We start from the raw sequence: 57,671 nt of genomic DNA, 5'->3' as shown, positions 1-57,671 counted from the left end.
CTAGAAGGATGGAATAGCTTGCAGTGGCCTGTAGCAGCAGATGGTACAGACACACCGCTTCTATACACAGAGCGTTTCTCATTTGAAGACGGAAAGGCACGACTCGTTATTCCAACATGGTCAGAGCCGTATGAAGCAGGAGAAGAGTATGATCTTCATCTTAATAACGGGCGTCTTCTTGAACATTTCCATGAAGGAAACATGACGTATAAATCAAAAGGTCTTACGCACAAAGTGCCGTATCCTTGGCTTGAGGTATCAAAAGAACTTGCTGCTGAGCGAGGAATTACAGACGGTGCGCTCGTTCGACTATCATCTCCGTACGGTCATGTGAAAGTACAGGCGATGGTAACAGATACGGTTCGCGGAAAAGAACTGTATCTTACAATGAACTCAGCTGAGGATGAAATGGCCGTGAACCGCTTAACAAGCAGCTATCATGACAAAGAGACTCACACGCCTGCTTACAAAGAGATGGGTGTTAAAATGGAGATCATTTCAGAGACAGGGACACCACCACTGCCAAAAGTGAATCATCGCTTCGGAAATCGCGTACCACAGATCAGTGTCCGAGTAGAGGAGAAGTGGAAGCGAGAAGACTTCACCCCAATTGAAAAAATGATCAAAGAGGGAGGTCAATAACATGGCAAAAGCAATTCGTTCCATAAAAAAGCAAGTACCGGATAAGCATCAGGAACAGGCAGACGCATTAGCAGATATCGTGACGGCACTTGCCGATAACCGGGATGCCATTATGACGACGATGGATATTTTAAAAAATCTCCATGAAATGGGGGCGCTCCATGCGATCTCGGCGGCACTTCAGAAACGAAACGATATTGGTTATATTGCCGTTCAACAAATTGATCAGCCAGGTATGCACAACATCATTAAAAACGCGATGAACACGATGAAATTTTTAGGATCTGTCAATGCGGATGAGCTTCAAAAGCTGTTAAATGGGGTTTCCAATGGCTTCACTAATATGAACGAAAGCATTGAGAAGAACGAAGAGCGTAGCCTATGGCAGCTCAGTAAAACGATGCGCACACCGGAGGCGAAAGCTGCTATTGGTAGCATGACAGCCTTTATGCAAGGGTTGGGAGAAGGATTTCTCGATAAAAAGCACAGCGATCATTAAGGAGAGGAGATAAAAGGGATGGTTGAAAATACGTGGATACTACCAGATTTAAAGACCAAAGAGGACGAAGCGAAAATTCTTCAAGCACTCCATCGAATTTGGGGTGTGCGTGATGTGACCGTTCAGGTCGACACAGGAGAAGTATTCGTCAGCTTTGAGGAAGCGGAATCAAGCTCTCAAGATTTTGAACAGGCTCTTATTGAGCTAGGGTATGATGCAAAGGGGAGAACAGAATAAATAAAAAGGCTTCGTACCACGAGTACGAAGCCTTTTGTTATTTTACGAGCAGTACATCTTGAACTAATTCCGTAAACACTTCACCAGCGACGGAATCTTCATCATAAACAGATTCGACAATCGCATCTTCTGGCTGTGCAAATGGGACACGTGCCACGACTTCTGTACTAAGTTGCTCGGCAAGCATATCGCCGCCGCCACGACCGAACATGAATTTACGTTCGCCGTCTTTGTCTTCGTAGTACGCCATATTTTCTACGACACCCAAGATTTCGTGTTTTGTATGACGTGCCATTGCACCTGCACGAGATGCAACATACGATGCCACATTATGCGGAGTTGTAACGATTAGCTCTTTTGCTTGCGGAATCATACTCGCAACGTCAATCGCCACATCGCCTGTTCCAGGAGGCAAGTCTAATAGAAGATAGTCTAACTCGCCCCAATGGGTATTCGCTAAAAAGTTACGAATCCATTTGTTTAACATTGGTCCGCGCCACATAACAGGGTCATTGTTGGGTGCGAAAAAGCCCATCGACATTACCTTTACGCCGTGACTTTCAACCGGAATAGCCGTTTCGTTGATCATCGTTGGTTTTTGTGTGATTTTCATCATCGCTGGGATACTAAATCCATAAATATCCGCATCTATAATGCCAACGCGTTTTCCTGCACGAGCAAGAGCCGTCGCAAGGTTAATCGTTACAGTCGATTTCCCAACGCCACCTTTTCCGCTCGTCACGGTAATAAACGTTACGCCAGAGGCAGGATCTAAAATTTTTGGCATGCCAGAAGTAGTAGATGCTTCTTTCTTTAGAGAAGCAGTCAGTGCTGCACGCTCCTCCTGAGTCATCGTTCCAAAGCGTAGAGCAACAGACAGTGCTCCTGCTTCTTTTAATGCATCTGCGATATCTTGTTCAATTTTTGCTTTAAGGGGACAGCCTTGGATGGTTAAGACAACCTCAAGCTTAACGTGTCCGTCTGTTACCTCGATATTTCGAATCATATTTAATTCCACAAGACTTTTACGAATCTCGGGATCTTCAACGTGTTTAAGCGCTTCAAGCACTTTTTGTGGTGTTAGCATGTTGTCACGTTCCTTTCCGTACATGATGTGTAAAAGCCAATAAGGAAGGGGGCCTTATTGGCTTTTACATTTATTCGTTTAATCCTTTACCTAATCCTTTTAAGAACTGAATGCCAAAGCCGATTGCTCGGTTTACATCAGGGTCTTTTAATACTTTTAAAAGGTCAAGCATACCGATCGTTTTATCAGATTGAAGGTGTTCATTTCCTTGCTGAATACCAGTAGATAAGCTACCGATGAGCTTCGTCATTACTTCAGGGTCCATGTTAGCTAAAAGGCCTGTTGCGCTCATTAAATTGTTAATGATGTTTTTAGCTGGTTCTCTTGATACTTGACCGACTGCAATTTTTGCGATTTTTTCTTTTGCTTTTAGGGCTGAGTGAGCTGCTTCTAAAAGTCCACTTGCATGCAGTTCTTTGATGATATCAATGGTCTGGTTCAGCGCCGCATCATTGTTAGCTAGAAGAGAGGTTAACTCTTCTAGCTTCTGGTTTTTTGCTTCTTCCGGTGTTGGAATATGCTTTTCAATTGTCGTAATAGGTTTTGCCATTGTCTACTTTCCTCCTCAGTCCGTTAAATGAACATACCCAGGGCGATCCCATTTGCGCTCAACTTCAACGCCTGGACGTGGGTTGCGTTTTTTCGTACGTGGATTCGTAGATGGCAATGGAATATCTCCGTCTACATCTAATACTTGCATGCGAACCATCGTTTGTTTGTATGCAGGTGTATGAGTACGATGATCCATCGCAGGACCTGTTAACAAGTTAATCGCACTTTCGTTAGATGTAGAATGCATTGGAATATATAATTCGTTCTTTTTCACGCGATCCGTCACAAGGACACGAACACGAATAGCACCAAATGGTGATTGTAGACGTACAAGTGAACCGTCTTTTACTGCGCGCTCAGCCGCAAGCTCTGGTGATACCTCAACAAACACACCTGGGAGCTTCGCTTGAATTCCTGTTGATTTATTCGTCATATTTCCTTCATGGAAGTGCTCAAGCATACGTCCGTTATTGATGTGAAGGTCATATTCCTCAGGGAATGCCGCTGGCTCCACCCAGTCAGATAGGGCGAAACGAGCTTTTCCATCGTCAAAGTTGAAGCGCTCTGTGTATAGAAGCGGTGTATCAGCACCATCAAAGCTTCCCCAACATAGCGTGTTCCAACCTTCTAAGTTTTCATAAACTGCTTGTCCGTATAAAGGAGACAGGCTTGCGATTTCATCCATGATTTCTTTTGGACTTTCATAGTTCCAGTCAGCGCCCATATGCTGAGCGATTTGCTGGATGATCCACCAGTCTGGCTTCGATTCGCCAAGAGTAGGAAGGACTTGATAGAGGCGTTGAATACGACGCTCTGTATTTGTGAACGTTCCTTCTTTTTCAAGACTTGGTGAAGCAGGGAGAACAACATCTGCATATTGAGCCGTTTTCGTTAAGAAAATATCTTGTACGACGAAGAAATCTAATTTTGATAAAATGTCGTGTACATGGTTTGCATTTGAATCTACAAGCGCCATGTCTTCACCCATTAAGTACATCGCTTTTAGCTCGCCTTTATCGATCGCTTCAAGCATTTGAATGTTATCTTTCCCAGGCGTTGAGCTAATGGAAACACCGTACGCTTTTTCAAACTTCGCACGTGCTGCATCGTCTGTAATGTGTTGATAGCCAGGTAACCATGGCGGCAATGTACCCATATCACACGCACCTTGTACGTTGTTATGTCCGCGAAGAGGGTAAGCACCTGCACCAGGACGACCGTAGTTTCCTGTTGCTAACAGAAGGTTTGAAATGGCAGCAGATGTGTCACTTCCTCCTGTATTTTGCGTAACGCCCATTCCCCAAAGTACACATGTACCGTCTGCTTCGTGAATCATTTTCGCTACGTCAATAAGCGTTGCTTGTGAAATACCCGTTACTTTTTCAGCATATTCAAGCGTGTATTTTCCAAGCACTTCATTAAATTCATCAAAGAAATGAACACGTTCTTGAATAAAGGAATCATCGTGCCAGCCTTGATCAATCATGTATTTTGTGACAGCCATTAGCCATACTTGGTCTGTCCCTTGTTTTGGACTAATAAAGATATCCGAGCGTTCTGCCATTTCGTGCTTACGAAGATCAGCAACGATTAGCTTTTGCCCATGTAATTTATGTGCACGTTTCACGCGTGTTGCAAGTACAGGATGTCCTTCAGTTGGGTTTGCACCTACGATAATAACAAGACCAGCTGCTGCGATATCTTTAATTGTACCAGCGTCACCACCCATACCAACTGTGCGGAATAATCCGTCCGTTGCAGGAGATTGACAGTAGCGTGAGCAGTTGTCAACATTGTTTGTTTCGAATACTTGGCGCGCTAATTTTTGCATCACATAGTTATCTTCGTTTGTAATCTTAGAAGATGAGATGAATCCAAGAGCGTCTCCGCCAAATTCATTTTTAATCGCACCCATTTTGCTTGCGACAAGTGAAAGTGCTTCTTCCCAGCTTGATTCAACAAATGAATCGCCTTTACGAATTAATGGTTTCGTAATCCGTTCTTCGCTGTTTACGAAGTCCCAACCGAATTTTCCTTTTACACAAGTAGAAATTGCATTTACTGGTGCATCAGAAGATGGCTGTACTTTTAAAATTTTGCGGCCTTTTGTCCATACTTCGAACGAACAGCCAACACCACAGAATGTACAAACGGTTTTCGTTTTTTTCGTACGCTCTTCGCGCATTGCTGCTTCTACTTCTGAAATTGCGAAAATTTCTTTGTAGCCAGGCTCTACGTCTTTAATAAGATCAACCATTGGCTCAAGCATATCTTCTTTCATACCTGTCATGAAGCCAGCTTCACCAAGCATTGATTTTTCCATTAACGCGTTACATGGGCATACAGTTACACATTGTCCACATGATACGCAAGAAGAGTTGTTGATTGACACGCCTTCATCCCAAACAACGCGAGGGCGTTCAGCTTCCCAATCCATTGAAAGAGTTTCGTTAACTTGTAGATTTTGACACACCTCTACACATTGTCCACATGCTAGACATTGGTTCGGATCATAGCGATAGAATGGGTGAGACATGTCGACTTCTGATGGATCAACTTTTGGTGTATATGGATATTTTTGATGCTCGATTTCCATCATTTCAGCTGTATTATGTAACGTACAGTTTCCGTTGTTGTTATCACAAACTGTGCAGTACAAGAGATGATTTTCAAGTAAGCGATCCATAGCCTCTGTTTGTGCTTCTTTTGCACGGCTAGAGCTGCGATCGATATTCATGCCGCTCATGGCAACGGTTGAGCAAGAGCGCATTAGTTTTCCGTCTACTTCAACCATACATGTATCACACGTTTGCAGTGGATCCACCTCTGGTACGTAGCATACTTGTGGGTGTTCAAGCCCATTTTCATTGATTACTTCTAAAATTGTAGAACCTGGTTTCACGTCATATTTTTGTCCATCAATCATGACGCTGAGATATTGTTTCTCCATAAAACGGTTCTCCTCCTTAACACGATTTCTCTTTTTAATCACAAAAAAAAACCACCACAAAAGCATAAGACTCATCGTAAAAAGATGGACCTGCTTCTATGGTGGAATAGTTCATTAGCAAACCTTACTAATATACCAATCCATTCGTATAACGTGATCTTTCAATATAAGGCGGAAACTTTACGAAAGCTTCTGGTACTTATGTAGTGAATGAACACCGACCGAATAGGGGTTCACATGATAAAATCATAACAATACACGTGCTATAATTCCATCAAACAAATTATATTATAGCTCTTTCTAAAAAAAGTGACAACAGTTCTTTTTTTAATAGCGTGTTTTAGTAGCTGCAAACGTTGGTAAAATAACAAGGAGGGAACCTTTTATCTCGGTGAAAAAGTCCATTAATAGCTAGTAAAAATAAGTAGAAACTGCTTATTTTGTAAAAAAAGGAGGGGCTGTCACCGATAAGTAAATAGGTGAGAAGGTCCATTCTGTCAATGGAATAGCACGTAAATCCTTTAAGAAGGTGGATTGTGGGACGAGTTTCTTGTTTTAGTGACTAAAATATTTTATGTTTAAAAGTGCGAGTAAAACGGTTATAATTTGACGTTGTTTGCTGAGTGCAATGGATGGGGGATTTGAAGAATGTCGAAAAAAGTGCATGAGTTTAATGATATTTTACGTAAGGTTCGTAAAGAGCTCTTTGGAAAAGGACCTGAAAAGATACATACGGTGTTTGTAGAAAATATGGCGGTATCGACGCTATATGGGAATTTAACACCAACGGAAAAGTTTATCGCAAAATCTCCTGGGGGAGCAGAAGTCGTTCATTCAGCCCGAACGAAAATGATTCAAGAAGTATACGCAACCAATATGCCAGAAGGACTAGAGGAATTAGTAGGTGCAAAGCTTGTTCATCTGTTTTCTGACATTAAAGTAGAAGAGAATATGGCCGTGTCTGTATTTATTTTTGATAAGCCAATCGTATAGGAGATGAGTAAGATGGGGAAATCAGTGCGAGCAGAGCGTGAAATTACACGCTACGAAAAAGGGGAACATAAAAAGGTTCTTGATCATGTAGTAACGGAGCATCCGGTAACCGTTAAAGTGAACGGAGAAGAATTTGTAACGATGGTTTGTTCACCAGAATACATCGAAGACATGGTCATTGGCTTTCTAGCTTCTGAAGGAGTCATTCGAAAGTACGAAGATATTGATGAAGTATGGTATCAGGAAAAAGAAGGATATGTTCATGTGAAAACAAATAAAGTGAACCCTTTTTACCGTAACTTCCAAAGCAAGCGTTACATTACTTCATGCTGCGGTATGAGCAGACAAGGTTTTGTATTCGTGAATGATGCACTAACAGCTAAACAAATGACGGATATTCATGTGCAAATCACACCGGATGACTGCTTCCGACTAATGAAAGATATGCAAGAGTCCGCAACGATTTTCCAAGAAACAGGTGGGGTGCATAATGCATCGCTTTGTGATGTAAACGGAACGGTGCTGAGCCGGATGGATATTGGTCGTCATAATGCGCTTGATAAAATTTACGGATATTGTCTGCAACATAATATTTCCATCGAAGATAAGATCATTGTATTTAGCGGCCGCATATCATCTGAGATTTTATTAAAAGTCGCGAAGATTGGCTGTGAGATCGTCCTATCCAAATCAGCTCCGACTGAATTAGCGCTAGAGCTTGCGGAAGATCTTGGTATTACAACTGTTGGATTTATTCGCAATCAGTCGTTTAACGTGTACACGCATCCTGAGCGTATTGTTGATTTGTGAACATTTTGTGAAAAAATGCATTGTCAACAGAACGAGAAGAAGGTATAATACAAAATGTTCATTGCGCGCGAATAGCGCTGATTGGTGAGCCTGCACGCTCTGTAGGTTTTCCATTCCATATAATTAATGATAATTGATGCGCTGTACTGATAATGCAGCGTCATTAGGCAGCATTCTTATTTCTCTATCGAACGGTAGGGGTATTTGAGTGTTGCCTTTTTTATTCAAAAAGGAGTGAAGGGTATGGCATATAACAAGCCAAACAAAATTATGGATCTTGCTGTTGAAGCAGGAACAAACAAAGCAAACATGTCTTTGCTATCGCTAATCGTACTTGGGTTTCTAGGAGGAGCGTTCATTTCGTTAGGATTTCTTCTAGACATTCGTGTCATCGGAAACTTACCGGCAGAATGGGGCAGTATGGCAAGTTTAATCGGTGGAGCCGTCTTTCCAGTGGGACTTATTTTAATTATTTTAGCTGGCGGTGAGCTGATTACAGGAAACATGATGACACTTTCAATTGCTGCATTCGCAAAGCGTATTTCAGCAGGAAGTCTTGTTCGTAACTGGTTTTGGATCACAGTAAGTAACTTCGTTGGTGCACTGTTTATCGCTTATTTCTTCGGACACGTTGTTGGATTAACAGAAACAGGTCCATTTTTAGAAAAAACAGTGGCAGTTGCTCAAGCAAAAATTGCCGATCCGTTTGGAAAAGCATTTGTTTCCGCTATCGGCTGTAACTGGTTAGTATGTTTAGCAGTATGGATTACGTTTGGTGCAGAAGATGTTGCGGGTAAAATTCTCGGCATTTGGTTCCCAATTATGGCATTCGTTGCAATTGGTTTCCAGCATACGGTAGCCAACATGTTCGTTATTCCAGCAGCGATCTTCGCTGGTGAAGCAACATGGGTAGATTTCTTCCAAAACTTCGTGCCTGTTTTCCTCGGAAACATCGTAGGGGGAGCAATTTTTGTTGGCTTAATCTATTTCCTTGCATATCACAAAAAACAAACAGCAAGTCAATCAATAAAAAAAGCTTCATAAGTGGAAAAGGGCGCAAATTGCGCTCTTTTTTTTGTGCTAATTTATAAGTAGAGCTGTAATGGTAATCGTGACTATAAAAAGCGTGCTAATGTGTGGATCGATTCGCTTTTCTAAGAAGAGAATCTTTCCATCCAGTTTCTTCGAAATGAAATGAAGAAGGAGAGAAAAAGTAAGTACAAGTAGAAATGTGATGACGATATGAACGGAAAAGAGCGGTTGCACCACTAAAAAATAGAAGCTATATAAAAGCAGATAAGAAACGAATTGAACAAGGCTAAAAATACGGATACGACCACCACCTTTCTTTTATAATACCATAAAATGCAAAAAAGGAATTTCGATTTTTAGATCGAAATTCCTTTTTTGTTAGTGCTGATGTGACTGTGCAGACTGCGATACTGTATGACGCGTAATAGAAAAGATTGAGCATAAAAGCGCAATTAGCACAAAAATAGCTCCAAACCATGCGTTATATAAAATGGATGTATGCTCGATTACCATTCCACCAACAAATGATCCAAGCGCAATGCCCAAATGACTTGCTGACGTATTTAAACTTAATAAAATGTCAGAGTTATGAGGAGCCATTTGGATAATGAAGTTATTTTGTGCTGGAGAAATCGCCCAGCTTAGTGCACTCCAAATGATAATAACGGCTGTAAACACATAAATCGGCCAGTCTACGCTAAACGGAATAATCAGCATCATGACTAAGAACGCCGTAATAATCGTTAAAATCGATTTTTTCGAACCGAATTTGTCGGAGCTTAAACCACCAAGACCACCGCCGGCAACAGCTGCAATTCCGAATACAATATACATGATTGTTACCATCGTTGTATTCATGTGAAGCGTCGTGCGTAAAAACGGTGTTAAATACGCATACAACGTTAAGTGCCCGGCTAACATAAAGCCTGATGAGAGCTCTGTTGTGATAATCTTCGGCTCACGTAGGGAACGCAGCTGCTCACGAAGCGGTACAACAGGTGGTGGAGATACTTTTTCTAATAAGAAAAAGACGCCGACCATAATAAGCGCAGTCAAAATCCCAATTAAAATGAACACCGAACGCCACCCGTACGCATTTCCAACTAAAATCCCAATTGGAATACCTAATACAAGAGAAGCACTAATCCCCATAAAGATCGTTCCGATCGCGCGACCTTTGTATTCATCGGCCACCATTCTAGAAGCCATCGTCGTAGAAAGAACGACAAGGAACGAACCACTAATAGCCGCAATAATACGCCCTACAAACAACATTTCGTAGTTTGTGCTTGCTGCTGATAGTACGTTACTAAGTAAAAAGGCAAATAATGTCCATAAGTATGTTTTTTTACGTTCAAATTTCGCCGTCATATTCAGCAAAATAGGGGCTGACAGGGCGAAAAAAACAGAATAAATCGTAATCAAATTTCCAGCTTTACTCACTGAAACTCCTAAGTCATTAGAGATAATATCTAAAATACCGCCAATGATAAGCTCTACCGTTCCAATGACGAAACAGGAGACAGCTAATATATAAATTTTTGGATTCACGTCCAAACCTCCTCTTTAAAAAAAGTTACTACGAGAATAGTAACCTTTTTTAGAGAAGAGTACAAGAGGAAATAGTAAAAAGAAGCAAAACGTCCTGTTGGAACATTTTGCTTCTTTTTAGGTAGGCTTAATAGCGAAGGCGCGTGAGCAGTTTCTTTGTCACTTCATCATCAACAAGCTGATCGTGAAATCGCTCCGTAATGCGTGCTAGCGCCACATCATGATAAAAGAAATCGGTGAAGAATTTTACGAACGGTTGTGACATCGTTTTAATTGCTTTCCACTGATCGTTTTCAATTCCTGCAAACACCGCATCTTCTTCATCAATGACAATTAAATGAGACTTTTCGAGGCGATCATGCTCATCGATTGGGACAAGGATATGAACGTGTTTCAAAGACGTTTCAATCGCTCCAATGGAGAGAATTTCAACTTCAATACCGCTCGCCTCCTTTTCCTCAAGAAGGGGAAGATAAGGAATAAGATTTTCACTCCAAGATGACATAAAGATGGTCGTTTTTGCGTGATGAATCATTTCTTCCGTTTGCGCAAAAATGGTGGAATGTGCTTTTAAACTCCATACACGATCATCTGAAAACGAACGCTCAATTTTTTTCTTTTTTAATTCTTCTACGTTTTGTTCAAATTCATATGTAAGTTTTTTGATCACAGACTCAAGGGGAATGGCATGATAAAGCTTTTTCTTTTCCGATACGGTATTCATGATAAGACCTTTATCAATCATGCGGTTTAATACTTCGTATACTTTCGCCTTTGGAACTTGTGAATGACTGACGATCGACGTTGCGTCCATCGGTTCTGTTCCTGCAAGTAGCGTTTCATATACTTGACTTTCATACTGAGAATAGCCAAATTCCTGTAACATAGTGCCTCCTCAAAAAGGAACGTTAAACGAGTTGTTCCGTGTTATAGTAAGTATTATAGTATCAAATTTAACAGCGGAGTAACAGCGATTCAGTGAAAATCAGCATATACAAGGGGATGAGGAAAATGGGAACGATCCAAAAAGAGCTCGGCATAACCTATCCGATCTTTCAAGCCGGCATGGCAGGAGGAATTACCACACCTGAACTCGTGGCAGCCGTATCCAATTTTGGTGCGTTCGGGCAAATCGGAGCAGGTTATCTGACGGCTGAGGAGCTACGCGATGCCATTCGTGAGGTGAAAAAGCGAACCAATAAACCGTTTGGCGTAAATCTTTTTGTGCCAGAACCCACACAAGACGTTAATAAAAGCGACATTGAGATGATGAACGAACAGCTTTTGCAAATTTCACCGACGATTCAACCCGTTACGGACCCTAGTGGTGACAAACACAATGAAGAATACGTCAAACAAATTGAGGTCGTCGTTGAAGAAGGGGTAACGGCTTGTTCGTTTACGTTCGGATCGCCTCAATTGGATGTGATTCACTGCTTAAAAATAGAGGGAATTAAAGTCATTGGTACGGCGACGACTGTAGAGGAAGGAATGATGCTTGAAGAAAGCGGTGTTCATTATATAGTCGCACAAGGGAGCGAGGCAGGAGGACATCGAGGTACTTTTATAGCAACTAAGGGTGATGCGTTAATTGGAACGATTGCGCTCGTTCCGCAAATGGCTGATCATCTCCACATCCCGGTTATCGCGGCAGGGGGAATAGCGGACAAAAGAGGAATTGAAGCGGCATATATATTAGGAGCGGAGGGTGTCCAATTAGGTTCTGTCTTTTTACCATGCAATGAAAGTGGAGCAAATCCTACCTATAAAAAGACGCTGATCGCGAAAAACGAGAGTGATACGGCTCTCACCAAAGCCTTTTCTGGAAAATGGGCGAGAGGGATTCAAAATGAGTTTATGGAAAAAATGAAAGAAGTAAGCGTACTACCATACCCTCTCCAAAATACATTAACAAAAGCACTGCGCGCCAAAGCGGCCAAAGATCAAAATCCTGAAAAAATGTCCCTTTGGGCAGGGCAAGCACTGCGCCTTGTTACGGATGAATGCTCGGTGGCGGAGGTTCTTACTAAGCTAACCACATAAAAAAGCGTGCAGAAGCTGCACGCTTTTTACTACATCACCCCATCCATCCGTACATGGTTAAGTGTCCCGCAACGATCGCGAATGATTGGATAGGGTGACATGTGTAGTATATGCAGGAACAGGTAAACCTATTCACTGCATGAATTTATCGTAGCATACTCTCATTGCTTCTTCAAACGTCAAGGTTATTCACCAGAAACTTTTTTAGCAAAGCCCTCGTTCATTAAGTCAACAAAAAGCGTTGCGTAATGAGGGTCCCACTGTGTGCCTTTTCCGCTTTCAATGATTTGAAGCGCTTTTCCTGCTGGCATTCCTTTTCGGTAAGGGCGATCGGACGTCATTGCATCGTACGCGTCAGCAACAGCAATTAAACGACCAAAGACGGGAATCGTGTCACCGCTTAAGCCTTCCGGGTATCCTTTGCCATCGTAACGCTCATGATGATATTTAACGCCGGGGAGAAGCTGTTTGATTTCTTCCGTCATAATAACCTGACTTAAAATATGCGCACCAATTACGGGGTGAGCTTTAATTTGGTTGAATTCTTCATCTGTTAGTCGCCCCTCTTTTAATAACACTTCATCCCGAACGCCAATTTTTCCAATATCATGGAGAAGGGCTGATTTTTTCAATAAATCTAGTTCTCCACTGCTAAAGCCAGCTCGTTCACCAATTTGAACAGAGTATGCCGCTACTCTTTCAGAATGTCCAGCTGTATAAGGATCTCGTGCATCAAGGGTGGCAGCAATCGCCGTAAAGAAGCTTTCCATTAGCTGCTGATTTAATTCGTCGCGTACACGTATCGCTTTGATCATGTGATTATAGCCGGTTACTAAGTCTGAAAATTCATCGGAATAGACGTTCTCCATTCGATTTAGCGAGCCTTGACCGACTTCGTATACGCCTTTTTGTAGCTGTTCGATCGGCTGCTTAAAATGCTTAAATAAAAGAAAAGAGCCGCTTAACGCAATAATAACAACCATAGCGAGGATGATTAGGGCCCAGCTCCAATAATCACCTAGCCCATTTTCTTGAATGCTTTGCATCCGGATTTGCGTGGCAAGGCTAAACAGAACGACAGGAAAGATTGCAAAGAACAACGAGCTGATCACCATTTTCTTTTTAATGCTAAAGAAAAACGATTTTTCATGTGCTAAATCCTCGTTGTTTTGTTCAAACCATTTCTCTTGAATGTCGTGAAGAAGCGGTTTGATCGTTTCAAACGTTAAAAAGAATTCAATGAGTCCGTGCATAACAGCAATCAAAAAAGCGCCAATCCAGGCAAGACCAACAAAATAATACGGGATGGCTAGTACGCCATAATGAATACAAAGAATGGCTAGTCCAGATGAAGGGATGCCAATGCCCAAAAAATGCGGTCCGAGAATTCGTTTTAAGGTTAGAAGTGGAAAGGCGTGTAGACGAGCGTGAGCGTCATACAACGACTCCTTCGAAAGAATATCGGATCGGTACACCAAACGAATCGGAGAAACCTGTCGCTTATACGTCCAAAATTCCGCTATGAGCATTGTACAAACGGATATCATTATAATGGCCAGCAAGAAGTAAATTTCACGTTGGCTCAAAGAAAGTGTATGGAAAATGAGCGTGCTCCCAACGCCAAATACCGCAAATGCGGAACTAAACACATAGTTTCGTAACATTCGCTTTTGAAAAGATGAAAAAAGGTTCAAGCAAATGTCCTCCCCTTTTTAGTACCAAAGAAATAGGTACAAATAATTATTTAATGGAAATAATTATATCAAATATAAAAAAATAGAAAACACTTTCTCCTTATTTTTATTATTTAATTAGAAGCATCGTGTCGTTAAAAGGAAGCCGGAACGAAATTTATCACAAGTTGGTTTAGACTTGTCCAAACCGTGTAAATAGTAGATAATTGTTAATTATGGAAACTTAGGAGGCTAAATGCGTTGGAAAAGCTATCACTTACGAAAAACAAGTGGAAGACAGGAGCTCTTATCGGACTTGGAGGAATCGCAGTCAGCGCCATCTATTTTCTCCAACCTTCAGCACGAAAAAAGATTACATCTATTATAAAAAAACGAGCGAATGCTAATGAGCAGGACACTCTACCATTACAAGAAAGAAGAGCACCTAGACCGCCTTATGTTAGAAGGCAGGGATCCGTGAAATTATGAAAAAAGCGTGGACTCGTGTCCACGCTCTTTTTTATTGCTGTTGCAAGGCTTTGTACGTGTTGGCTCCTACAATTCCATCGACAGAAAGATGGTGCGCTTTTTGAAACAGCCGCACAGCGCGGTCTGTTCCGCTTCCGAATATACCATCAATACCGTTGGTTGAGTAACCTTGTGATGTGAGTAACTGCTGAAGCTTTTTCACCTCTGCGCCGCGGCTTCCCTTTTTGAGCGTTGACCCACTCGTGATAACGGCGACAGGTGCCGTTTCTTCACCAGAAACCTTAATACCATTGGAAGCGGCAATGCCACCAAAGCTCTTGTTAGAAGTGGTAATAATAACAGGCGTATTCACCTTAACTTTGCTATATAACCACTGTACTTCCTGATTGTACATGCGAATGCAGCCGCTGCTTACGTATTTTCCAATTGAACTTGTATTATTGTTTCCGTGAATGGCATAGGTCGTTCCCCAAGTTCCACGCGCATTGATCCCCAACCAACGATTGCCGAGGGGATTACGAGAGTCTCCGCCGCGAATATTTCCCTTATAGTAAGGTCTGTTCACAATTTTATTTACAACCTTAAAACGTCCCTCCGGTGTATAAGATGCCTTTTTTCCCGTTGCGACGCTAAACATTTTTACGAGCTTATTATTTTCATAAAACGCCAGCTGGTTTTTAGCTTTGTTAATAATAATAAGCTGATTTCCTGAGGCCGCATTTGATACGGAGCTAATTCCACACATAAAAACAAAGGTGACAATAAAACAAATAAACCATTTTTTAAACAAAAAAAGTTCCCCCCCTAATATCGTAAAACATAATCCGTCTAGTCTATGAGAGAAGGGCTTGTACAGTTTACAAAAACATTACAAAAATGACAAAAAGATGATAAAACTCCTAGATGAAAAGCAGGAGATCTTAAAAAAATTTAATTTATTAAAACGTTAAAAAATAAAGGATTTTTGATTAAAAATTCGAAATATTCAAAAGAGGTTCAAAAATAACTATTCCGAAAAGAACCTATTTCTGCTAGAATATTGTAAAAACACTAAATTTATAGTGTTATAGTAATATTTTCTAGATACATTTAAGGGGGAAATTTTAGGTGAATAAAAAGAAAACAGCTATTACTGCACTTTCCGTTGCGTCTGTTGTCGCAATGTCTACGGCGGCTCATGCGGCACCGGCGGCTGATCATCAAGCAAAGGCACATTCTCTAAAATTAGATGCGAATGGGAAAACGATTGTAAAAGGAAAGGCTTACGGCCAAAACGATAAAGTGCGCGTAATTGTGGAGCTGTCATCAGCACCAGCCATTACATATGCAAAAGCAGAAGGGAAAAAGTACTCTGATTTAAGCAAAACGACGCAAAAAAGCCTTCAACAAAAAGTGTCCGCACAGCAAAAAAGCATTAAAGCGAATATTAAAAAGAATGGCGTAAACGTTCAATACCTTGGTAGCTTTGACACGATTTTTAATGGCTTCAGTGGAAATGTGAAATTCGGCGACATTAAAAAGATTGAGGGACTTGCAGGCGTTGCAAAAGTTCACGTTGTAAATGAGTACAAGCGTCCAACAGAAAAACCGGACATGATTACAAGTAAAGAGCTTGTGCAAGCACAGCAAACGTGGGGCGATTATGGATATAAAGGTGAGGGAATGGTTGTCGGTGTTATTGATACGGGAATTGATCCGTCTCACCACGACATGACCTTGACGACGACAAAAGGGGAAAAACTGACGAAAAGCGTAATTGATGCAGATATCAAAAAAGATCAGCTTAAAGGGAAGTTCTATACCGACAAAGTTCCTTACGGCTATAACTATGCTGATAACAACGATAACATTCTTGACGAAGGTCCTGATGCTAGCATGCACGGAATGCACGTATCTGGAACAGTTGGTGCAAACGGCGATGAGAAAGCTGGAGGCATTAAAGGTGTGGCACCTGAAGCACAGCTTTTAGCGCTTAAGGTGTTCAGTAATGATCCAGGAAACCCGTCAACATACGGAGATATTTACGTAAAAGCAATTGACGATGCGATTAAGCTTGGCGCAGACGTATTAAACATGAGCTTAGGTTCAACGGCTTCATTCGTAGCGGAAGATGATCCAGAGCAACAAGCGATTACAAATGCCGTGAATAACGGTGTATTCATGTCTATTTCTGCTGGAAACTCTGCTTACTTCGGTCACGGTTATCAAACTCCTTACGCGGCGAATCCAGACACTGGAGTTGTAGGAGCACCAGGTTTAACGCCTTCATCTCTACAAGTAGCGTCTCTAGAAAACTCGCATATTCAGCTTGATAGTTTAACAGTGAATGCAGAGGGAGAAGAGCCGTTTAAAATTGGCTGGCAGAAGCAATCCGCACCAAATCCGCTTGATGTGTTCCATCAAGAAGAAAAAGAAGTCGTGTATGTAGGTGACGGGCAGCCTGACAAATACGAAGGAAAAGACGTAAAAGGGAAAATCGTGTTTGTTACTCGTGATGGCAGCTACTTCTACTCAAATATTCAAAAACAGGCGGAAGCAGCTGGTGCAGCGGGAGTTATCGTGCGTGGTACGGTGGCACACGGCGACTATGTAAATATGGCGCTTGATAATCCTAAGTTACCAATGGCAAGCGTTAGTATTAAGGACGGAAATGCATTAAAAGCATTATTTGAAAAAGGGAAAACAGTAAAAGTATCGTTTAACGGTTCTATGATTACAATTCCTAATAATACGGCAAGCCAAATGTCTGATTTTACGTCTTGGGGCGTTACGCCAAACCTTGACTTTAAACCAGAAATTACGGCACCGGGTGGAAAAATCTATTCCACATTTAATGATAACAAATACGGCGTCATGAGCGGTACATCAATGGCAGCACCACACGTTGCGGGGGGAGCAGCGCTAGTACTTGAGCGCGTAGACAAGGAATTTAAGCCAAAGCATAATGCAGATCGCGTATTGCTTGCGAAAAACTTATTAATGAATACGTCTGCACCTGTTGTGGATAAAAGCGCAACAAACGCTGCTCAAAAATGGACAAACTTCTATTCACCACGTCGTGAAGGAGCAGGATTAATGCAACTTCATGCAGCTGTTTCTACTCCAGTTGTTGTAACAGAGAAAACAAGTGGAGTGGGCAAAGTTGCGTTAAAAGAAATTACGAAGGATAAAGTATCATTCACGCTTGTAGCGAAAAACCTTAGCAAACGTGACGTTGAATATGATGTTGCTTCTAGTCTACAAACAGACCTCGTGCTAAAAGGAAAAGATGGCATTAATCATAATGAAATGGAAGCACAGCCACTTCAAGGTGCTACCGTAAAAGTGAATAATGCTGCAACATCAAAAGTGAAGTTAAAAGCGGGTCAGTCGCAAACCGTTAACGTCACAGTTGACTTAACAGGTGCGAAAGTTGCCGATCCAGCAGATTTAACAAAATCATTGCCGGCTGATCAAGTATTCCCGAACGGCTATTTCGTAGATGGATTTGTCCGTTTTGTTAGCACAGCAGGTACAGACGGTGACCCAACACTTACGGTTCCATTTGTAGGCTTCAAAGGCGACTGGAATAAGGCTCCGATCTTAGATGCTAGTATTTATGATGATAACTATTTCTACGGCATGGAGGCACTTATCGATAAGGATGAGAACGTTCTTGGTGCAAGCTTAGCAAAAGAGGACGAGTATCTGAAAGATAAAATTGCCTTCTCACCAAACGGCGACGAATCACAGGATGAGGTGATTCCTCAGTTAACACTTTTACGTAATGCGAAGAAGCTTGAATTCTCTATTACAGATAAGAGCGGGAAAGTACTTCGTATGTTACGTTCAGAAACAGATATTCGGAAAAACTACTACGACGGTGGTTCAGGAGACCCAGCATATGTCTTTAAGCAAGCGATGTGGGATGGGAAATTAAACAACGTAGTTGCAAAAGACGGCGAATATGTTTACCAAGTAAAAGCTTACTTAGATTACGAGAATAAAGCACCGCAAGTATTCAAGTTCCCAGTGAAGATCGACACCAAGATGCCGACAGTAAGTGCGTCATATAATGATGGTGAGCTATCATTTAAAGCGGCAGATGCAGGTGTTGGTGTAAACGCTATTGATATTTTAGTAGACGGAAAATCTGTGTTGAAAACTCCGCTTTCTGGTAATGCAACATCTTATAAATTTGAAACAAAACCGGAAGTTGGACAAACAGTGGAAGTTCTTGCTCTTGATTATGCAGGAAATGCAGCTTCAAGAGAGGTAAGTCTTGTTAAGGATACAGGAAAGCCATCTGTCTTTATCACAGCACCAGGTGCGCTTGATGTAGTAGACAAGTCTCAAGCTATTTTCAGCGGTTATATTCAAGATGAGTCAAAAATCCAATCATTTACGCTAAATGGCCAGCAAGTAGAGCTAAAATGGAATGCTGAGAAAAAGCAATTTGATTTTAGCCACGCGATGACCTTTAAAGACGGTGTACAAGTTGTAAAAGTAGCCGCAGAGGATTTATCTGGAAACGTATCAAAATTTGAACGTTCCATTGTTGTGGATGCTACTGCGCCTAAATTAGAGCTTCAAGGGAAAGTTCCAACATCTGTTGGGAAAAACGTAAAAAGTGCGAAGCTATCTGTGAAACTATCAGATAACTATGATGAAATTCGTTTCCGTGTGAACGGAAGTGAAACATACGCTCACGAGTTCAAAGAGCCGTATGCAATGCGTCCGTTCGCACATACAGAAACAATCAACGTTCCGTTGACTCCAGGGAAAAATACGTTCTTATTAGAAGTAGAAGATCTTGCAGGCCACGTAACGAAGAAAACTGTTTCCATTACAAGAGCATCTAAATAATGATAGAAAGGGCCTTCAACTTAAGTGTTGAAGGTCTTTTTTGAGCTTAAATTTAACGATTATGAAAAGGGTGTGTTAGGGTAAAGATATAAAGATGCTTTATTCAGGCATTTTATGTAGTTCAATTAACGTCTAAAGTGGATGACAGCTCGTACAGGTTTTGAGAGTATGGAGAAAAAGGAGTGCAAAACGATGGAAACGACAAAAAAAGAGATTAAACTGATCGCATTGGATATGGATGGAACGCTTTTAAATAACGAAGGTGAGATTTCAGAAGGAAACCGAAAAGCGATTGCTAAAGCACAGGAAAAAGGCATTTATGTGGTTCTTAGTACCGGAAGATCCATTACAACGTGTCGCCATTTCGCGAAATCATTGAAACTTACTTCTTACATAATTACAGTAAACGGCAGTGAGATTTGGGACAGCAACGATCAACTCATTGAACGAAATACGCTGTCTAGCAATCACATTGAAACGATGCATAACTTAACAAACACGCACAATACGCATTTTTGGGCCGTGACAACGGACAAAGTATGGCGTGGAGAATTTCCAGAAAACATTACCGATCATGAATGGTTAAAATACGGTTTCGACATACAGGATGATGAAATCCGTAAGGTGATTTTAGATGAACTTACACAAAACCCAGAGCTAGAAGTGAGTAATTCTAGTCCTACAAATATTGAAGTCAACGCAGTCGGAATTAACAAAGCGAAGGCGCTTGAAACAATTAGCGAAAAGCTTGGCATTACGCTTGATGATGTAATGGCGATGGGCGACAGCTTAAATGATCTTGCCATGATCAAAGCTGCCGGCGTGGGGGTTGCGATGGGAAATGCCCAAGATCTTGTCAAAGAAGAAGCAAATTGGGTAACCGCAACAAACGTAGAAGACGGAGTAGCAAAAGCAATCGAACACTGGGCGCTGTAAACGTATCACGGAGAAGGAGAAACCCTTCTCTTTTTTATTGTTATAAAATGGGATATGCGATATATTGGTTTTATGAAAACTAATCATATGAAACCAATTCAACGGCGATCACTTCGAGATGAAGTGTACGAAACATTAAAAAAAGCCATAATTACCCTTGAACTCGCTCCAGAACAAAGACTTTACGATCAAGAACTAGCAGAGCAGTTTGCGGTGAGTCGAACTCCTGTGAGAGAAGCGTTAAAGCGCTTAGAAGACGAGGGGCTTGTCGAATCCTTTCCAGGGTCTTATACCCGTGTTACACCATTAAATACAAAGGAGGCAGAGCACGCTTTTACCGTTGTGGCAGCACTACATGCACTCGCAGCCAAGCTCTCATGCCCGAAATTACAGGCGAGTGATGTGGAAAAACTTCAAAGAAAAAATGAGGAGCTCAAACAAGCGATTCAAGAGAAAGATGCCATGCGTGCAATTGAAGTAGATGAGCAATTTCACGGTGTGTTTTTAGAAGCGGCAGGAAATCCAGAAATTAGTCGTGCACTTCAAGCAATCATTCCAAAGGTGCAGCGACTAGAAGTATCACAGTTTTCAGCAGAAGGTGGGAAACAGTCCGTATATCAACATGAGATGATCATAAGCGCGTGCCAAAATGAGGAGTATGAAAAAGTGGTTCAGCTAGTCGAAAACAACTGGCTTAGCTTGGGTAAGTTTATGACAGAAGGGAGATGAAAACGGCAATGAAACCAATCTTTATTGGAGTTGGCGCAGCGTTCTTTTTTGCTTTTACCTTTGTATTAAATCGATCAATGGAACTAGCAGGGGGCAGTTGGATCTGGAGTGCGTCCCTACGCTACATCTTCATGATTCCTTTTCTGCTTGTCATTGTGCTCGTTAGACGGAATTTTGGAGCCCTGTTGGTTGAGATGAAAAGAAATCTTCTTTCTTGGATCATATGGAGCTTTGTCGGATTTGGATTGTTTTATGCACCGCTTTGTTTTGCCGCTGCTTATTCGCCCGGTTGGCTTATTGCTGGTACATGGCAAGTAACCATCATTTCAGGAGCACTGCTTGCGCCGCTCTTTTATGAGCTTCGTTCTTTGGACGACGGAGTAGTGAAAATACGGGGGGGAATTTCCCTTCGAGGGCTTGGTATGTCGCTCATTATTTTGCTAGGGATCGCGATTATGCAAATGGAGCAAGCAAAAGAGTTGTCAGGTGTCGCTCTTTTGCTTGGTGTGCTTCCTGTTTTGGTCGCGTCTTTTGCCTACCCGCTTGGAAACCGAAAAATGATGGAGGTTTGCGAGGGGCGTCTAGACCCGTATCAGCGCGTGCTTGGAATGACGCTTGCGAGTCTTCCTCTTTGGCTACTACTTTCTCTATATGGGTTGATAGTCGAAGGTCCACCTACTGGTCAACAAAGCGTTCAAGCTTTACTAGTAGCGGTATCCTCTGGCGTTATTGCAACGGTTCTATTTTTCCGCGCGACTGATATGGTAAGAGGAAACATGCAGAAGCTTGCAGCTGTTGAAGCTACGCAGTCCATTGAAGTCCTTTTTGCCCTCATTGGAGAAGTATTCGTTCTCTCAGCTCCGCTCCCGTCTCTTCTTTCATGGCTCGGCATGATGCTGGTCATTATAGGGATGGTACTACACAGCTATTTGTCCAATAAGCCCGTAGCTGTTTCAACAAGTACAGGCGTTTCACAATAAAAAAGAGTCGGTTTGCACTGCAACCGGCTCTTTTGGTTAATGATGAAATCGCTCTAACTGGTGAAGCATATTTTCTTTTGACAAAATATCCACCTGTCGATCACCAAGAAGATCAAAATGAGGATATCCCTCCTGATGATGAATATACTTTGCAGGAATATCGTACTTTTTGCCCCACTCAATTAACTTATTGAGATCAGCACAGCCAACCTTTGTCACCGTATGCGCTCCTGGAAATCGATCGTCAATCCAGTAATGGGTGAGAAAAGCAATCTCTCCGCTGCGTACTTTTTTCTTCCACGCCACTAACTCCGCGCGCTTAATTCCAAATGCCATAACCATCATCCCTCTTCTAAAAATAGGATTGTCCTATTGTAGCACGTACGGAAATGCTTTGCCAAAAGGAAGGTATGCGGTGGGGGGAAAGAAGCAGTAAATCACTGATAAAGAGTGGGAATTAGTCGATAGAACGGGGAAATTGATCGATAGAATGGAAAAAGTGATCGATAGGAGTAAGCGTCACACAACGGGAAGCAGCAAATCGCCGATAAAGAGTGGAAATTAGTCGATAGAATAAGAAAAGTGATCGATAGAACGATGAAATTAGTCGATAGAATGGAAAAAGTGATCGATAGGAGTAAGCGTCACACAACGGGAAGCAGCAAATCGCCGATAAAGAGTGGAAATTAGTCGATGGAATAAGAAAAGTGATCGATAGAACGGGGAAATTAGTCGATAGAATGGAAAAAGTGATCGATAGGAGTAAGCGTCACATAAAGGGAAACAGCAAATCGCCGATAAAGAGTGGAAAGTGATCGATAGAACGAGAAAAGTGTTCAATAAAACAGGAAAAGCAGTCAATAGAAGTGTAGCTATCCTGCAATAAGGGAAATTAGATAGCAGGAACACCACCAGACCTGTAGAAAAGCGCGCACAAAACTCGCTGCCCAGCTAAAAAATAGAGGAATCACCTCGTCGCGCTTCGAAGTGTATATGTAGATAAGGAGGAGACATACATATGAATACAGCTACGTTAGCATTTACGCCTGTTAACCATACAGGGTGGGGATCAAGTCAAAGGTTGCTTTCAATTGTGCAAGAGATGGCACCAGCGTCTATACTAGTGGTGACTGATCCTGTTTTAGAAGAGATTGGGCTCGTACACAAAGTGATTGAACCGCTGCTGCAAGCAAACTATCATGTTGAGGTGTATACGGCCATTTCCCCTGAACCACCGCTAGAAGTTGGCGAAAATCTTGTTGCGTTTACGCGCTCGAAACAGGTTGATCTTGTTATTGGAATCGGTGGAGGAAGCGCGCTAGACTTAGCAAAGCTCACTGCTGTTTTATCGGTTCATGAGGGAAAAGTAGAAGATTACCTCAATCTCACAGGAAAGAGAGAAATTACGCAAAAAGGGGTCCCGAAAATTTTAATCCCTACAACATCAGGGACAGGATCTGAAGTGACGAATATATCTGTGCTATCACTCGAGTCGACAAAGGATGTAGTAACGCACTCTCATCTTTTAGCAGACGTCGCGATTGTCGATCCTGAGCTGACGCTGTCCGTACCGGCACGCGTCACAGCCGCAACGGGAGTGGATGCCCTCACACATGCGATTGAAGCGTATTTATCCACACAAGGAAATCCCGTTACAGACGGACTAGCGCTACATGCCATTAAACTCATTAACCGCTCTCTCCGAACGGCTGTAGAGGATGGAAACAATCGTCAAGCAAGAAGTGATATGAGCTACGGAAGCTATCTTGCTGGTCTCGCTTTTTTTAACGCAGGTGTTGGCGGAGTTCATGCGCTCGCATATCCGTTAGGTGGACAATTCCATCTTGCACACGGAGAATCGAATGCTGTTCTACTTCCATATGTAATGGACTATATTCGAAGTCGGGCGACGAAACGATTGGCAGACGTGCTACAAGCCATAGAGCCAGAAGCAGTCGTTCAATCTGAAGAAGAGGCGTCTAGTCAATGTGTGCAGCTTCTAAAGCAGCTTGTTTACGATATTGGAATACCGACTACGCTTCGTGAGTTTCAAATCCCAGAATCAGCGATTGAGCCGCTGACAAATGATGCGACAAAGCAAACGAGATTATTAGCTCGTAGTCCTATGCCGCTTGAAAAAAAGGACATTCAAGCCATTTATACAGCCGCGTTTTACGGAGAATAAAAAAAGGTCGATGAGTTATTCATCGACCTTCTTACTTATGAATGAGAAGCCACTTTTAAAATAAAGTCTTCAACGACTTTGGCTACGCCATCATTCATATTTGTATCTGTTACATAGTTTGCTATTTCTTTAATATCATCCGGCGCGTTGCCCATTGCGACACCAAGACCAGCGAATTCAATCATTGCAAGGTCATTATAGCTATCGCCCATTGCAATCACTTCTTCTTGCTTAATGCCAAGTTCCGTAATGAGCTGGTGAAGGCTTGTACCTTTTGTAACGCCTGCTTCCGTAAATTCAAGGAAAAACGGTTTAGAGCGCATGACGCTAAGCTCACCTTCTAGTTCTTTTTGAAGCGTTTCTTCTACTTTTGCTAGCTTTTCGGCTTCTTCAAGCATTAGAACTTTTACAACAGGCTCTGTTACAGCCTCTGCAAAATGGTCGACAATTTTAACAGGTAATCCGGTTAGATCGCTTTCAATATCACTATAAGGATTTTCAACTTCTGTAAAAATTTCATTTCCAACATACGTATGAATACCAACGTTTTCACGCTGACTTAATTCGTACAGGTGTTTCACTGTTTTAGGAGATAGAGTGCTGCTGAATAGCTCTTCTTTCGTACGGCAGTTAATAATTTTGGCTCCGTTAAACGAAAGAATAAAGCTTCCATACTTCTCAAGCTGTAACTCCTCTGCGACCCATTCCATTCCATAAGTCGGACGGCCAGAAGCTAAAACAACCTTCACACCTGCTTCTTGTGCTTTCATTAACGCTTCCTTAGTACGGGGGGAAACGGTTTGATCATCACGTAATAATGTATCATCAAGATCTAGTACAATCATTTTATATTCCATCGATGACATTTCTCCTCTGTTTGTAATAGTTATGATTGTTAATCCTAACACTGAACCGAGGGCTTGTATAGATGTTCACAGGGAGAATGTTCGACATATGAGGAAAAAAATTACGAAATTAGCTTGTCTTTCAAATGAAAAGATGTTATATTAATCAAGCGATGAGCTAATTCGTGTAAGACGGACGATATTCCTTCGGGATAAACGTGTGAATGTGGTCACACGGTCTCCGCCTCGAACGCATCAAAGACGTCTGTCACGTACAGGCGTCTTTTTATTTGTCTTTTTTCTTATTTTTTTACATAATTTGATAGTATTCGACAAAGCGATTGTGCTATTAGTTAAGTAGCACAATCGCTTTTTTTATGAGGAGAGAAAATGATATGTATTGTCCATTTTGTGGAAATAAAGCTGGGAATGAAGATATATACTGCGGAAATTGTGGAAAAAAGGTTCAAAGTACAGAGGATCCATCAAGACAAACTCGCCACAGACAGGCTCCAAGATCCCGAATCGGCTGGGTTTTATTCGCTATTTTATTAATTGGAGGGGTTATTGGCGGAATTGTTTTTTATCAGTCAAAGAGCACGACACCAATTGTGAAAGAAATCGTTTCAGCATCACCGAAAGAAAATACGATCGTTAAGAAGCAAGAGTTAAAAGACATTATCAATCAAGTTCAAAAGTCCGTTGTGAAAATAGAAGTTCCTTCACAAGGTGTCAGTGGCTCAGGATTTCTTTACAATCATAAGGGGGACATTATTACCAATGCACACGTTGTTGCCGGAGCACAAATGGTCACGGTAAAGTTGAATGATATGAAGGAATACGACGGAGAGGTTATCGGAATTAGTGATGAGACGGATGTAGCAGTTGTTCGGGTGAATGAACTTAGAGACCATAAACCGCTGCAGATCGATCAAACACATTATAGTGAAATGGGGGACAAAATTCTAGCTTTAGGAAGTCCTCTTGGTCTACAAAATACGGTAACAACAGGAATTATTAGCGGAGTGCATCGTGATTTTACGCTTGATCCATACGTGTACGAAGACGCTTATCAAATTTCCGCTCCCATTGCGCATGGAAACAGTGGGGGACCTCTCGTCAAGGAAGAAACGGGAGAGGTAATCGGAATTAACTCCGCTGGTACAGAAGAGGGGAGTATTGGATTTAGCATTCCGCTTGTGAATATTCTAGATCTAGTACAAGGTTGGTCCCAATCTCCTATGACCATTAATGCAGAATCATCACCATCGGACGATTACAGTGGTGAAGATGAGGAAGAGGATGCGGATGCGGACGATGAAGAAACAGAGGATCAATATAGCTTGCAAGAGGTTGCAGAGCAAGTTTTAGCCGATTTTTATTCGCTAGTTGACAGCCGTGATTATGACTTGGCATACGATTATTTAGGTATGAAATGGCAATCTCATACATCCCTTCAACAATTTGCGAATGGATATGAACATACCCTTGCTGTTCGAGTAGATCACTTAGAAACGACAGATGTACAAGGAGAATACGTAGTCATTGACCTTTATATCACCGCCGATGAGGAGAAAGGCGGAAGTGAGCGAACTCGTCAATATCACCTCACCTATAAAGTAGGATTGGAAGATGGAGACGTGAAAATCTTATCAGGCAAGGGAAAAGTGATATAACTTACACCTTGTCTCCCATCTAAAAGTAGTCTATTATTTGAATAGTAAAAAAATTATGAGCGGGGGAGAGACAGATGATTAAAGCGGTTATATTCGACTTAGATGATACGCTCCTTTGGGATCAGAAAAGTGTGCAGGTCGCGTTTGAAGAAACGTGTAAGGTTGCACAGGAAAGGTACGGAGTCGATCCGAATGTGCTAGAAGACGCTGTTCGAAAAGAAGCGCGGGATCTTTACTCGTCTTATGAGACTTACTCGTTTGCACAGCTCATTGGGATCAACCCATTTGAAGGACTATGGGGTGAATTTTCGGATGATCACGAATTGTTTCAAAAAATGAAAGAGCTCGTACCGTCTTATCGAAAGGAAGCGTGGACGAGGGGTCTCCAAGCGATCGGCATTGATGATCCTACGCTTGGTGAGGAGCTAGCAGAGCGCTTTCCAGTAGAGCGCCGTAAGCATCCGTTTGTATATGAGGAAACGTTTGAAGTGTTAAATCAGCTAAAAGGGAATTATCAGCTGTTACTTTTAACAAACGGCTCTCCGCATTTGCAGAATACGAAGCTTACAATTACGCCTGAAATTAGACCTTATTTTGATCATGTCATCATTTCAGGGGACTTTGGTAGAGGGAAACCGGATCCAGCTATTTTTGAACATGCGCTAGAGAAGTTAGGCATTGAGAAAGAAGAAGCACTGATGGTTGGTGATAATTTGATGACGGATATTTTAGGTGCAAACCGCGCGGGAGTACGGTCTGTTTGGATTAATCGCCATCAAAAGGAACGAAACGAAGTGAATCCTACATATGAAATCACCCATTTAGAAGAATTGCTAGGGATACTAGCCTAAATAAAAAAAGTGAGGAGCTCCTCACTTTTTTTTATTGAATAATTTCTTGCACTCGACCAACTTGTCCGTCCTGAAGGCGAACTTTAATTCCGTGTGGATGAAAGCTTGAATTCGTTAAAATGTCCTTAACGACTCCATTTGTTAGCTTCCCCGTACGCTGATCTTGTTTTAAGACAATATTCACTTGAATTCCAGGCTTGATGTTGGCTCTTTGCTGTCCGTTCATTTATACACCCGTACGCTTTCGTTGATTATTGCGCTTTTTCGTTTGCTGACTTTGAAGAGGCTGAGCGGATTTTGTTGCCATTTTATGTCCTTGACCAGCATTTTTCGATTGCTGTTTATCTGCAAGTTTTTGTTTCATCAGCTCTTGTAGGCTGACTTTTTTTGGTTGATCTGTATTTGACATTTGTTTATTCTCCCTATCATGAAATATGATGTTCTCACATCAATTATAATTCAAATTCGTTTGGAATACACCTTTGTTTTCTGTATGAAAAAAACAGACCATCAAAATGACAGCCTGATTTCTTCACTCTTCATCTTTTGGACTGAGCTGTTCTTCCAAATAATCAGCTAAAACTTGCTCACGTTCACGTTCTCGTTCCAATCGTTTTATGTGCCGTTCGTCTACGCTTGGGTCAGACGGCTGTCTGCGAGTCCATTTTAAGACCATTTGAATAGCCTCCTTTCTTTTTCCATCACGTTATTTCTCTATAGCTTTATTATATACTGAAAATTCAATAAAATCTAATGCTTTGCAAGATTTTCTGCCACTTTATTTCTGCTGTTTCTATTAGTATATGTATTTCCTAATGGAAACTCTTCTATTCTTTATCGATTTTATTTGCAGAAAAAAAGTTCCCGGACGTTGCTGGCTACATATGACTCAACTTCGCAAATAGGTTTTCCGAGTAACCGTGAAAGAGTTAAAATACTTTCTTTCAATAATATTGGCGAAGTAGGTCGATTTTTGAAAGGACCGTCAAAAGGCCATGGTCCATCTGTTTCCACTAGAAGCTGTGAAAGAGGAACAATTTTAGCGAGCAGCTGATCACGCTCCCGATAACAAACTTCAGGTGTCACTGAAACATAATAACCAGCTGCTACGATCTGCTTTACGACCGCGGAGCTTGCTTTTAGCCAATGAAAATGAGCGCTTTTCACACCGTGTTTTTGTAAAAGATCAAGAGCAATGGGGGCTCCTGAATGTACGGCGTGTAGGATAATAGGAAGTTCATACGCATTCGCAAGCATCATCATGTCTTCTAAAAAAGGAAGATAGGAAGGAAGGTCGCCAGAAAACGCCGAGTAATAAGGGAGTCCAACTTCACCGATCGCAGAAATAAGAGAACGTTCTTTTAGGAGAAGGCTTTTCCATTCCGTCACATCCTGTACAGAAGGAAGAGCCTCCTCAGGATGAAAGCCGATGGCTGCTGTAATAAAATCAGGGTATTTTTGTTTTAGTAAAAGCGTATCGTAGCTTGAGCGCAAGTTCGTAGAAACTGCAACGACTCCTTTTACGCCCGCTTCCTGCCACTGTGCAATGGAGCGATCAACATCAGGATATTGATCTAAATGAATATGTGCATCATACATACTGAGGCTCCTTACTACCATTTTCTAAAAGCATAGCACAGCAAATGCTTTGTGCCATTTATTTTGCTTCATCCTATAAAGAGAAGTCATTTTCTCCGCGAGTCGGATTCCAGTGATGAAGTAGTGGACCTTCCTTACCGAATATGGGGTCGGTTTTTGGTAGTGGAACCTGCTTAATTTGTCTGAAAATCTTATCTGCTCCTTCGGATTGATCCGTTTTTACATCATAGCTCATACCATCCGGATATGCTCCGGCTACCTTAAATTCATCACTTGATTCAATTAGTTTGTGTCCTGTACCAGCGGGCAAAACGATCACGTCACCGGATGTAAGAGCAACCGTTTTTCCTGATTCTCCACCTAACTGCACCGTCGCATGGCCTTTGATTACTCCTAATACTTCGTGGGCATTACTGTGATAATGATGGTAGTTGAAAATACCGTTTGTCCAGCTATTGAGCCAAGAGCACTGATTAAAAATGCTTTCTACCTCCACGGCCTTTTTTCCAAGCATGTCGCGGTAAATAAGAACAGGCAAGAGAGGGTTATTTGGAATGGTACCATCATCTTTAAAAAATAGCGTTTGTACGTTGTCCATGGGATCACCTCATTAAAAGTTTATCACTCTTTTTCCCTAAAATAAGCCAAAATAAAACGTTCCGATAAAATATCTTTAAATAAAAATATTTTTGTATTGAAATATATGAATTACTTATATATACTTACTTACATAAAGTAAGTTGATCAGTATAAAAATAAAAACCAATAAAAAGGGAGACTGACTTAGAATGAAATTTCAGCGTCCACCTCATACGTATGTAGGTCACACACATTTACTCGTCCAAGATTTACAGCGTTCACTTGCGTTTTATCAAGATATTATCGGTTTCAGTGTCTTAGAGGAACAAACGAACCAAATTACGCTCACAGCAGAAGGTCAAACAGCGCTTTTAACGATTGAACAGCCTGATGAGGTTACAGCAAAAGAGCCGCGTAGAGCAGGGCTTTATCATTTTGCGATTTTATTGCCAACTCGCGCTGACCTAGCTCGTGCTTTGGTTCACCTATTAAAAAGCGGCTATCCGTTACAGGGAGCTTCTGATCATCTTGTAAGTGAAGCGATTTACCTGGCCGATCCAGACGGAAATGGCATTGAGATTTATCGTGATCGAGATGATCATGACTGGCAGTGGCAAGGTGACCAAGTTGAAATGACGACTGCGCCACTTGATGCAGAAGGGTTGCTTACTGAAACAGAAGGTGCGGAATGGAACGGACTTCCAAAGGGCACGGTCATGGGCCACATCCATTTACACGTAGCGAGCTTACAGGAAGCTCAAACCTTTTATTGTGATGGTTTAGGTTTTAATGTCGTTGCTGAATATGGAAGTCAAGCACTGTTCATTTCAACAGGAGGCTATCACCATCATATTGGGCTCAACGTATGGAATGGCATCGGGGCACCCACTCCTTCACAAAACAGTGTGGGCGTGAAATGGTTCCAGCTCGTTTTTCCAACAGAAGAAGCGAGAAGTACAGCGCTAAAAGGGATTGAAGCTGTTGGGGGATCTGTGACAGTAGAAGGAGATACGTTCATCACATCAGATCCCTCTGGCACGCACATTCACTTAGTCGTTCATCATTAATCGAATAGAACAGCCAAGGTTTGAAAAAATAATAAAAAGGTGGTTTTTTAAATGGGTTTTTTCACTAAATTATTTGGAGAAGAACAGCCAAAAACAACAGAAGCAAAGAAAGATTTTTACGAAGTGGTTGAGCAGCGACGCTCTATTTATGGCATCAACAAAGAAAGAGTAGTGTCGGATGAGCGTATTCAAGAGGTCGTTGATTTTGCGGTAAAACATACGCCGTCTGCTTTTAATTCTCAAAGCGCTCGTGTCGTGGTTCTGCTAGGTCAACATCATGATAAGCTGTGGGATCTCACAACGGAAACGCTCCGTACGATCGTACCAGCTGATAACTTTGCTCCGACACAGGAAAAGATGACGGCGTTTGGTAACGGTTATGGGACGGTCTTATTTTTTGAAGATCAACGAGTGGTAGAAGGCCTGCAAGAGCAATTCCCAGCGTATCAAGAGAATTTCCCTGTTTGGTCACAGCAGTCCTCTGGTATGCTTCAGTATGTTGTGTGGACAGCACTCGAAGTAGAAGGATTTGGCGCAACGCTTCAGCACTATAATCCGATCATTGATGATGAAGTAAAAGCAGAGTGGGGGATTCCATTTGAATGGAAGCTCATTGCACAGATGCCTTTTGGAAAGCCGGTCGCACCCGCAGGGGAAAAGACATTTTCGCCTTTAGAAGATCGTGTGAAATACTTTAAATAAGAAAAATGAGCTGATCAATGCCGATCAGCTCATTTTTCTTTTTCTTCGTTGTTTTCTTCTACACGTTCTTGTTTCAACAGTGCTCGTTTATCCATATCATGATCCTCAGCAAATTCGGTTCCATAAGCTAAGTTTGGGCTGAATACAGACGGAGCACTTGTTTCAATACGCTCATCTAATGTGCTATCTGTTAAATAACGGTGAACGAATACTTCAATAGAGGTAACGATTACTGCTGAGATAATGCTTCCCCATGCTACTTGCATGTAGTTATTCAATAAGATACTTCCAAAGATCCACACGCTCATATAAGTAAACGTGAAGTCAACAATGGTCGCAGCCATGCTTCCGAGCTTCGGAAGAATAACACGTTCAACAAGCATATAGGAAAAGAACGTAACAATGAAGGCAAACGTTACGATATCGACAATCGTTGCGCTAAAGAAAAGATCCAACCCAACTGCAAATGCAATCAGTGCAGCAACAAATTTAACTAAAACAGCTGTCATATGTTTCATGTGTACAACCTCCTAATCTGTTACCTATTGTTGGTTAAAAGCGAGAAATTCATACATCTTACTTAGCTAATAATAATGTTTTTTATCCCGACGAAAAGCGGTAATGGACGTCTTTAAGCCAGCATAACTTCCGATTGCCGCGTAACCATAAAAATAGCCCATAAAAATGCCTGAAATGAGGCTATGTGGATGGGCAAATAAGATGGAAAAGAGGAGTCCTAGAAGTAATGCAATTGTTGGAATGATCGGTTTTGGAATCGGTAAAAATAACTTAATGAGCTGCGTGAACACTAATACAAGGGGGATTCCAATGACGGCATCCCAAAAGTTCGTATGGATGATTGGAAAGTTCATGACGTAATCACCTTTTTAAAATAAATTTTTTAATAGGTTATCCGAGAAGACGGAATTTTAAAAGCACGTAATCAAACAGATTGTTTTTACTCTGGTGACGTGTGCTATATGATAAAGGCAGGAGATTAAGGGAAAGAAGGGACCATATGAAAGTTAGTATATTAGATCAATCGCCTGTGGTAGCAAACGGCACTCAAACAGAAGCGTTGCAACAGTCGTTACGTCTTGCGCAGGCAGGCGAACGATGGGGATACGAGCGTTACTGGATTGCTGAGCATCACGATTTAAAGGGCCTTGCTTGCTCAAACCCTGATGTCATGCTTAGCTATATCGGTGCTCAGACATCTACCATTCGTATTGGTGCTGGGGCGGTCCTGCTGCCGCACTACAAACCGTATAAAGTAGCAGAAACCTATAACATGCTTGCAACGCTGTTTTCAAATCGAATCGATGTAGGGATCGGACGAGCACCTGGAGGATCGGCAGAGGCCACGATGGCGCTATCAGATAACTATTTGGAGCAAGTCCGAATGCTTCCTGATAAGGTGAAAGAGCTTCTTCAATTTTTCGATCATGGTTTTCCGAAGGATCATATGTTTTCAAAGGTTGCTCCTTCACCTGTACCGAGCGTGCTTCCGCAGCCATGGATACTTGGAACAAGTGGAAAAAGCGCAAAAATGGCCGCAGAGAACGGGTTGCCCTACACGTTTGGGCATTTTATGAGCGAGAAAGATGGGAAAGAAATTACACAGCAGTACAAACAAAACTTTCAGGCGAAGCGTACGTTGAAAAATCCGCAGATAATTGTCACCGTATCCGTGATCTGTGCCGAAACCACAGAGGAAGCGGAGCAATTAGCGATGAGCAGCTACTTGTGGCAGCTTCAGCAGCAAACAGGGAAATCGACAAGCGGCATTCCGTCTATGGAAGAAGCCCGAAACTATTCTTTTTCGGACAAAGAACAGGAGTCCATTAAAGCCATGAAACAAAAAAGTATTGTAGCAAATCCAAAAGAGGTCGTACGTACGCTAAAGGATCTTCAAAAGGCTTATCAAGCGGATGAAATGATGATCGTGACGATTACACCGACGTATGAAGCACGCCTTCGTTCGTATGAATTGATCGCCAATGAACTTAATAAGCATTAAATTTTGTTGCATCAATAAAAGTTGATATAATAACTTGGTGATAAAAAACAGAAATGAAATATGGATAAAAACGCGAAAGAACTCTCTGTCACATGTAGACAGAAGAAGGGGGATTTCTAATGTCAGAAAAAAAACAAGGAAAGTTAAATGAAGCAAAATGGTCCGTTTTGGATCTTTCACCGATCGTTGTCGGAGGAAGCGTGGGTCAATCGCTACAAAATACGTTAGACCTTGCACAACACGCAGAGAAGTGGGGGTATAACCGTTACTGGCTAGCTGAGCATCATAACATGGCGGGGATTGCAAGCTCTGCAACGGCAGTAGTTATTGGCCACGTTGCAGGCGGAACATCAAAAATCCGCGTCGGGTCTGGTGGAATCATGTTACCAAACCACTCACCGCTCGTTATTGCGGAGCAGTTCGGTACGCTTGAATCTCTTTATCCAGGACGCATTGATCTAGGACTCGGGCGCGCACCAGGAACAGATCAAGTAACGGCACGTGCTCTTCGCCGTGATTTACACAGCACGGGAGAGGATTTCCCAGACCAGCTTGATGAGCTTCGTGAGTATTTTAATCCAACGGAAAAACGTCCTGTTCGTGCCATTCCAGGCGAAGGACTTAATGTACCTATTTGGCTATTAGGTTCAAGCGGCTTTAGCGCTCAGTTAGCGGGACAGCTTGGTCTTCCATTTGCATTTGCTAGTCATTTTTCACCAGACTATACGTTAACGGCACTGCAGCTTTATCGTGACAGTTTCCGACCATCACAAGTACTTGATAAACCGTATGCGATGGTTGGGGCGAACGTAATTGCAGCTGACACAGATGAAAAGGCGAAATTCTTAGCGACATCGATGCAACAACAATTCTTAAACTTAGTACGCGGACGTTCAGGCCCGCTGAATCCTCCTGTTGAAAGTATGGAATACTTATGGAGTGACTATGAAAAAGCAGCGATTCAGCGTCAGTTAGGCGCCTCAATCGTAGGAAGTCCAGAAACAGTAAAAGAGAAGCTTGAAGGTTTCCTAGCAGCTACACAGGCGGACGAGGTGATGGTCAATGCACAAATCTTTGATCATCAGGAACGTCTACGTTCATACGAAATTGTCGCAGAGCTTGCTAAAGGAAAATAAACTCTTTCACAAATGATACTAGGAGATGACGAACATGAACTGTAAAATTAATCGCAATGCAGCAAAGCAGATCAAGAAAATGCTTGAAAGTGAAGAAGCAGAAGGAAAAATGATCCGCGTCATTATTACAGAAATGCACGGAGATCACGCACATTATGATCTTGCGCTTGATACACCCACAGAGCACGATGAAATTGTTAAAACAGACAAAGACATTGATGTGCTTTTAGATACGCGTGAAGAGTTCCTTGATGGCGTTTGGATTCAATATTTCCACGTGCCACAAGAAGGGTTTGTTATTACAAACTCACAAAAAGGACATCATCACCATTAATATAACGGAACGAACTGGAGGAGAAACAATGAACGAAAAATATGCACCGCTATTTCAACCATATACAATTGGCAACGTTGAGGTGAAAAACCGCCTTTCACTTGCACCAATGACAAACTTTTCGTCAAATGAAGATGGAACAGTATCAGATGCAGAAGTAAACTACTACATCCGCCGCTCAAAAGGCGTAGGAATGGTTATTACTGCCTGCACGTATGTAACAGACACAGGTAAAGGGTTTCCTGGAGAATTTGCAGGCCATACGGATGACATGATCCCAAGTCTTCGTCGTCTTGCAACGGCGATCAAAGATCAAGGCGCAAAAGCCGTACTTCAAATTTTCCACGGTGGTCGCTTATGTCCGCCAAACCTTGTACCGAACGGGGAAATTTTAAGTGCAAGTGCTGTACCTGCTGAGAACCCACGCGGTGCAGGAGACCTTCCAACACCACGTGCGCTTACAGAAGAAGAAATTCAATCCATCATCCGTGATTTCGGTGAAACAACTCGACGTGCAATTGAAGCAGGATTTGATGGCGTCGAGCTACACGGAGCAAATGGTTATCTTATTCAACAATTCTTTTCTCCACACTCAAACCGTCGTGAAGACCGTTGGGGTGGCAGCTTAGAAAATCGCATGGCGTTCCCTCTAGCTGTTGTGGAAGAAGTGGAAAAAGTAGTCGCAGAGCATGCAAAAGAACCGTTTATCGTTGGATATCGTTTCTCACCGGAAGAGCCAGAAACACCTGGTATTACGATGAAAGATACGCTTGCGCTTGTTGATGCACTATCTGAAAAGAAACTTGATTACTTACACGTATCATTAATGGAATACTGGTCTGCTCCGCGACGTGGTGTAGAAGATACACGCTCTCGTCTTGAAATTATTCAAGAGCGCGTTGGTAAGAAAGTACCTGTAATGGGCGTTGGATCTATTTATACAGCAGACGATGCGATCAAAGCGTTAGAAAGCGGCGTACCGCTACTTGCAATTGGTCGTGAGTTAATTATTGATCCAGATTGGGTAGAGAAAGTAGAAACAGGAAGAGAGCAAGAGATCGTAACGAAGCTTAGCAGAAACGATCAAGAACGTCTAGTTATTCCTGACCCGCTATGGCAAGCTATTTTAAATGCCCCAGGCTGGTTCCCGATGGCTGACTAATCTCTTTTAAAAAGGAGTGTCATCAATGACAACAGAAGTTCGTTTAAATGACGTAACGATACAGGGTACAGATTTTCACCATGAAACGGTGACGGATTATACGACAAATAAAAGCTTACACAAAGTCCACTTTTCATTTAAAGTGAAAAGCGGGGAAGAGTACCATGATATTACGACGTTACTCTACAAGCAAAATTTTGATGTAGAAGTACCGAAGGAATCATTACAATTTAAAGGAACGATCACCAATTACTCTACGTCCGTGACGAATTTGTACGAAGCAAATAACGTTGGCGACTTTTACGTAGAGCTAACAGAACGAACGTAAGTGAAAGGCACTGCGAGAGCACAGTGCCTTTTCTATTGAAAAGATAAATACGCGCAACGAAATAAAAATCAGAATTTTAAGTTAATTTTCTTTCAAAAGTGATGAGAAGTAGTTTAAAATGAACAATAGAGAGCTATTTTTATCGTTCACAAGGAGTGATGGTGTGAAAGCAAATGAATGTAGGGCATTTATAACAGGTGGTGCTTCGGGTCTTGGTGAGGCAACCATCAAAATGATTATCGAAAATGGTGGAAAAGCAGTCATTGCCGATGTGGCAGAAGAAAAAGGCGAGCGGTTACGTCAGGCGCTTGGGGACCGTTTGTGGTTTGTGAAAACAGATGTCACGAGCGAGAATTCTGTTCAGAAAGCGCTACAGGAAGCAGTGAACCTGATGGGCGGGGTAAATGTAGTTGTGAACTGTGCCGGGATTGCCATTGCTGAAAAAGTTGCAGGCAAGCGTGGTGTACACTCGTTAGAAAGCTTTTCACGAACCATTTCAATCAACTTAATTGGCACGTTTAACGTCATTCGGGTAGCCGCTGAGAAAATGATTGGTAATGAGCCATCAGATCAAGGCGAAAGAGGTCTCATTATTAATACTGCATCCGTTGCGGCATATGAAGGACAAATTGGGCAGGCTGCCTACAGCGCGTCAAAAGGTGGTGTAGTCGGAATGACGCTTCCGATCGCAAGAGAACTAGCGTCTCACGGTATACGCGTTGTTAGCATCGCACCTGGCTTATTTCATACGCCAATGTTTGATGCTCTTCCTGAAGAGGCACGTACTTCGCTTGGGAAGACGGTTCCGTTTCCTTCTCGTCTAGGGCTTCCAGAAGAATATGCGCATTTGGTAAAAAGCATTGTGGAAAACATCATGTTAAACGGCGAAACGATTCGTCTAGACGGAGCAATCCGGATGGCGCCTAAGTGAGGGTAAAATGATAGCGGTTACAAAAAAGATGGGGTGATAATGTTGAGTCACTTATATATTCAAAAAGAACATACGATTTTTAGGAGTGCGCTTCGGAAATTTTTAGACAAAGAGGCGTATCCATACTACGAGCAGTGGGAAGAAGATCGGATGATTCCGAGGTCGTTTTGGCGAAAGCTTGGAGACAATGGCTTCTTGTGTCCAGAAGTAGACGACCAGTACGGAGGAAGCGGCGTTGATTTTGGATTTTCGGTTATCATCAATGAAGAGCTAGAACGAGTAGGCTCGGGCCTTGTTGGGATAAGTCTTCACAACGACATCGTTATTCCGTATATTATCGCCTATGGAACAGACGAGCAAAAAAGACGCTGGCTTCCGAAAAGTGCCACAGGGGAGATCATTACAGCGATTGCTATGACAGAGCCGGGAACGGGATCAGATTTGGCCAACATTCGAACAACGGCTAGGCGTGAAGGCGATCATTATGTGATAAATGGTCAAAAAACGTTTATTACAAATGGTATCCATGGTGATCTGGTTATTGTCGCTTGTAAAACAGATCCAGATGCCGTACCGAAGCACAAAGGAATTAGCCTTATTGTTGTTGAACGAGATGCACAAGGCTTTTCAAGAGGACGAAAGCTACATAAGGCGGGACTACACTGCCAAGATACGGCAGAACTAATCTTTGAAGATTGTATCGTACCGAAAGAAAACCTGCTTGGACAAGAAGGAAAAGGATTTCAATATTTAATGGAAAAGTTGCAGCAGGAGCGGTTGATTGTAGCACTAGCTGCACAAGTGTCATCAGAGACCATGCTAAATCAGACCATTCAGTACATTAAGCAGCGTGAAGCTTTTGGGAAGGCGATTAGCAAGTTTCAAAACACACAGTTTAAAATTGCTGAAATGGCGACAGAAGTCGAGATGGGAAGAACGTTCATTGACCAGCTTATTGTTGATCACATGAATGGAAAGGACATTGTGACGAAAGTATCAATGGCAAAGTGGAAGCTAACAGAAGTAGCACGAAATATTGCGACCGAATGCATGCAACTACACGGCGGATACGGATATATGGAAGAGTACGAGATTGCAAGACGATACCGTGACATTCCAGTTGCAAGCATTTATGCAGGAACCAATGAAATTATGAAAACGATTATTGCCAAAAATTTAGGTTTATAGAAAGGGGATTGCAGGATGAGAGAAGTCGTTATTGTTGAAGGAGTACGAAGTGCAGTCGGTAGACGAAACGGAGTGTTCAAAGATATCCGTCCAGATGATTTAGCAGCAGATGTGTTGAAGGGATTAGTAGAACGTGCCGGGATTGATCCTGCGCTTGTAGAAGACGTCATTTTGGGGTGTGTGACACAGTCAGGGGAACAAGCAGGAGATATTGCTCGGGTGTCAGCACTTATTGCGGGCTTTCCAATTGAAGTTCCTGGGACGACGATCGATCGACAGTGTGGATCAAGTCAACAGGCCGTTCACTTTGCGGCACAGGCCATTTTGGCAGGAGATATGGATGTCGTCATCGCTGGTGGTGTAGAAAGCATGTCTCGTACACCGATGGGCTCTAATTACCAAGGAGCGCCTCTCAGCGAGAAGCTTAAGGAGAAACACCGCATGGTTCATCAAGGTGTATCGGCGGAGCTTATTGCTGAGAAATATGGCTTCACAAGAGAAGAGCTCGATCAATTTTCATTACAAAGTCATCAAAAGGCACTAAAAGCACAGGCTGAAGGACGGTTTGAACGTGAGATTTTACCTCTTCAAGTAACGCTTGAGGACGGAACGATTGAAACAGTTAAGCAAGATTCCGGTCCAAGAAAAGAAACATCGCTAGAAGCGCTCGGAACGTTAAAGACGGTATTCAAAGAAGATGGCGTCATTCACGCTGGAAACGCAAGTCAAATTAGCGACGGTGCAGCTGCACTATTGCTTATGTCCAAAGAAAGAGCAGAATCCCTTGGATTAAAACCACGTTTTCGCGTTCACACACGTGTCGTCGTCGGCTCAGATCCAACGCTCATGCTGACAGGTCCGATCCCAGCAACGCAAAAAGCATTAGAAAAATCAGGCCTTTCACTAGATGAGATAGATATTTTCGAAGTAAACGAAGCGTTTGCTCCTGTTGTAATGGCTTGGCTAAAAGAGACAGGGGCTGACCCGTCAAAATTAAATCCAAACGGAGGAGCCATTTCACTAGGACATCCACTAGGAGCGAGCGGAGCAAGAATTATGATCACTATGATGCACGAGCTAGAACGAACGGGCGGGCGCTTCGGCCTACAAACAATGTGCGAAGGCCACGGAATGGCGAACGCGACGATCATCGAACGTCTAAGTTAAGAAAAATATTTGGTTGTGGGTGTCACGTTCCAAAAGAACGTACACCTCACAACAACCGCCTCAGGAATTCACCCTCAAAGACCTACATAAGCGGATGATATCTTCCCTTTCGGGCTGATATCATCCGCTTATGCTTACCAACTGGCCCCTGACAAGCATTCCGTCAGGGGCCAGTTGGTAAGTGAATACAAATTAAGGGGGAGACCTTATGTCGATGACGATTGGAAAGATGTTTGACCTCACAGTAGCCAAATACCCAAACAAAGAAGCACTCTACGATGTACGTAAAAACGTTCGCTACACATACAAACAATGGAGTGATCAAGTAAACAAACTCGCACGTGCTTTTACGCACGAAGGCGTTAAAAAGGGAGACCGTGTGTCCACCTACTTGTTTAATACGGAAGAACTGGCAACCGTCTTATTCGCCTGTGCGAAAATCGGGGCGATCTTTAACCCGATTAATTTCCGACTGATGTCAGAAGAGGTATCTTACATTATTGACGATGCAAAACCGAAAATCTTTCTCTTTGAGCAAGCACTCTCATCGACGATTTCCCCCATTGCAGATCGATTTCATCAGACGAGCTTTTGGTGCATTGACGACACGTCGATCCCTTATGCAAAGGATTTCTACACCGTTTTGTCTAAGCAAGATTCAGCCCCCGTTACAGCAGAAGTAAGTGAAGATGACGTGTATGCATCATGTACACAAGCGGCACGACTGGAAGACCAAAAGGGGTCCTGCATTGTCACCGAGACATGATCGAGCAAAGTCTTATTGTCTGTCATGCGACTCACTTAAACAAACAGGACCGAGGCCTTGTAACAGCCCCCATGTTTCATTGTGCCGAACTTCATTGTGCGTTTCTACCACGTGTCCACATAGGGGCACACAGCACGATTTTACACCAATTTCATCCTCAAAAAGTGCTCCAACTCATCGAAAGTGAAAAAATCACCAAGCTGTTTGCTGCACCAACCATGTGGAATATGATGATTCAAGAAGATGTAACGCAACATGAATTAAAAAGCTTGAAGCTCGGTTTATACGGGGCAGCTCCAATGGCTCCGGCTCTTGTTCGTGCCTGCGAGAAGAAGCTTGGTGCGAAGTTTGTCCAAGCCTATGGAATGACGGAAATGGGACCTGCCATTACATTTCTCGGTGAAGACGATCAGATTAGTAAGTCAGGATCAGCAGGCCAAGCTTGTCTTAATCATGAGATTCGTATTGTGAAGCCAAATGAACACGGCCCTTCTGAACCCGATGATATTTTACCACCAGGTGAAGTCGGTGAAATACTCGTACAAGGTCCGTGTGTGATGCAGGGGTATTTTAATCTAGAAGAAGCGACTAAAAAAGCCCTATACAAAGGCTGGTATCACTCTGGAGATATTGGTTACCTCGATGAAGATGGCTACTTGTTCGTTCAGGACCGAGTAGACGATATGATCATTAGCGGGGGTGAGAACGTTTATCCGCGTGAAATTGAAGACCTGCTTTTTGAGCATGAAGGAATTTTGGATGTAGCGGTCATAGGAGAACCACATCAGAAGTGGGGCGAATCGGTGACGGCATTTGTCGTTCGTAAAGATCACACGCTCACGGAAGAAGAGCTTGATTTGTTCTGCAAATCAAGTGACAAACTCGCCAATTATAAGAGACCGCGTCGCTACATATTCTGCGAAGCACTCCCGCGTAATGCGAGCGGGAAGATACAAAAATTTGTTCTGCGTAAAGAGATTGAAGAAGCGGTAGAAGGTGTGTGAAAACCGTAAGCATTCACGATAGCGGTACACTTGCTATGTAATATGCTCCGTCCCTTCGAAACATATGGAAATGCTTAAAAGCTTTCCATATGTTTTTTGTTCTGTGAACAAATGACGAACCAGCGTTTCTTTTTTACACGAAACAGCCGCCTAATATTCGCACTCGGTATATTGGTTTTGCTATAATCTTCCTAACAGAGATACATAACCCCTTTTTCAAGGATTCGTTCTCTATCAAATACATAAAAGGAGGTTCAACATTGAGAGGGAAATGGATTCAACTTATTGCTGCTGTATCAGGACTTGCCTGTCTGCTTTGGCTTGTCGGACTTGGCTGGTCCTTATATGAATATCTTCGTGTACCGGCAAATCCCCCTGCAATTGCTTCAAAATCTGTTGAGACGGGTAGCAAAGCGAAAAAAGATGACCGTTTCAACATCATCGCGATCGGTGACTCCTTAACAAGAGGAACAGGTGACTCAACTGGAAAAGGATACGTTGGCAATGTAAAAGATAGCTTGGAAGAAAAAACAGATCGTAAAATATACCTATCAAATCTCGGTATTAAAGGACAACGTTCCAATCAGTTGCTACAGCAGGTCAAGCAGCCAGAAGTACAGCGACAGCTAAAAGATGCTGATGTTATTATGATGACAATTGGTGGAAATGACCTTTTTCAAAGCGGACAAACGCTTGTTGATCTGAACTTGAATAATGTGAAAACCCTGCAAAATCAGTACTTAAAAAATGTAAACAGTATTTTGAGCACGATGCGTGCTGTGAATAAGGACGCAACCATTTTCTTTATTGGGTTATATAATCCGTTCATTAAAATGGATAATGCAAGTCAAACGTCATCGATTGTTCGTGAATGGAATTTTAAAAGCGCTGAGCTGAGCGCGAAATACCAAAAAACGGTTTTTGTACCTACGTTTGATATTTTCGAACTAAAAGTAGACGATTATTTATACTCAGATCATTTTCATCCGAATGCGGAAGGCTACAAGCTCGTGGCTGATCGGGTGGCATCATTGATTACATGGTAAAGGAGGGAGAGGCCGTGAGTAGCGTAACATTGTCTGTTAAAGGATTAAAAAAAAGAATTGGCAAACGCGATATTATTAAAGGCATTGATTTTGAATTGCGAAGCGGAGAGGTGTTTGGGTTTTTAGGACCAAACGGAGCCGGTAAAACAACAACGATTCGAATGCTTGTCGGCTTAATTCGTCCTACGGAAGGAAGCATTCATATTTGCGGGAAAAATGTAGCAACTGATTTTACAGGAGCGATGAGTAATTTAGGATGTATTGTGGAAAATCCCGAGCTTTACCCATTTTTGAGCGGCTGGGAGAATCTACGTCACTTTGCAAGAATGCTTCGCGGTGTCGGGGAAGATCGTATTATGGAGGTCGTGGAGCTTGTCGGTCTAGAGGCAAGAATTCACGATCGGGTAAAAACCTACTCTCTCGGAATGCGTCAGCGTCTTGGAATTGCTCAAGCGATGCTTGGAGATCCGAAAGTGCTTATTTTAGATGAGCCAACAAATGGATTAGATCCGTCTGGGATACGTGAAATGCGTAAATTTATTCGCTCACTAGCAGAGGAGCAAGGTCTGAGCGTGCTTGTTTCGAGTCACTTATTAAGTGAGATTCAGTTAATGTGTGACCGAGTGGCGATTATTTCAAAAGGGCAGGTTCTTCATACGGAATCAGTAAAAACATTATTAGCAAGACAAGAAACGCTCATTTGGAAAGTGTCTCCTTATGAAAAAGGAAAAGAGATTCTCGAAAGGCTTACCGAGTCTGTAAAGGAAGATGGGAATTATTTAATTACTCCTTACGAAGATAATGAAGTAGGGGTATGGAATCAAAAACTAGTGGAAGCGGGCGTAACGGTTCAAGAGATGAATCACAAACTCCCAACGCTAGAAGATCTGTTCCTGGAAATGACGGGAGGAGAGTCTATTGGCTAATTTACTGTATAACGAAATGCTAAAGCTTGTAACGAAAAAGCGCCTGGTTGTTGTCGGGCTAATTATGGCGGTTCTTATCGGGACGTTCACGTACGCACAGTATAAAGAAACCGAGCGTTTGCGTGACAAATTAGGAACAACGGACTGGCGCTCATCTCTACAACAGCAAATCGTGGATACACAAAATCGACTAAGCGGCAGTCAAATTTCAGATGAATGGAAAAAGCAGCTACAAATTCGTGTCACACAACAACAGTATTACTTGGATCATGACATTAATCCAACTGAGCCTGGGGCACCAACGTTTGTAAGAGGGTTTATTGAAAATGCGATTCAGCTTCTGCTTCCGCTTATGGTACTCGTCGTCGCTTCTGATATCGTATCGTCTGAAAATAGTATGGGCACAATCAAGCTTCTGTTAACACGACCTGTGCGGCGGTGGAAGATCTTAATGAGCAAATATATGACCCTGGTGTTAGCGGTGTCGATCATTGTTCTTATGTTTGGTGCTCTTGCGTACCTCATATCAGGAATCGTATTTGGTTTTACGGGCTGGTCCGCACCTGTTCTAACTGGTTTCACCGTTCAATCAGGAGAGCTTAATACAGCGGGAGTACACCTAGTACCACAGTGGCGCTACCTGCTGATGGAATTTGGGCTAGCATGGTTCGTTTCGTTAGTAGTTGGTACGTTTTCTTTTATGTTCTCGGTGCTGATTCGAAGCACAGCGGCTGGTATGGGCGTTATGCTTGCCTGTCTAATTGCGGGTACCATCTTAAGTAACATGGTGTCCTCATGGGAAACGGCAAAATATTTATTCGTTGTAAACCTAGATTTAACAGATTATTTAGCTGGCAGTCCACCACCAATTGAAGGCATGACGTTAGGGTTTTCTTTAATTGTTTTAGCTATTTGGGGCGTGGGGGCATTTATTACGTCATTCCTCGTTTTCACAAAACGTGACGTTTATTAATAAAGAAGATATTTTTAAAAAAACTTCGCAGGTGTTGAAACTTTGCGGAGTTTTTTTGCGTCTATATAGTACAGGGTTGCATAAAATGCTAAAAGCCCTCGTTCGTTTTCTGTTTGTTGATCCCGTCATTTGTACCGTTTCTCCCAAACACAATCATCATATTTAAAAAAATGCAAAAATAAAGATTAAAGAAATAAAAGACGGGTAAACATGAAGTATAAGAAAAAAACAACAACGATTCATTGAAAAATTTTGCAGGACTTAACAAATAAAAGACGAATGAAACTGGTAAAGGAGAGGAATATAAATGAAAAAAACGACACTTGCCCTAGGAACTTTTTTACTTTTAGGTTTCTCAACTGCTAGTACGTTAGCTCCAATTCACGCATCAGATACAGCTCAACCCAAAGTACAAGCCGTACAATCTAGTAGTGAGAAGGAATATGGTACATACTATAAACTTCTAAAACAATATCAGCAGTCAAAGCAACCAGTGACGGACATTGCTGATCTTTATGAAGCGGCACCACCGAAAATAAAAAAAATGATTGATGATAGCTATACAAAAACGGGATCAGACGCAGCTGCCATGAAGAAGCTAGGCATTAAATACCCGGAAGAATAATTATAAAGTGAAGACCCCTTAGAAGAGGGGTCTTTTGTTTGTTGAAAATATTTCCCAACCTTGTATGAATCTTCTTCTTTTCGTACAGTTTGTTTAATGAAAAAAACGCGTTATAATGGTAAAGAAATGCAAATAGGCTTGAAAAATACATAAGAAGCAATGTGAAAATGTGGTTTACGGGGGGAATGACCAATGGATCTTGAATCACTCGGAATTATTGAGCATGAAATTGCACTTCTTGTAAGGCTCACAACGGCCTACAGCCCAAAGCTAGGTACGCTTGACCGGTCAGAATATTTACTTCTAAGTCAATTAGAGCAAAAAAGTCCGCTCGCAATTAATGAAATTGCTGAGCAATTAATGCTTAACCTTTCAACCGCTAGTAGGCAAGTGGCAACGCTAGAAAGTAAAAAACTGATTTCGCGCTATCCGGACCCGAAAAACGGCCGAGTAAGCCTATTAGAAATTACGTCAGAAGGAAAGCATATTTTAACACTTGTGCAAAAAGCGAGACAGAATGCTTATGCTGAAGTGCTTGGTGAATGGACTGAGGAAGAATTAAAGACATTAGAAACCAATTTAAAACGATTGAACCATGATTTTAAGCGATGGGGCAGATAGAGAAGGAAGAGACGAGTGTGTGGTGATGCTGGTCTCTTTTTATGATGTCATAAATTTGTCATAAATTTTCTCTGTAAAAGTGAAGCTAATCTCTTTAACTTGTTGATCGCAAGTTGTATAATACAACTTATGCAATGGAAGTTTAGCTGAGAAAGGATACATGACAGATTTTCTAAAACCGAATTGAAAGCTGAAGTAGTATTAAGTAACATATAAACTTAAGACCTTTTACCATTGATGGACATGTTTGTGAATAATTTCACTTATATAATATCGTGTCCAAACGCAAATATTAAAAACTAAAAAGGAGGAGCTTGTATGAGTCAAACTCAGACCGCACCAGCTGAAAGAAAAAAGTTCAGCATTCCGAAATACTTGGTCATTACGATGTTAACGATTCTCGCCGTTGGACCTCAGTATTTCACAAATTTGGCTTATTCGGTGAACCAAATTGTGGTTCAAGGCGGACTGAATTTAAATGGAAATATAATATTATATCCGTCCATTCTATCAAATTTGGCTTTCGCGCTAGGTGTGCCATTAGGACGAGTGTTGTCTAGAAGATACGGATTGCGTCCTACATATTTAGTTTTGATCTTCGCCTTTCTAGTCGGATCAATTTTAAATACGTTTTCAGCCGATATTGGATTGCTAATTGCAGGACGAAGTATTCAAGGGTTGACTGCTGGTATGCTATTTCTAACCATTATTCCAGCCACGTTAATCTCCTTCCCAGGACACATTCGAAACTTTTTCTTATTCTTTGTTATCAGTGGCTTATTCGGTTCATCAGCGGTTGGTGCATTTTTTGGAGCTTTATCATTGAGCGTTGACGCTTGGCGCTGGTTATTCTCATTAAACATTATAACAGCGGTCATTTGTCTAGTTGTTGGCCTCATTGTGCTACCTAAACCAACTGAGAAAGAATTAGATACACGTCCAATTGATAAGACAGGTGTGTTTTTACTTACAGTCATTACGCTTGTTACAATTTCACCACTGTTAAATCTGCAACAAAAAGGGTTTGATTCCCTATATGTTTGGCCATTTCTTGTTATCGACGTGATCTTATTGGGCTTATTTATTAACGTAGATTCACGCGTATCAAATCCATTGGTTCCTCTGCATTCCCTATGGTCATGGAAAGCGATGTCGGGAGCCACAATGGCTATTGTAGGGCATTTACTGCTAGTCGTAGCAATTGCAGGTATTAACGGGATTCTACGCAATATTTTAGATATTCCATTTAGAAACCTCAGCATTTTTTATCTATGGTTCTTTATTGGAATTGTCGTATCTGCTCTCATTTGTACATTTTTATATGATGTTGTTGGAGCAGGAACGCTTGGAATTATTGGTTCTATTATTATTATTGTGCTTGGTATTGATTGGATTCACGTTGGGTTCTCAACGAGCATTACAACTCTATATGCACAAATTGCCTTTTTAGGAATTGGTATTAGTATGGCGCTGGTATCAGGTGCACTTGGGACAGCCCTTGCAGGCGATCTTCATTATGCATCAGACCGATCCGTTTCTCTCCATTCCGTACGTAACTTCCTAGGTGCACTTATTACACCGGTTGTTGCATGGTTCATCACAACACGTAATGTGGTTCACTACGAGGACATTCGTAATCATGTGATAAATGGAGATCCTGAAGTGACAAATGAGTTAACAAAAATGATTCAATATTTAATGGCACAAGGTCAATCGCTGGCCGATGCAAAAACAAATGCTATGTTTTCAGTCGTCGTAAATGCGAAAAAAGCAGCTATTTTAGAGGCTTATCATAATACATTCGTGTGGATTATCGTGTTAGGAGTTATTATGTTAATCGCTTCAATTGGTAAAGCTGTTACTGGTAAAGGTTTAGGATTACGATCTAAAGAAGAAAAGCCGAAAAAAGAAAAACAAGCTCTTCTTCCATCACCTAAAAACGAACAATAAAAAGGAGAATGAAATATGAGTAGAGGACGTTTAATTTTAACGAACTTCATCGGAATCATTGTGGTACTAGCTCTTATCATTGGTGGAGCTTACTACTACTACCAAAGTCAAAACTACGTAAAAACAGATGAAGCAAAAGTACAGGCTGATATGACACAAGTTGTAGCACCGGCAAACGGAAAGCTAACAGAGTGGAATATTAAAGAAGGCGACGAAGTATCAAAAGACAGTGTTGTAGGTAAAATTGCAGGTGAACAAAGCGGTTCTGTAACAGCTACAAACGAAGGAACAGTTATTCAAAGCAACACACATGCAAATCAACTTGTACAACAAGGTCAAGTTCTAGCTCAAGTAGCAGATCTTAAAAGCATGTACATTACAGCAAACATCGAAGAAACAGATTTAAAAGATATCGATGAAGGCGACAAAGTAGACGTAGTCGTTGACGGAGATTCTGGTACAACGTATGAGGGAAGAGTTGAAAAAATCGGTTACGCAACAAACAGTGCGTTATCTATGATGCCAAGCCAAAGCACGAGCGGTAACTACACAAAAGTAACGCAAAAAGTTGCAGTGAAAATTTCAATTAAAAATCCTTCAGACAAAATCAAACCAGGTATGAATGCTTCAGTGAAAATTTCTTTATAATACGTAAAAAGAGCGATCAGTGCTGATCGCTCTTTTTTATGCCTGATTTTTCGGCGTGTAGTTTAAATCGTTAAATAACTGCTTAAGCTCATCAGGTGTCAAGTCACGCCACTGACCAATTTTGAGTCCTTTTAAATGGATGTTCATGATTCGCGTACGCTGAAGGCGACGAACACCGTAGCCAAGCGCTGAACACATGCGGCGAATTTGACGATTTAGTCCCTGTGTCAGAATAATTTTGAACGTATCACGTGATAGCTGCTCAACTTTACAAGGAAGGGTTTTGGTATCTAAAATTTCCACACCTTCGGACATTTTCTTGATAAAAGAAGAAGTAATAGGGTGGTCTACCGTTACAATGTATTCTTTTTCATGCTTATTTTCGGCTCGTAAAATTTCATTTACGATGTCGCCATCATTTGTGAGAAGAATGAGGCCATCAGAATCTTTATCCAAGCGTCCGATATGAAAGATTCGAAGGGGATGATTCACAAAATCAACGATGTTTCCTTTGATGTGACGTTCCGTAGTGCTCGTAATTCCGACAGGTTTATTTAACGCAATGTAGACGTTCTGCTGTTCAACCGAAATTGGTTTCCCATCTACGCGGACATCGTCACCTGGCTCCACCTGACTGCCCAATTCGGCTGTCTGTCCGTTGATTGTTACTTTACCAGCGAGAATCCACTTATCTGCACCTCGTCTTGATGTAACGCCAGATTCACTAATAAATTTATTAATTCGCAATGTAACTCACACCTTTATTGTCAATATGTAGGTAAAAAAGTAGAGCCCCCCATACGTGTGGGAGGCTATTTCGTCAACTGAATGAACCTTATTCAAGATAACAGAAAAGAAGGGGTATTGCAAGCTAACGCCTTTAGAGAAGGGACTCTGCGCCGTCTATGTACATTTCACTTCCTGTAATATGATTGGATTCCTCAGAAGCTAAAAAGTAGACGAGATGTGCCACTTGCTCAGGTTCGGCTGATTTGTGTTTAAGCGGTTGATTTCCTTCTGGGTACTCCACAGGGATTTGGATCTCCTCTAGCTTCTCTTCATTTCGGAACGTATTTTCTTCGATGTTTGTTTCGATTGCGCCGGGACAAATAATATTGACGCGAATTTTATATTGAGCAAGCTCAAGCGCCGCCATTTTTCCAAACGCCATTTGACCTGCTTTTGATGTGCTGTATGCAGCCATTCCGAAGTTAGAAAATGTGCGGTTTCCATTAATAGAGCTTGTGATGATGATACTTCCACCGTGTTTCTTCATGTGTGGCAAGCAATTTTTAACGGTTAAAAACGTTCCGCGAAGGTTTGTCTGAATGGTTTGATCCCATTCGTCCGCAGAGAGCTCTTCAATGGGAGAGAAGGCGCCGTTAATCCCTGCGTTCGATAAAACAATATGAATGGCTCCAAACTTCTCAGAAATGGAGGAAATTGCTTTCTCCATGCTTTCTGGATTTGAAACATCTGCTTCGACAACAAGACATTCGCCGCCTGCCTGTTGAATTTCTTGTTGGACGGGTAACGCATCTGATTCCTTCAAATCAACAATGGCTACCGTCGCGCCTTCAGCAGCTAGTCGGAGCGCAGAGGCACGTCCAATGCCAGATGCACCTCCTGTCACTACGGCAATTTTGTTCGCTAATCGTTTTTCCATGTCATTTCCTCCCATAAAATATGTTTTATGTACTATATCCGTAAAACAAAAAAAGAAAACATATGGCGCGAAGGAAGAATAAATGTTTAGCATGTTCCAAATCGGTGAATAACACTAATTACAGAAGCATTTACTTTTAAAAAGGTCGGGTGGTTGTGTGCAATATAAGCCAAAGTATGACCAAACATTAATTATCGGAATTGTTAAGGACGGGATATGGTGCTGGTACGTGACAGGCAAGGACATGTGGATCGTTACTTCAGAACAACATGGGGAAGAATACAGTGTTGAATGCATTGGACAGCGAGGAGAGGGGTCGTTTCTTGAAAAAATGAAGCCCTTCTATGTGCAAACTGAAGAACTAGCTGACCTGCTACATGAGAAGAATTACGAAAGCATTCTTGACCTTGTTCCAGCACTGCGCATTGACCTTGATCATAAAACGCTTCAGTCATTGGTTTTGGAATCTTCTACTTTTGAGAAAAACGTACCAAAGGGCTGGATAGGTGAATACAAAGACTTTATTGATGATGTACCAAAGCAAAATCAGTATTGGATGATTAACGGACAAAACGAATTTTTAGATAAAAGCCATCAATAAGAGAACAACCAGCGACGGAAGCTTATCGCTGGTTGTTTTTTGGTTGCCATTTTAATTGACCATTTGGGGGCAAGTAATCCGACATGGAATGAATAAGCTCATGAGGAGTAGCAGATATACTCATTAAGCTCATGTTTGTAGGAGGAGCGAATCCTTCCTTCATGCTATGCTCGACCATTTTTATAAGAAGATCGTAATACCCATCTACGTTCAGTAATCCGATGGGGTGCTGATGGATGCCAATTTGGGACCAGCAAAGAGCTTCAAAAAGCTCCTCGAATGTTCCAAATCCACCTGGCAACGCAATGTATCCGTCTGCTAGGCTGTGCATCATGGCTTTTCGTTCATGCATACTATCGACTTCAATATATTCCGTTAACGCAGTATGAACAATTTCTCCCTTTGCTAATCCGCTTGGCATGATGCCAACAACCTCGCCGCCATGAGCAAGCGCTGCATTTGCGACCTCACCCATTAATCCGGTTTTCGACCCACCGTAAACAAGACGATAGCCGTGAGTCCCCATGTACTCTCCAAGTTGACGCGCTGTCTCTCGATAAGAAGGACGTGCCCCATAGCTAGAGCCTGCGAATACACAAATAGATTTCATTCTTTTCCATCTCTCCTTTTAAAAAAGGTTATTAGTGAATGGTTTTTTTTCGGATGGTTTTTAAGCCGTCAATGGGATGAATATCATCCTGCCACATAAAAACCACCTGATCATACTGCTCGTCCATTTTAATTGTAAAGGACAGACCTTTCACTAATTGTATCATAAGTGTCAAAAAGTCATGTAAGCTTGCCGCAAGAACATACTTCTCATCTTCATCACGCCCAAAATTGATGACTTGCCCGATTACGCCGTTCACATCAGGATCTAAATCAATGCCAATGTGATTGCCACTATAATCATAGGAGAGTGGAATCCACTTTCGGTTGGCGTAGGTTGCTTTAATTTGGTGTTTTGGAATGGAAGTAGAAAACGCACTTAGCTGCTCCATATCAGCCTCAGATTCATTCTCTAGTAGCTCTTTCCAGTTGTTCCAATGACTATGCATCTCTTCCAGCGTCAAAAACGGTAAACCAAGAAATGATCCCATTAAATGATTACTATCTCCGTTATGTAATAAATAGAGCTGAACGAGTTCATCAGGTAGGGTAATGCCCATTTTTTCTTCTGTTTGCTGAATATCAAGCTTTGTAGCAGGACTATTCAAGTAAGTTGAGTATCCAGGAAACTGCTTATCTAATGCAGCAACATATTCAAGCCACAACTCCTGCAATAATGTATTCTTCGTCATCCATCATCACTTCTCCTTTAGGTTGGACAAACTGTGACTATGTACCTAATTACATATTTTAGCAGAGTGATGAAATTCCGTCATGTAAAAACTTCGGGCAATAAGGAGCTAGAGATCATTTTATAATAAAAACAATTCATAAAATGGAAGATATTTCTGTTATAATAAGAAAGGTTTTTACGTCTAAAGGCGGAGAAGGAATTCATTCTTTGTCTGGACGTCGACACAAAGCAGACATTATATAATCATCATACTTGAAGTGCAAATGTGTGAAGAAAGTAAGGGGATGTGAATGAAGACATTACAAAACATTCATCCATTAGGGTGGAACATCATTATAGGAACGATATTTGGTCGAATGGCCACTTCGATGAACATTCCGTTTCTAGCTATTTATTTAACAAAAGTTATGCACGTAACGCCGTCAATGACCGGCATGATTATCGCCGTCAGTTCACTTGTTGGGATTTTTGCTAGCTTCTACGGAGGATACATGTCGGATCGTTTTGGGCGAAAGACAATTCTTCTGCTTTCGGTATTTATGTGGACAGCCGTCTTCATTGGATTCGGATTCAGTCAGCACGTCTGGGCCTTTTTTATAATGAATGCGCTGAACGGACTGTGCAGAGCACTTTTTGAGCCGACGTCACGCGCTATTTTATCCGATATTACAACAAAGGAAAATAAGCTATTCATCTTTAATTTAAGATATGCAGCGATCAATGTAGGGGTTGTATTTGGTCCATTAATCGGAGCGCTTCTTGGAGCATCGGAAAGTACCAGCCTCTTTTTTATCGCGGCAGCCGTGTATGCAGTGTATGGAGTTACGCTTGCCATCACGTTTATGCGTCATCCAATATCGAAGGAAGGAACTGAGCAAACGACTCGTATTTCGATGAGCGAAGCGTTCACCGTGACGAGAAGAGATAAGCTATTTCTTTTAACACTTGCAGGCGTCACGCTATGTTCCTTCGGCTATTCTCATTTCTCTGCGACACTCTCACAGTTCTATTCCCTGTCACCTGACTTTGGAGACGGAGCGAAGATCTTCTCCATTATGCTTTCTCTAAATGCTGTGGTTGTGCTCATTATTCAGTATCCGGTCGTACGATTTGCTAAAAATTACTCCCCATTTTTGTCCCTAATGGGTGGAAATATCCTCGTTTCGCTAAGTTTATTTGGATTTTCGTTTGCTCATCACTTGTCCATGATCATTGTTCTCGTCGTTTTCTTTACGATTGGCGAGGTGCTTCTGTTCACGATGATGGACGTGTTAATTGATGAAATTGCAAAAACTAAGCTTAAAGGCACGTATTTCGGGGCGATGGGCTTTACGCAGTTTGGGAACGTAATGGGACCATGGGCAGGTGGTTTTTTACTGGACTACTTTGGTGTGACACACCCAGCCGCTATTTTCGGAACGCTCTCTTTTGTGACGATTATCGGAATTCCGATCCTATTTTTAGCGTATAAAAAACTGCGAAGTAAAAAACAGAAAATGTCAGCCCCCGTCAGTACAAAAGTGGTGTTATAGTAAAAAAATGAATGAATGTACGAAAAGTCGTGGAAAATAACGTTTTCACGACTTTTTTCGACGAATTTCTCGGTTTCTTACCTTGTAAAAAAACGTTAAAATTATTATGATAGACAAGGGGAAAGACAATTAGAGCATTCACATTACTTCCTGTTAAGAAATGAGAAAATTAGTCGCTCGTTTATTGAATGAGCGTTCAAAGATAGAAGGGAAGAATAAAATGAATCAAAATCAACAGGCGCAAAGTGCGCCGCATCAGAAGCAAAGCAAAGGGAAGGTGCTATGGCAACTTACGCGCCCACATACTTTAACTGCTTCGTTTGTTCCGGTGCTTATCGGAACGGTCTTGTCAATGTACACCGTAGAAGTTAATGTTTGGCTGTTTTTAGCCATGCTTTTTGCCTGTCTATTTATTCAAATTGCCACTAATTTGTTTAATGAATATTATGATTTTAAGAGAGGGTTGGACACAGCCGAATCAGTTGGAATCGGGGGCGCGATCGTTCGTGAAGGAATGAAGCCAAAAACCGTGTTAAATCTTGCTCTCGCTTGTTATGCAATTGCCATTTTATTAGGTGTTTATATTTGTAGCAGCAGCAGCTGGTGGTTAGCATTAATGGGACTAGTTGGAATGGCCATTGGTTACCTTTATACAGGAGGCCCACTTCCAATCGCCTACACACCATTCGGCGAGTTGTTTTCTGGAATATGCATGGGTTCTCTTTTTGTTCTTATTTCCTTTTTCATTCAAACCGGAGAGGTGAGCACAGACAGTATTTTAATCTCTGTCCCAATTGCGATCTTAGTGGGCGCCATTAACCTTTCAAATAATATTCGTGATATTGAAGAAGATACGCGCGGAGGCCGCAAAACTCTGGCGATTTTAATGGGGTCGAAAGGGGCGATTACGCTTCTCGGCGTCCTGTTCGCCGTTTCCTATGCATGGGTAGTTGCACTTATTATTGCCGGTCATGTGAGCGTATGGACGCTTGTTGTCTTTTTAAGCGTTCCGAAGCCTGTTCAGGCAATGAAAGGCTTCTTAGGAGGCAAACGCCCTGCTAACATGATTGTTGCCATGAAATCAACGGCTCAAACGAATACGTTTTACGGATTTTTATTATCTGTCGGCTTATTCATTAGCTACTTAATTTAATTGTCATAGTAAAAGGATGATCCAATAAGGGGTCATCCTTTTTACTTTCTTCCTGTCCTCATATATACACATTTTGCACATACTCTATATACAATAAAGAAAGCAAAACTTTGCATAAAAAGGTGGGACGTAACGATGTCAATGTTATTAATCATTGGGGCAATGAGCGTAATTGTTTCAGGAATCTTAATTGGTGCTTGGGTAAGTGGCAATGGACACCGAGATAATTTTTATTCTGAAACGCCAGAGCACCAACACATTCGCATAAAGGCAGGAATCTATACAGGAATCATAGGTGTCATCTGTCTAATCATTGCCTCATGCTTATACTACATTCGTTAGCCATTTCTTTGCCCTCATATAAAATTCCTCATATCTCCACGCAACAATGGCTTCGTCTTCTCCAAATTTCGCGATCTGATCCTGAAAAAACAAGTCCGCAAGAAAATAACCAATTCGCTGATACCCATAATGGCCACCGCCGCGAATGGAAAACCATTCATAAAACAGCGCGTTTGAACTGAGTTGATTGTAATCAGCTGCAAACTGCCGTTTTAACTCATGCTGATGCTTTTTACAAAAAAGAAGCCAGTCATCACCCGTGTCATCGAAGGAGAAGTAGATGGATTCGTTCAACGCAGGTACTGTTTTCCTAGAAAAGTGAATGGCCGCTCCCTCTTGCAAAAGCCAGATGAGAGGGAACGGAAAGAACCGTTTAGAAAATCGGGAACGGAGTCGATTATGTTCATGAACTATTTCATCCTTTTTATCACTAGTTTATCATATAAAAAAGAGCTTAGAGGATTCTCTAAGCTCTTTTAAACATTATTTTTCTGTTGGCACAACTTGACATTCTTTTAGTGGGATAAGCTTTGATTTTTTTGTGAATTTATAAATCAACCAAACCGCTAAAAAGAGGGGAAGACCAATGTATGAAACCATAACTCCGTTCCAATCTACTGACCCGCCGATAAATGCGCCGTAGTTTTGCCCGAGAATAACGACGGCACAGAGAACAAAGGCAAAGATCGGACCAAATGGGAACCATTTTGCACGATAAGGTAGCTCACTTAGGTCATGACCTTGGGCCACGAATGCACGACGGAAGCGGAAGTGACTGATTGCCACACCAAGCCATGCGATAAATCCAGACATACCAGAAGCATTTAATAACCAAGAATACACTTGACCATCACCAAATAGAGAAGCTAAGAAAGCAAGTGTTCCAACTAATGCGGTGATAATAAGCGCATTGATTGGGACACCACGGTTATCGATTTTCGCTAGGAAACGAGGTGCTTTTCCTTCTTTTGCAAGGTTCCAAAGCATACGTGTTGATGCGTACATTCCTGAGTTACCAGCAGATAAAACAGCCGTTAAAATAACGGCATTCATCGCAGAAGCAGCGAATGCAAAGCCAGCGCGTTCAAAGATCAGTGTAAATGGACTAACACGAACATCATCACTTGCAAGTGAACTTGCTGTGTAAGGAATCAGCATACCGATAACAAAAATGGCTAAAATATAAAAAAGTAAAATACGCCAAAATACTTGACGAACCGCACGAGGAACGGTTTTAGCTGGGTCTTCACTTTCACCGGCTGCTACCCCAAGAAGCTCTGTTCCTTGGAAGGAGAAACCTGCTGCCATAAAGATTCCTAATACCGTAAAGAATCCGCCGTGAATAGGACCACCGTCCATCGTGAAGTTTTTAAATCCAGGTGCATCGCCAGTAAAGATACCGAAAATCATTAACACACCGACAATTAAAAAGATAATAACCGTAATGACTTTAATAAGTGAGAACCAAAATTCAGATTCTCCAAAGCCTTTTACAGATAAATAGTTTAGCCCGAACATAATGAGTAAGAACAGGGCGCTCCATAAAAGAGAAGGCGTGTTTGGAAACCAAAATTTCATAATAAGAGCACTTGCTGATAGCTCAGCCGCAATCGTGATGGCCCAGTTGTACCAGTAGTTCCATCCAAGAGCGAATCCAAGTGAAGGATCGACAAATCGCGTCGCATACGTGCTGAAAGATCCAGCTTCAGGCATGTAAGACGCAAGCTCTGCTAAAGACGTCATTAAAAAGTAAACCATAATCCCAATTACTGTATACGCTAACAGAGCGCCACCGGGTCCTGCGGTATGAATTGCTCCACCGCTTGCGAGAAATAAGCCTGTTCCGATTGCTCCACCGAGTGAAATCATCGTTAAGTGACGAGCTTGTAGTCCTCGTTTTAATTCGTTGTTACTAGTTTGGGCTTTTGCCCCTTGTTTCATTGCATGATCTTGCATACCAAGTTCTCCTTTCGATTGTAGGAAGGAGGCTGAATAACAAAAAAAAGCCGCAAAAAGGAATTTGCTGGCTTTTAACATTAAACCGCATCAACCTTCCATGAAGATAGCACTTCACACGTGTCTGGTAAGGACTCATGTGACAGTTCTGTTCCTATTTGGATACAGCCCCAGCTTATTTCATCAGAGAAGTGAAATAAACTTCGGCGATTTTTCCTTTCAAACGAATTCCTCAATGTTCTCTGCATCTTCTTCGCTTTACTATTAAAAACCGCGACCTCTACCTCATCGGTTAGGATGAGGGTTTGCTTATAAAATTAAGTATGAAACGAATTATAGCAGACGCCTATGACTTTGTCACTAGGAATTCACAAAGAAATAGGCGTCTAAAATGTATTCTTTTTATTCTAATAGTTTGTTATTTTGCGATATTTCGATCGTTATTCGTTGGAACGATCGAAGCAGGCCCTGGTGGATGAAACTCATTCTCAGATTTCGAGATAACGACTGTTGCTACTGCGTTTCCAATAATATTGGTAATTGCTCGTGCTTCGGACATAAAGCGGTCGACGCCAATAATCAAGGCAATTCCAGCGGCCGGAATCATCGGGAATGCGGTAAGAGTCGCTGCTAAGGTGATGAAACCAGATCCCGTTACACCGGCTGCGCCTTTTGACGTGAGCATTAAAATCCCAAGAAGCGTTAACTCCTGTACGAGACTGAGATCTACTCCGTAGGCTT

The 57,671-nt window shown here is 41.9% G+C and carries 59 protein-coding genes, 1 pseudogene and 1 riboswitch (2 of these 61 only partly in view); of the genes and pseudogenes, 37 read left to right on the top strand and 23 right to left on the bottom strand.

What is annotated here, in order from left to right; translation table 11 throughout:
- The 3 genes in view from fdhF (AMD01_RS10555) to AMD01_RS10545 are tightly spaced (at most 18 nt apart) and all read left to right on the top strand, a layout consistent with a single transcriptional unit that may run on beyond the window.
- A protein-coding gene (gene fdhF, locus AMD01_RS10555) for a formate dehydrogenase subunit alpha (RefSeq protein ID WP_053401363.1) crosses the window boundary here: on the top strand, positions 1-642 show its final stretch. The gene continues 2,313 nt to the left of window position 1, outside the view; the window shows 642 of its 2,955 coding nt (coding positions 2,314-2,955); its start codon lies off the left edge, out of view; the stop codon is at positions 640-642.
- A gap of 1 nt (position 643) precedes the next feature.
- The gene (locus tag AMD01_RS10550; RefSeq protein WP_053401362.1) at positions 644-1,141 is read left to right on the top strand and encodes a helical membrane plugin domain-containing protein; all 498 of its coding nucleotides are present in this window, start codon (positions 644-646) and stop codon (positions 1,139-1,141) included.
- Between the two features lie 18 nt (positions 1,142-1,159).
- On the top strand, positions 1,160-1,378 hold the full coding sequence (locus AMD01_RS10545; protein ID WP_053401361.1) for a heavy-metal-associated domain-containing protein: 219 nt from the start codon (positions 1,160-1,162) through the stop codon (positions 1,376-1,378).
- Positions 1,379-1,415: 37 nt separating this feature from the next.
- Here AMD01_RS10545 and AMD01_RS10540 read toward each other — a convergent pair whose 3' ends face one another.
- The 3 genes from AMD01_RS10540 to fdhF (AMD01_RS10530) all read right to left on the bottom strand — a co-directional run bounded on the left by AMD01_RS10540 (position 1,416) and on the right by fdhF (AMD01_RS10530) (position 5,967).
- Positions 1,416-2,465 (bottom strand): P-loop NTPase, encoded by a 1,050-nt coding sequence (locus AMD01_RS10540; protein ID WP_053401360.1) that lies wholly within the window; start codon positions 2,463-2,465, stop codon positions 1,416-1,418.
- Positions 2,466-2,535: 70 nt separating this feature from the next.
- A complete protein-coding gene (locus tag AMD01_RS10535; RefSeq protein ID WP_053401359.1) occupies positions 2,536-3,015 on the bottom strand; it encodes a helical membrane plugin domain-containing protein in 480 nt (159 codons plus the stop codon).
- Positions 3,016-3,030: 15 nt separating this feature from the next.
- Entirely contained in the window at positions 3,031-5,967 is a 2,937-nt protein-coding gene (fdhF, locus tag AMD01_RS10530) for a formate dehydrogenase subunit alpha (protein ID WP_053401358.1), read from the bottom strand.
- Positions 5,968-6,615: 648 nt separating this feature from the next.
- On the opposite strand from fdhF (AMD01_RS10530), the gene AMD01_RS10525 reads away from it, so the two are divergent.
- From AMD01_RS10525 to AMD01_RS10515, 3 genes are all read left to right on the top strand, one after another.
- A complete protein-coding gene (locus tag AMD01_RS10525) occupies positions 6,616-6,960 on the top strand; it encodes a Na-translocating system protein MpsC family protein (protein WP_053401357.1) in 345 nt (114 codons plus the stop codon).
- A gap of 12 nt (positions 6,961-6,972) precedes the next feature.
- Complete coding sequence (fdhD, locus tag AMD01_RS10520) at positions 6,973-7,770, top strand: formate dehydrogenase accessory sulfurtransferase FdhD (protein WP_053401356.1); 798 nt, start codon at positions 6,973-6,975, stop codon at positions 7,768-7,770.
- A gap of 243 nt (positions 7,771-8,013) precedes the next feature.
- Positions 8,014-8,814 (top strand): formate/nitrite transporter family protein, encoded by an 801-nt coding sequence (locus AMD01_RS10515; RefSeq protein ID WP_053401355.1) that lies wholly within the window; start codon positions 8,014-8,016, stop codon positions 8,812-8,814.
- 366 nt (positions 8,815-9,180) lie between these two features.
- Here the strand turns inward: AMD01_RS10515 and AMD01_RS10510 are convergent, their stop codons facing one another.
- Together AMD01_RS10510 and AMD01_RS10505 are read right to left on the bottom strand one after the other, a co-directional pair.
- Positions 9,181-10,353: an MFS transporter gene (locus tag AMD01_RS10510; RefSeq protein ID WP_053401354.1), complete on the bottom strand. Its 1,173-nt coding sequence runs from the start codon at positions 10,351-10,353 to the stop codon at positions 9,181-9,183.
- 127 nt (positions 10,354-10,480) lie between these two features.
- Positions 10,481-11,239: a TrmB family transcriptional regulator gene (locus tag AMD01_RS10505; RefSeq protein WP_053401353.1), complete on the bottom strand. Its 759-nt coding sequence runs from the start codon at positions 11,237-11,239 to the stop codon at positions 10,481-10,483.
- A 125-nt stretch (positions 11,240-11,364) separates the two neighbouring features.
- Between AMD01_RS10505 and AMD01_RS10500 the strand changes: the two genes are divergently transcribed.
- Positions 11,365-12,396 carry an NAD(P)H-dependent flavin oxidoreductase gene (locus AMD01_RS10500; RefSeq protein WP_053401352.1) on the top strand — a complete coding sequence of 344 codons (1,032 nt, stop codon included), beginning with the start codon at positions 11,365-11,367 and terminating at the stop codon, positions 12,394-12,396.
- Positions 12,397-12,581: 185 nt separating this feature from the next.
- Here AMD01_RS10500 and AMD01_RS10495 read toward each other — a convergent pair whose 3' ends face one another.
- Positions 12,582-14,090 (bottom strand): HD-GYP domain-containing protein, encoded by a 1,509-nt coding sequence (locus AMD01_RS10495; RefSeq protein WP_245638928.1) that lies wholly within the window; start codon positions 14,088-14,090, stop codon positions 12,582-12,584.
- A gap of 240 nt (positions 14,091-14,330) precedes the next feature.
- On the opposite strand from AMD01_RS10495, the gene AMD01_RS10490 reads away from it, so the two are divergent.
- Entirely contained in the window at positions 14,331-14,558 is a 228-nt protein-coding gene (locus tag AMD01_RS10490) for a hypothetical protein (protein WP_053401351.1), read from the top strand.
- 31 nt (positions 14,559-14,589) lie between these two features.
- On the opposite strand, the gene AMD01_RS10485 is transcribed toward AMD01_RS10490, so the two are convergent.
- A complete protein-coding gene (locus tag AMD01_RS10485; protein WP_053401350.1) occupies positions 14,590-15,348 on the bottom strand; it encodes a L,D-transpeptidase family protein in 759 nt (252 codons plus the stop codon).
- Positions 15,349-15,665: 317 nt separating this feature from the next.
- Between AMD01_RS10485 and AMD01_RS10480 the strand changes: the two genes are divergently transcribed.
- The 4 genes from AMD01_RS10480 to AMD01_RS10465 all read left to right on the top strand — a co-directional run bounded on the left by AMD01_RS10480 (position 15,666) and on the right by AMD01_RS10465 (position 22,048).
- Positions 15,666-19,403, top strand: a complete 3,738-nt coding sequence (locus tag AMD01_RS10480; RefSeq protein WP_053401349.1) for a S8 family serine peptidase — start codon at positions 15,666-15,668, stop codon at positions 19,401-19,403.
- Between the two features lie 192 nt (positions 19,404-19,595).
- Positions 19,596-20,339 (top strand): Cof-type HAD-IIB family hydrolase, encoded by a 744-nt coding sequence (locus tag AMD01_RS10475; protein WP_053401348.1) that lies wholly within the window; start codon positions 19,596-19,598, stop codon positions 20,337-20,339.
- Positions 20,340-20,411: 72 nt separating this feature from the next.
- Positions 20,412-21,068 carry a GntR family transcriptional regulator gene (locus AMD01_RS10470; RefSeq protein WP_053401759.1) on the top strand — a complete coding sequence of 219 codons (657 nt, stop codon included), beginning with the start codon at positions 20,412-20,414 and terminating at the stop codon, positions 21,066-21,068.
- A gap of 8 nt (positions 21,069-21,076) precedes the next feature.
- Positions 21,077-22,048: a DMT family transporter gene (locus AMD01_RS10465; protein ID WP_053401758.1), complete on the top strand. Its 972-nt coding sequence runs from the start codon at positions 21,077-21,079 to the stop codon at positions 22,046-22,048.
- Between the two features lie 36 nt (positions 22,049-22,084).
- Here the strand turns inward: AMD01_RS10465 and AMD01_RS10460 are convergent, their stop codons facing one another.
- The gene (locus AMD01_RS10460) at positions 22,085-22,384 is read right to left on the bottom strand and encodes a hypothetical protein (RefSeq protein WP_053401347.1); all 300 of its coding nucleotides are present in this window, start codon (positions 22,382-22,384) and stop codon (positions 22,085-22,087) included.
- A gap of 682 nt (positions 22,385-23,066) precedes the next feature.
- Between AMD01_RS10460 and AMD01_RS10455 the strand changes: the two genes are divergently transcribed.
- Complete coding sequence (locus AMD01_RS10455) at positions 23,067-24,233, top strand: iron-containing alcohol dehydrogenase (RefSeq protein WP_053401346.1); 1,167 nt, start codon at positions 23,067-23,069, stop codon at positions 24,231-24,233.
- Positions 24,234-24,268: 35 nt separating this feature from the next.
- Here the strand turns inward: AMD01_RS10455 and AMD01_RS10450 are convergent, their stop codons facing one another.
- The gene (locus AMD01_RS10450; protein ID WP_053401345.1) at positions 24,269-25,090 is read right to left on the bottom strand and encodes a Cof-type HAD-IIB family hydrolase; all 822 of its coding nucleotides are present in this window, start codon (positions 25,088-25,090) and stop codon (positions 24,269-24,271) included.
- A gap of 383 nt (positions 25,091-25,473) precedes the next feature.
- Here AMD01_RS10450 and AMD01_RS10445 point away from each other — a divergent pair, with 383 nt between their 5' ends.
- Together AMD01_RS10445 and AMD01_RS10440 are read left to right on the top strand one after the other, a co-directional pair.
- Complete coding sequence (locus tag AMD01_RS10445) at positions 25,474-26,754, top strand: trypsin-like peptidase domain-containing protein (RefSeq protein WP_053401344.1); 1,281 nt, start codon at positions 25,474-25,476, stop codon at positions 26,752-26,754.
- Positions 26,755-26,828: 74 nt separating this feature from the next.
- Entirely contained in the window at positions 26,829-27,605 is a 777-nt protein-coding gene (locus AMD01_RS10440) for an HAD family hydrolase (RefSeq protein WP_053401343.1), read from the top strand.
- Positions 27,606-27,636: 31 nt separating this feature from the next.
- Here the strand turns inward: AMD01_RS10440 and AMD01_RS10435 are convergent, their stop codons facing one another.
- The 5 genes from AMD01_RS10435 to AMD01_RS10420 all read right to left on the bottom strand — a co-directional run bounded on the left by AMD01_RS10435 (position 27,637) and on the right by AMD01_RS10420 (position 29,802).
- Complete coding sequence (locus tag AMD01_RS10435; RefSeq protein WP_053401342.1) at positions 27,637-27,831, bottom strand: YwbE family protein; 195 nt, start codon at positions 27,829-27,831, stop codon at positions 27,637-27,639.
- A complete protein-coding gene (locus AMD01_RS10430; protein ID WP_053401341.1) occupies positions 27,832-28,014 on the bottom strand; it encodes a hypothetical protein in 183 nt (60 codons plus the stop codon).
- Between the two features lie 123 nt (positions 28,015-28,137).
- Positions 28,138-28,281: a hypothetical protein gene (locus AMD01_RS24085; RefSeq protein ID WP_157052701.1), complete on the bottom strand. Its 144-nt coding sequence runs from the start codon at positions 28,279-28,281 to the stop codon at positions 28,138-28,140.
- A 167-nt stretch (positions 28,282-28,448) separates the two neighbouring features.
- Positions 28,449-29,204, bottom strand: coding sequence for a TatD family hydrolase (locus AMD01_RS10425; RefSeq protein WP_053401340.1), 756 nt, complete (start codon positions 29,202-29,204; stop codon positions 28,449-28,451).
- A gap of 73 nt (positions 29,205-29,277) precedes the next feature.
- Positions 29,278-29,802 (bottom strand): cupin domain-containing protein, encoded by a 525-nt coding sequence (locus AMD01_RS10420; protein ID WP_053401339.1) that lies wholly within the window; start codon positions 29,800-29,802, stop codon positions 29,278-29,280.
- A gap of 190 nt (positions 29,803-29,992) precedes the next feature.
- Between AMD01_RS10420 and AMD01_RS10415 the strand changes: the two genes are divergently transcribed.
- Together AMD01_RS10415 and AMD01_RS10410 are read left to right on the top strand one after the other, a co-directional pair.
- Entirely contained in the window at positions 29,993-30,850 is an 858-nt protein-coding gene (locus tag AMD01_RS10415) for a VOC family protein (RefSeq protein ID WP_053401338.1), read from the top strand.
- Between the two features lie 51 nt (positions 30,851-30,901).
- The gene (locus tag AMD01_RS10410; RefSeq protein WP_053401337.1) at positions 30,902-31,552 is read left to right on the top strand and encodes a nitroreductase family protein; all 651 of its coding nucleotides are present in this window, start codon (positions 30,902-30,904) and stop codon (positions 31,550-31,552) included.
- Between the two features lie 29 nt (positions 31,553-31,581).
- On the opposite strand, the gene AMD01_RS10405 is transcribed toward AMD01_RS10410, so the two are convergent.
- Both AMD01_RS10405 and AMD01_RS10400 read right to left on the bottom strand, forming a co-directional pair.
- Positions 31,582-32,070, bottom strand: coding sequence for a YndM family protein (locus AMD01_RS10405; protein WP_053401336.1), 489 nt, complete (start codon positions 32,068-32,070; stop codon positions 31,582-31,584).
- A gap of 66 nt (positions 32,071-32,136) precedes the next feature.
- Positions 32,137-32,424, bottom strand: coding sequence for a hypothetical protein (locus AMD01_RS10400; RefSeq protein WP_053401335.1), 288 nt, complete (start codon positions 32,422-32,424; stop codon positions 32,137-32,139).
- Positions 32,425-32,570: 146 nt separating this feature from the next.
- Here AMD01_RS10400 and AMD01_RS10395 point away from each other — a divergent pair, with 146 nt between their 5' ends.
- From AMD01_RS10395 to AMD01_RS24470, 16 genes and pseudogenes are all read left to right on the top strand, one after another.
- A complete protein-coding gene (locus tag AMD01_RS10395; protein ID WP_053401334.1) occupies positions 32,571-33,572 on the top strand; it encodes an LLM class flavin-dependent oxidoreductase in 1,002 nt (333 codons plus the stop codon).
- 119 nt (positions 33,573-33,691) lie between these two features.
- Positions 33,692-34,708: an LLM class flavin-dependent oxidoreductase gene (locus AMD01_RS10390; RefSeq protein WP_053401333.1), complete on the top strand. Its 1,017-nt coding sequence runs from the start codon at positions 33,692-33,694 to the stop codon at positions 34,706-34,708.
- A 34-nt stretch (positions 34,709-34,742) separates the two neighbouring features.
- Positions 34,743-35,042 carry an iron-sulfur cluster assembly accessory protein gene (locus tag AMD01_RS10385; protein ID WP_053401332.1) on the top strand — a complete coding sequence of 100 codons (300 nt, stop codon included), beginning with the start codon at positions 34,743-34,745 and terminating at the stop codon, positions 35,040-35,042.
- Between the two features lie 28 nt (positions 35,043-35,070).
- Positions 35,071-36,204: an NADH-dependent flavin oxidoreductase gene (locus AMD01_RS10380; RefSeq protein ID WP_053401331.1), complete on the top strand. Its 1,134-nt coding sequence runs from the start codon at positions 35,071-35,073 to the stop codon at positions 36,202-36,204.
- A gap of 25 nt (positions 36,205-36,229) precedes the next feature.
- Complete coding sequence (locus AMD01_RS10375; protein WP_053401330.1) at positions 36,230-36,532, top strand: DUF3219 family protein; 303 nt, start codon at positions 36,230-36,232, stop codon at positions 36,530-36,532.
- Between the two features lie 163 nt (positions 36,533-36,695).
- On the top strand, positions 36,696-37,463 hold the full coding sequence (locus tag AMD01_RS10370) for a 3-hydroxyacyl-CoA dehydrogenase (RefSeq protein ID WP_053401329.1): 768 nt from the start codon (positions 36,696-36,698) through the stop codon (positions 37,461-37,463).
- Between the two features lie 42 nt (positions 37,464-37,505).
- Complete coding sequence (locus AMD01_RS10365; RefSeq protein ID WP_053401757.1) at positions 37,506-38,651, top strand: acyl-CoA dehydrogenase family protein; 1,146 nt, start codon at positions 37,506-37,508, stop codon at positions 38,649-38,651.
- A 15-nt stretch (positions 38,652-38,666) separates the two neighbouring features.
- On the top strand, positions 38,667-39,818 hold the full coding sequence (locus AMD01_RS10360) for a thiolase family protein (RefSeq protein ID WP_053401328.1): 1,152 nt from the start codon (positions 38,667-38,669) through the stop codon (positions 39,816-39,818).
- Between the two features lie 208 nt (positions 39,819-40,026).
- Positions 40,027-41,588: pseudogene (locus tag AMD01_RS10355) on the top strand (fatty acid--CoA ligase).
- Positions 41,589-41,848: 260 nt separating this feature from the next.
- Positions 41,849-42,634 (top strand): SGNH/GDSL hydrolase family protein, encoded by a 786-nt coding sequence (locus AMD01_RS10350; RefSeq protein WP_053401327.1) that lies wholly within the window; start codon positions 41,849-41,851, stop codon positions 42,632-42,634.
- 14 nt (positions 42,635-42,648) lie between these two features.
- Entirely contained in the window at positions 42,649-43,560 is a 912-nt protein-coding gene (locus AMD01_RS10345; protein WP_083446532.1) for an ABC transporter ATP-binding protein, read from the top strand.
- Positions 43,553-44,533, top strand: a complete 981-nt coding sequence (locus tag AMD01_RS10340; protein WP_053401325.1) for an ABC transporter permease — start codon at positions 43,553-43,555, stop codon at positions 44,531-44,533. Before AMD01_RS10345 ends, AMD01_RS10340 begins: the two co-directional genes overlap by 8 nt.
- Positions 44,534-44,840: 307 nt before the next feature.
- A complete protein-coding gene (locus AMD01_RS10335; protein ID WP_053401324.1) occupies positions 44,841-45,158 on the top strand; it encodes a hypothetical protein in 318 nt (105 codons plus the stop codon).
- Between the two features lie 192 nt (positions 45,159-45,350).
- Positions 45,351-45,779 carry a MarR family winged helix-turn-helix transcriptional regulator gene (locus AMD01_RS10330; protein WP_053401323.1) on the top strand — a complete coding sequence of 143 codons (429 nt, stop codon included), beginning with the start codon at positions 45,351-45,353 and terminating at the stop codon, positions 45,777-45,779.
- Positions 45,780-46,097: 318 nt separating this feature from the next.
- Positions 46,098-47,729 carry an MFS transporter gene (locus AMD01_RS10325; RefSeq protein ID WP_053401322.1) on the top strand — a complete coding sequence of 544 codons (1,632 nt, stop codon included), beginning with the start codon at positions 46,098-46,100 and terminating at the stop codon, positions 47,727-47,729.
- A 15-nt stretch (positions 47,730-47,744) separates the two neighbouring features.
- Positions 47,745-48,377: an HlyD family secretion protein gene (locus AMD01_RS24470; RefSeq protein WP_053401321.1), complete on the top strand. Its 633-nt coding sequence runs from the start codon at positions 47,745-47,747 to the stop codon at positions 48,375-48,377.
- A gap of 36 nt (positions 48,378-48,413) precedes the next feature.
- On the opposite strand, the gene rluF is transcribed toward AMD01_RS24470, so the two are convergent.
- Positions 48,414-49,124, bottom strand: coding sequence for a 23S rRNA pseudouridine(2604) synthase RluF (rluF, locus tag AMD01_RS10315; protein ID WP_053401320.1), 711 nt, complete (start codon positions 49,122-49,124; stop codon positions 48,414-48,416).
- 133 nt (positions 49,125-49,257) lie between these two features.
- Positions 49,258-50,043 (bottom strand): SDR family oxidoreductase, encoded by a 786-nt coding sequence (locus AMD01_RS10310; protein WP_053401319.1) that lies wholly within the window; start codon positions 50,041-50,043, stop codon positions 49,258-49,260.
- Between the two features lie 157 nt (positions 50,044-50,200).
- Here AMD01_RS10310 and AMD01_RS10305 point away from each other — a divergent pair, with 157 nt between their 5' ends.
- The gene (locus AMD01_RS10305) at positions 50,201-50,644 is read left to right on the top strand and encodes a hypothetical protein (RefSeq protein WP_053401318.1); all 444 of its coding nucleotides are present in this window, start codon (positions 50,201-50,203) and stop codon (positions 50,642-50,644) included.
- A 22-nt stretch (positions 50,645-50,666) separates the two neighbouring features.
- On the opposite strand, the gene AMD01_RS10300 is transcribed toward AMD01_RS10305, so the two are convergent.
- Positions 50,667-51,254: an LOG family protein gene (locus AMD01_RS10300; RefSeq protein ID WP_053401317.1), complete on the bottom strand. Its 588-nt coding sequence runs from the start codon at positions 51,252-51,254 to the stop codon at positions 50,667-50,669.
- 31 nt (positions 51,255-51,285) lie between these two features.
- The gene (locus tag AMD01_RS10295) at positions 51,286-51,945 is read right to left on the bottom strand and encodes an SMI1/KNR4 family protein (protein ID WP_053401316.1); all 660 of its coding nucleotides are present in this window, start codon (positions 51,943-51,945) and stop codon (positions 51,286-51,288) included.
- 292 nt (positions 51,946-52,237) lie between these two features.
- On the opposite strand from AMD01_RS10295, the gene AMD01_RS10290 reads away from it, so the two are divergent.
- The 3 genes from AMD01_RS10290 (at position 52,238) to AMD01_RS10280 (ending at position 54,974) form a co-directional block, all read left to right on the top strand.
- Complete coding sequence (locus tag AMD01_RS10290; RefSeq protein ID WP_053401315.1) at positions 52,238-53,479, top strand: MDR family MFS transporter; 1,242 nt, start codon at positions 52,238-52,240, stop codon at positions 53,477-53,479.
- A 220-nt stretch (positions 53,480-53,699) separates the two neighbouring features.
- Positions 53,700-54,632, top strand: coding sequence for a 1,4-dihydroxy-2-naphthoate polyprenyltransferase (locus tag AMD01_RS10285; RefSeq protein WP_053401314.1), 933 nt, complete (start codon positions 53,700-53,702; stop codon positions 54,630-54,632).
- Positions 54,633-54,767: 135 nt separating this feature from the next.
- The gene (locus tag AMD01_RS10280; protein WP_053401313.1) at positions 54,768-54,974 is read left to right on the top strand and encodes a DUF5316 family protein; all 207 of its coding nucleotides are present in this window, start codon (positions 54,768-54,770) and stop codon (positions 54,972-54,974) included.
- Here the strand turns inward: AMD01_RS10280 and AMD01_RS10275 are convergent.
- The 3 genes from AMD01_RS10275 to AMD01_RS10265 all read right to left on the bottom strand — a co-directional run.
- On the bottom strand, positions 54,957-55,268 hold the full coding sequence (locus AMD01_RS10275; protein ID WP_053401312.1) for a hypothetical protein: 312 nt from the start codon (positions 55,266-55,268) through the stop codon (positions 54,957-54,959). The genes AMD01_RS10280 and AMD01_RS10275 overlap by 18 nt on opposite strands.
- A 189-nt stretch (positions 55,269-55,457) precedes the next feature.
- Positions 55,458-56,930 carry an amino acid permease gene (locus AMD01_RS10270; protein WP_053401311.1) on the bottom strand — a complete coding sequence of 491 codons (1,473 nt, stop codon included), beginning with the start codon at positions 56,928-56,930 and terminating at the stop codon, positions 55,458-55,460.
- 99 nt (positions 56,931-57,029) lie between these two features.
- A riboswitch (Lysine riboswitch) is annotated at positions 57,030-57,221 on the bottom strand.
- Between the two features lie 127 nt (positions 57,222-57,348).
- Positions 57,349-57,671, bottom strand: partial view of a dicarboxylate/amino acid:cation symporter gene (locus tag AMD01_RS10265; protein WP_053401310.1) — the end only. It continues 967 nt past the right edge of the window; 323 of the gene's 1,290 nt are visible here — the last part of the coding sequence; its start codon lies beyond the right edge, outside the window; the stop codon is at positions 57,349-57,351.

Source organism: Priestia koreensis (genome assembly GCF_001274935.1).
In the GTDB taxonomy this organism is placed as follows: domain Bacteria; phylum Bacillota; class Bacilli; order Bacillales; family Bacillaceae_H; genus Bacillus_AG; species Bacillus_AG koreensis.
This window is presented reverse-complemented; position numbering and strand designations above follow the sequence as displayed.

Bases quoted from the DNA above. Each gene is read 5' to 3' on its own strand.
- AMD01_RS10550 (WP_053401362.1), top strand. From the start codon at position 644: ATGGCAAAAGCAATTCGTTCCATAAAAAAGCAAGTACCGGATAAGCAT.
- AMD01_RS10545 (WP_053401361.1), top strand. From the start codon at position 1,160: ATGGTTGAAAATACGTGGATACTACCAGATTTAAAGACCAAAGAGGAC.
- AMD01_RS10540 (WP_053401360.1), bottom strand. From the start codon at position 2,465: ATGCTAACACCACAAAAAGTGCTTGAAGCGCTTAAACACGTTGAAGAT.
- AMD01_RS10535 (WP_053401359.1), bottom strand. From the start codon at position 3,015: ATGGCAAAACCTATTACGACAATTGAAAAGCATATTCCAACACCGGAA.
- fdhF (WP_053401358.1), bottom strand. From the start codon at position 5,967: ATGGAGAAACAATATCTCAGCGTCATGATTGATGGACAAAAATATGAC.
- AMD01_RS10525 (WP_053401357.1), top strand. From the start codon at position 6,616: ATGTCGAAAAAAGTGCATGAGTTTAATGATATTTTACGTAAGGTTCGT.
- fdhD (WP_053401356.1), top strand. From the start codon at position 6,973: ATGGGGAAATCAGTGCGAGCAGAGCGTGAAATTACACGCTACGAAAAA.
- AMD01_RS10515 (WP_053401355.1), top strand. From the start codon at position 8,014: ATGGCATATAACAAGCCAAACAAAATTATGGATCTTGCTGTTGAAGCA.
- AMD01_RS10505 (WP_053401353.1), bottom strand. From the start codon at position 11,239: ATGTTACAGGAATTTGGCTATTCTCAGTATGAAAGTCAAGTATATGAA.
- AMD01_RS10500 (WP_053401352.1), top strand. From the start codon at position 11,365: ATGGGAACGATCCAAAAAGAGCTCGGCATAACCTATCCGATCTTTCAA.
- AMD01_RS10475 (WP_053401348.1), top strand. From the start codon at position 19,596: ATGGAAACGACAAAAAAAGAGATTAAACTGATCGCATTGGATATGGAT.
- AMD01_RS10470 (WP_053401759.1), top strand. From the start codon at position 20,412: ATGAAAACTAATCATATGAAACCAATTCAACGGCGATCACTTCGAGAT.
- AMD01_RS10465 (WP_053401758.1), top strand. From the start codon at position 21,077: ATGAAACCAATCTTTATTGGAGTTGGCGCAGCGTTCTTTTTTGCTTTT.
- AMD01_RS10460 (WP_053401347.1), bottom strand. From the start codon at position 22,384: ATGGCATTTGGAATTAAGCGCGCGGAGTTAGTGGCGTGGAAGAAAAAA.
- AMD01_RS10455 (WP_053401346.1), top strand. From the start codon at position 23,067: ATGAATACAGCTACGTTAGCATTTACGCCTGTTAACCATACAGGGTGG.
- AMD01_RS10450 (WP_053401345.1), bottom strand. From the start codon at position 25,090: ATGGAATATAAAATGATTGTACTAGATCTTGATGATACATTATTACGT.
- AMD01_RS10445 (WP_053401344.1), top strand. From the start codon at position 25,474: ATGTATTGTCCATTTTGTGGAAATAAAGCTGGGAATGAAGATATATAC.
- AMD01_RS10440 (WP_053401343.1), top strand. From the start codon at position 26,829: ATGATTAAAGCGGTTATATTCGACTTAGATGATACGCTCCTTTGGGAT.
- AMD01_RS10435 (WP_053401342.1), bottom strand. From the start codon at position 27,831: ATGAACGGACAGCAAAGAGCCAACATCAAGCCTGGAATTCAAGTGAAT.
- AMD01_RS10430 (WP_053401341.1), bottom strand. From the start codon at position 28,014: ATGTCAAATACAGATCAACCAAAAAAAGTCAGCCTACAAGAGCTGATG.
- AMD01_RS24085 (WP_157052701.1), bottom strand. From the start codon at position 28,281: ATGGTCTTAAAATGGACTCGCAGACAGCCGTCTGACCCAAGCGTAGAC.
- AMD01_RS10425 (WP_053401340.1), bottom strand. From the start codon at position 29,204: ATGTATGATGCACATATTCATTTAGATCAATATCCTGATGTTGATCGC.
- AMD01_RS10420 (WP_053401339.1), bottom strand. From the start codon at position 29,802: ATGGACAACGTACAAACGCTATTTTTTAAAGATGATGGTACCATTCCA.
- AMD01_RS10415 (WP_053401338.1), top strand. From the start codon at position 29,993: ATGAAATTTCAGCGTCCACCTCATACGTATGTAGGTCACACACATTTA.
- AMD01_RS10410 (WP_053401337.1), top strand. From the start codon at position 30,902: ATGGGTTTTTTCACTAAATTATTTGGAGAAGAACAGCCAAAAACAACA.
- AMD01_RS10405 (WP_053401336.1), bottom strand. From the start codon at position 32,070: ATGAAACATATGACAGCTGTTTTAGTTAAATTTGTTGCTGCACTGATT.
- AMD01_RS10400 (WP_053401335.1), bottom strand. From the start codon at position 32,424: ATGAACTTTCCAATCATCCATACGAACTTTTGGGATGCCGTCATTGGA.
- AMD01_RS10395 (WP_053401334.1), top strand. From the start codon at position 32,571: ATGAAAGTTAGTATATTAGATCAATCGCCTGTGGTAGCAAACGGCACT.
- AMD01_RS10390 (WP_053401333.1), top strand. From the start codon at position 33,692: ATGTCAGAAAAAAAACAAGGAAAGTTAAATGAAGCAAAATGGTCCGTT.
- AMD01_RS10385 (WP_053401332.1), top strand. From the start codon at position 34,743: ATGAACTGTAAAATTAATCGCAATGCAGCAAAGCAGATCAAGAAAATG.
- AMD01_RS10380 (WP_053401331.1), top strand. From the start codon at position 35,071: ATGAACGAAAAATATGCACCGCTATTTCAACCATATACAATTGGCAAC.
- AMD01_RS10375 (WP_053401330.1), top strand. From the start codon at position 36,230: ATGACAACAGAAGTTCGTTTAAATGACGTAACGATACAGGGTACAGAT.
- AMD01_RS10360 (WP_053401328.1), top strand. From the start codon at position 38,667: ATGAGAGAAGTCGTTATTGTTGAAGGAGTACGAAGTGCAGTCGGTAGA.
- AMD01_RS10335 (WP_053401324.1), top strand. From the start codon at position 44,841: ATGAAAAAAACGACACTTGCCCTAGGAACTTTTTTACTTTTAGGTTTC.
- AMD01_RS10330 (WP_053401323.1), top strand. From the start codon at position 45,351: ATGGATCTTGAATCACTCGGAATTATTGAGCATGAAATTGCACTTCTT.
- AMD01_RS10325 (WP_053401322.1), top strand. From the start codon at position 46,098: ATGAGTCAAACTCAGACCGCACCAGCTGAAAGAAAAAAGTTCAGCATT.
- AMD01_RS24470 (WP_053401321.1), top strand. From the start codon at position 47,745: ATGAGTAGAGGACGTTTAATTTTAACGAACTTCATCGGAATCATTGTG.
- AMD01_RS10310 (WP_053401319.1), bottom strand. From the start codon at position 50,043: ATGGAAAAACGATTAGCGAACAAAATTGCCGTAGTGACAGGAGGTGCA.
- AMD01_RS10300 (WP_053401317.1), bottom strand. From the start codon at position 51,254: ATGAAATCTATTTGTGTATTCGCAGGCTCTAGCTATGGGGCACGTCCT.
- AMD01_RS10295 (WP_053401316.1), bottom strand. From the start codon at position 51,945: ATGACGAAGAATACATTATTGCAGGAGTTGTGGCTTGAATATGTTGCT.
- AMD01_RS10290 (WP_053401315.1), top strand. From the start codon at position 52,238: ATGAAGACATTACAAAACATTCATCCATTAGGGTGGAACATCATTATA.
- AMD01_RS10285 (WP_053401314.1), top strand. From the start codon at position 53,700: ATGAATCAAAATCAACAGGCGCAAAGTGCGCCGCATCAGAAGCAAAGC.
- AMD01_RS10280 (WP_053401313.1), top strand. From the start codon at position 54,768: ATGTCAATGTTATTAATCATTGGGGCAATGAGCGTAATTGTTTCAGGA.
- AMD01_RS10270 (WP_053401311.1), bottom strand. From the start codon at position 56,930: ATGCAAGATCATGCAATGAAACAAGGGGCAAAAGCCCAAACTAGTAAC.